The organism is Archangium sp. (assembly GCF_036277355.1).
GTDB lineage: Bacteria > Myxococcota > Myxococcia > Myxococcales > Myxococcaceae > Archangium.
Map to the genome: position 1 here is coordinate 1 of NZ_DASUNC010000008.1, position 53,156 is coordinate 53,156.

The 53,156-nt window shown below is 69.3% G+C and carries 51 protein-coding genes and 1 pseudogene; 28 read left to right on the forward strand and 24 right to left on the reverse strand.

What is annotated here, in order from left to right; all coding sequences use genetic code 11:
* From VFZ09_RS01435 to VFZ09_RS01445, 3 genes are all read left to right on the forward strand, one after another.
* The coding region (locus VFZ09_RS01435; RefSeq protein WP_329725624.1) for a molybdopterin cofactor-binding domain-containing protein at positions 1–370 on the forward strand (370 nt) is incomplete at its 5' end.
* Positions 371–608: 238 nt separating this feature from the next.
* Positions 609–2,690, forward strand: a complete 2,082-nt coding sequence (locus tag VFZ09_RS01440) for a hypothetical protein (protein WP_329725625.1) — start codon at positions 609–611, stop codon at positions 2,688–2,690.
* Positions 2,687–4,027 (forward strand): hypothetical protein, encoded by a 1,341-nt coding sequence (locus VFZ09_RS01445; RefSeq protein ID WP_329725626.1) that lies wholly within the window; start codon positions 2,687–2,689, stop codon positions 4,025–4,027. Before VFZ09_RS01440 ends, VFZ09_RS01445 begins: the two co-directional genes overlap by 4 nt.
* A 1-nt stretch (position 4,028) precedes the next feature.
* Here the strand turns inward: VFZ09_RS01445 and VFZ09_RS01450 are convergent, their stop codons facing one another.
* Complete coding sequence (locus VFZ09_RS01450) at positions 4,029–5,270, reverse strand: threonine/serine exporter family protein (RefSeq protein ID WP_329725627.1); 1,242 nt, start codon at positions 5,268–5,270, stop codon at positions 4,029–4,031.
* 234 nt (positions 5,271–5,504) lie between these two features.
* Here VFZ09_RS01450 and VFZ09_RS01455 point away from each other — a divergent pair, with 234 nt between their 5' ends.
* From VFZ09_RS01455 to VFZ09_RS01470, 4 genes are read left to right on the forward strand one after another with little or no spacing between them, the layout of a single operon-like run.
* Entirely contained in the window at positions 5,505–5,795 is a 291-nt protein-coding gene (locus VFZ09_RS01455) for a DUF4258 domain-containing protein (RefSeq protein WP_329725628.1), read from the forward strand.
* A complete protein-coding gene (locus tag VFZ09_RS01460; RefSeq protein WP_329725629.1) occupies positions 5,792–6,289 on the forward strand; it encodes a type II TA system antitoxin MqsA family protein in 498 nt (165 codons plus the stop codon). Before VFZ09_RS01455 ends, VFZ09_RS01460 begins: the two co-directional genes overlap by 4 nt.
* A 33-nt stretch (positions 6,290–6,322) precedes the next feature.
* A complete protein-coding gene (locus VFZ09_RS01465) occupies positions 6,323–6,904 on the forward strand; it encodes a hypothetical protein (protein ID WP_329725630.1) in 582 nt (193 codons plus the stop codon).
* Between the two features lie 5 nt (positions 6,905–6,909).
* The gene (locus VFZ09_RS01470) at positions 6,910–7,473 is read left to right on the forward strand and encodes a GNAT family N-acetyltransferase (RefSeq protein ID WP_329725631.1); all 564 of its coding nucleotides are present in this window, start codon (positions 6,910–6,912) and stop codon (positions 7,471–7,473) included.
* 114 nt (positions 7,474–7,587) lie between these two features.
* On the opposite strand, the gene VFZ09_RS01475 is transcribed toward VFZ09_RS01470, so the two are convergent.
* Genes VFZ09_RS01475 through VFZ09_RS01485 form a run of 3 tightly spaced genes read right to left on the reverse strand, consistent with a single transcriptional unit; the run spans position 7,588 to position 9,433 of the window.
* Positions 7,588–8,529, reverse strand: coding sequence for a hypothetical protein (locus tag VFZ09_RS01475; protein ID WP_329725632.1), 942 nt, complete (start codon positions 8,527–8,529; stop codon positions 7,588–7,590).
* Positions 8,526–9,002, reverse strand: coding sequence for a phage holin family protein (locus VFZ09_RS01480; RefSeq protein ID WP_329725633.1), 477 nt, complete (start codon positions 9,000–9,002; stop codon positions 8,526–8,528). Before VFZ09_RS01480 ends, VFZ09_RS01475 begins: the two co-directional genes overlap by 4 nt.
* Positions 9,003–9,013: 11 nt before the next feature.
* Complete coding sequence (locus VFZ09_RS01485) at positions 9,014–9,433, reverse strand: hypothetical protein (protein ID WP_329725634.1); 420 nt, start codon at positions 9,431–9,433, stop codon at positions 9,014–9,016.
* 192 nt (positions 9,434–9,625) lie between these two features.
* Here VFZ09_RS01485 and VFZ09_RS01490 point away from each other — a divergent pair, with 192 nt between their 5' ends.
* Complete coding sequence (locus VFZ09_RS01490) at positions 9,626–10,450, forward strand: pseudouridine synthase (protein WP_329725635.1); 825 nt, start codon at positions 9,626–9,628, stop codon at positions 10,448–10,450.
* Between the two features lie 6 nt (positions 10,451–10,456).
* On the opposite strand, the gene VFZ09_RS01495 is transcribed toward VFZ09_RS01490, so the two are convergent.
* The 5 genes from VFZ09_RS01495 to VFZ09_RS01515 all read right to left on the reverse strand — a co-directional run bounded on the left by VFZ09_RS01495 (position 10,457) and on the right by VFZ09_RS01515 (position 14,486).
* The gene (locus VFZ09_RS01495) at positions 10,457–11,272 is read right to left on the reverse strand and encodes an aminotransferase class IV (RefSeq protein ID WP_329725636.1); all 816 of its coding nucleotides are present in this window, start codon (positions 11,270–11,272) and stop codon (positions 10,457–10,459) included.
* Entirely contained in the window at positions 11,269–11,841 is a 573-nt protein-coding gene (locus tag VFZ09_RS01500) for an aminodeoxychorismate/anthranilate synthase component II (protein ID WP_329725637.1), read from the reverse strand. Before VFZ09_RS01500 ends, VFZ09_RS01495 begins: the two co-directional genes overlap by 4 nt.
* Positions 11,838–13,307, reverse strand: coding sequence for an anthranilate synthase component I family protein (locus VFZ09_RS01505; protein WP_329725638.1), 1,470 nt, complete (start codon positions 13,305–13,307; stop codon positions 11,838–11,840). Before VFZ09_RS01505 ends, VFZ09_RS01500 begins: the two co-directional genes overlap by 4 nt.
* A gap of 81 nt (positions 13,308–13,388) precedes the next feature.
* Complete coding sequence (gene rnk / locus VFZ09_RS01510; protein ID WP_329725639.1) at positions 13,389–13,793, reverse strand: nucleoside diphosphate kinase regulator; 405 nt, start codon at positions 13,791–13,793, stop codon at positions 13,389–13,391.
* Between the two features lie 120 nt (positions 13,794–13,913).
* On the reverse strand, positions 13,914–14,486 hold the full coding sequence (locus VFZ09_RS01515; protein ID WP_329725640.1) for an RBBP9/YdeN family alpha/beta hydrolase: 573 nt from the start codon (positions 14,484–14,486) through the stop codon (positions 13,914–13,916).
* Between the two features lie 101 nt (positions 14,487–14,587).
* Between VFZ09_RS01515 and VFZ09_RS01520 the strand changes: the two genes are divergently transcribed.
* The 11 genes from VFZ09_RS01520 (at position 14,588) to VFZ09_RS01570 (ending at position 27,413) form a co-directional block, all read left to right on the forward strand.
* Positions 14,588–15,415: an aldo/keto reductase gene (locus VFZ09_RS01520; protein ID WP_329725641.1), complete on the forward strand. Its 828-nt coding sequence runs from the start codon at positions 14,588–14,590 to the stop codon at positions 15,413–15,415.
* A 177-nt stretch (positions 15,416–15,592) separates the two neighbouring features.
* On the forward strand, positions 15,593–16,951 hold the full coding sequence (locus VFZ09_RS01525; protein ID WP_329725642.1) for an NAD(P)/FAD-dependent oxidoreductase: 1,359 nt from the start codon (positions 15,593–15,595) through the stop codon (positions 16,949–16,951).
* A gap of 57 nt (positions 16,952–17,008) precedes the next feature.
* A complete protein-coding gene (locus VFZ09_RS01530; RefSeq protein WP_329725643.1) occupies positions 17,009–18,199 on the forward strand; it encodes a cupin-like domain-containing protein in 1,191 nt (396 codons plus the stop codon).
* Position 18,200: 1 nt separating this feature from the next.
* Entirely contained in the window at positions 18,201–19,469 is a 1,269-nt protein-coding gene (locus tag VFZ09_RS01535) for a macrolide family glycosyltransferase (RefSeq protein WP_329725644.1), read from the forward strand.
* A 15-nt stretch (positions 19,470–19,484) separates the two neighbouring features.
* Complete coding sequence (locus VFZ09_RS01540; protein WP_329725645.1) at positions 19,485–20,513, forward strand: ABC transporter ATP-binding protein; 1,029 nt, start codon at positions 19,485–19,487, stop codon at positions 20,511–20,513.
* Positions 20,510–21,346 (forward strand): ABC transporter permease, encoded by an 837-nt coding sequence (locus VFZ09_RS01545; RefSeq protein ID WP_329725646.1) that lies wholly within the window; start codon positions 20,510–20,512, stop codon positions 21,344–21,346. The genes VFZ09_RS01540 and VFZ09_RS01545 overlap by 4 nt, the downstream gene beginning before the upstream one ends.
* 2 nt (positions 21,347–21,348) lie before the next feature.
* Positions 21,349–22,155, forward strand: a complete 807-nt coding sequence (locus tag VFZ09_RS01550) for an ABC transporter permease (protein ID WP_329725647.1) — start codon at positions 21,349–21,351, stop codon at positions 22,153–22,155.
* 2 nt (positions 22,156–22,157) lie between these two features.
* Positions 22,158–23,315 (forward strand): cysteine desulfurase family protein, encoded by a 1,158-nt coding sequence (locus VFZ09_RS01555; protein WP_329725648.1) that lies wholly within the window; start codon positions 22,158–22,160, stop codon positions 23,313–23,315.
* A 460-nt stretch (positions 23,316–23,775) separates the two neighbouring features.
* Positions 23,776–24,561 carry a hypothetical protein gene (locus tag VFZ09_RS01560; RefSeq protein WP_329725649.1) on the forward strand — a complete coding sequence of 262 codons (786 nt, stop codon included), beginning with the start codon at positions 23,776–23,778 and terminating at the stop codon, positions 24,559–24,561.
* 154 nt (positions 24,562–24,715) lie between these two features.
* Complete coding sequence (locus VFZ09_RS01565) at positions 24,716–26,215, forward strand: class I SAM-dependent methyltransferase (RefSeq protein WP_329725650.1); 1,500 nt, start codon at positions 24,716–24,718, stop codon at positions 26,213–26,215.
* A 31-nt stretch (positions 26,216–26,246) separates the two neighbouring features.
* Positions 26,247–27,413, forward strand: a complete 1,167-nt coding sequence (locus tag VFZ09_RS01570) for a pyridoxal phosphate-dependent aminotransferase (RefSeq protein ID WP_329725651.1) — start codon at positions 26,247–26,249, stop codon at positions 27,411–27,413.
* A 15-nt stretch (positions 27,414–27,428) separates the two neighbouring features.
* On the opposite strand, the gene VFZ09_RS01575 is transcribed toward VFZ09_RS01570, so the two are convergent.
* The 4 genes from VFZ09_RS01575 to VFZ09_RS01590 all read right to left on the reverse strand — a co-directional run bounded on the left by VFZ09_RS01575 (position 27,429) and on the right by VFZ09_RS01590 (position 31,552).
* Positions 27,429–28,400 (reverse strand): fatty acid desaturase, encoded by a 972-nt coding sequence (locus VFZ09_RS01575; RefSeq protein ID WP_329725652.1) that lies wholly within the window; start codon positions 28,398–28,400, stop codon positions 27,429–27,431.
* Between the two features lie 136 nt (positions 28,401–28,536).
* On the reverse strand, positions 28,537–28,998 hold the full coding sequence (locus tag VFZ09_RS01580) for an Imm26 family immunity protein (protein WP_329725653.1): 462 nt from the start codon (positions 28,996–28,998) through the stop codon (positions 28,537–28,539).
* 3 nt (positions 28,999–29,001) lie between these two features.
* Positions 29,002–29,769: a hypothetical protein gene (locus VFZ09_RS01585; protein ID WP_329725654.1), complete on the reverse strand. Its 768-nt coding sequence runs from the start codon at positions 29,767–29,769 to the stop codon at positions 29,002–29,004.
* 271 nt (positions 29,770–30,040) lie between these two features.
* Positions 30,041–31,552 (reverse strand): class I SAM-dependent methyltransferase, encoded by a 1,512-nt coding sequence (locus tag VFZ09_RS01590; protein WP_329725655.1) that lies wholly within the window; start codon positions 31,550–31,552, stop codon positions 30,041–30,043.
* Positions 31,553–31,666: 114 nt separating this feature from the next.
* Between VFZ09_RS01590 and VFZ09_RS01595 the strand changes: the two genes are divergently transcribed.
* The 6 genes from VFZ09_RS01595 (at position 31,667) to VFZ09_RS01620 (ending at position 41,632) form a co-directional block, all read left to right on the forward strand.
* Complete coding sequence (locus VFZ09_RS01595; RefSeq protein WP_329725656.1) at positions 31,667–35,590, forward strand: SDR family NAD(P)-dependent oxidoreductase; 3,924 nt, start codon at positions 31,667–31,669, stop codon at positions 35,588–35,590.
* A 59-nt stretch (positions 35,591–35,649) separates the two neighbouring features.
* Positions 35,650–37,692 (forward strand): FtsX-like permease family protein, encoded by a 2,043-nt coding sequence (locus VFZ09_RS01600; RefSeq protein ID WP_329725657.1) that lies wholly within the window; start codon positions 35,650–35,652, stop codon positions 37,690–37,692.
* Positions 37,693–37,694: 2 nt separating this feature from the next.
* Positions 37,695–38,993, forward strand: a complete 1,299-nt coding sequence (locus VFZ09_RS01605) for an ABC transporter permease (RefSeq protein WP_329725658.1) — start codon at positions 37,695–37,697, stop codon at positions 38,991–38,993.
* Positions 38,993–39,769 (forward strand): outer membrane lipoprotein-sorting protein, encoded by a 777-nt coding sequence (locus tag VFZ09_RS01610; RefSeq protein WP_329725659.1) that lies wholly within the window; start codon positions 38,993–38,995, stop codon positions 39,767–39,769. Before VFZ09_RS01605 ends, VFZ09_RS01610 begins: the two co-directional genes overlap by 1 nt.
* A gap of 214 nt (positions 39,770–39,983) precedes the next feature.
* Complete coding sequence (locus VFZ09_RS01615; RefSeq protein ID WP_329725660.1) at positions 39,984–41,264, forward strand: hypothetical protein; 1,281 nt, start codon at positions 39,984–39,986, stop codon at positions 41,262–41,264.
* The gene (locus VFZ09_RS01620; protein WP_329725661.1) at positions 41,261–41,632 is read left to right on the forward strand and encodes a DUF2019 domain-containing protein; all 372 of its coding nucleotides are present in this window, start codon (positions 41,261–41,263) and stop codon (positions 41,630–41,632) included. The genes VFZ09_RS01615 and VFZ09_RS01620 overlap by 4 nt, the downstream gene beginning before the upstream one ends.
* 68 nt (positions 41,633–41,700) lie before the next feature.
* Here the strand turns inward: VFZ09_RS01620 and VFZ09_RS01625 are convergent, their stop codons facing one another.
* The 11 genes and pseudogenes from VFZ09_RS01625 to VFZ09_RS01675 form a co-directional block, all read right to left on the reverse strand.
* Positions 41,701–42,870, reverse strand: coding sequence for a patatin-like phospholipase family protein (locus VFZ09_RS01625; RefSeq protein WP_329725662.1), 1,170 nt, complete (start codon positions 42,868–42,870; stop codon positions 41,701–41,703).
* Between the two features lie 141 nt (positions 42,871–43,011).
* Entirely contained in the window at positions 43,012–44,202 is a 1,191-nt protein-coding gene (locus VFZ09_RS01630; protein WP_329725663.1) for a hypothetical protein, read from the reverse strand.
* Positions 44,199–44,807 (reverse strand): CDP-alcohol phosphatidyltransferase family protein, encoded by a 609-nt coding sequence (locus VFZ09_RS01635; RefSeq protein ID WP_329725664.1) that lies wholly within the window; start codon positions 44,805–44,807, stop codon positions 44,199–44,201. The genes VFZ09_RS01630 and VFZ09_RS01635 overlap by 4 nt, the downstream gene beginning before the upstream one ends.
* On the reverse strand, positions 44,804–45,802 hold the full coding sequence (locus tag VFZ09_RS01640; protein ID WP_329725665.1) for an acyl-CoA desaturase: 999 nt from the start codon (positions 45,800–45,802) through the stop codon (positions 44,804–44,806). Before VFZ09_RS01640 ends, VFZ09_RS01635 begins: the two co-directional genes overlap by 4 nt.
* The gene (locus VFZ09_RS01645) at positions 45,790–46,722 is read right to left on the reverse strand and encodes a phosphatidate cytidylyltransferase (protein WP_329725666.1); all 933 of its coding nucleotides are present in this window, start codon (positions 46,720–46,722) and stop codon (positions 45,790–45,792) included. Before VFZ09_RS01645 ends, VFZ09_RS01640 begins: the two co-directional genes overlap by 13 nt.
* Positions 46,723–46,859: 137 nt before the next feature.
* Positions 46,860–47,699: a methyl-accepting chemotaxis protein gene (locus VFZ09_RS01650; protein WP_329725667.1), complete on the reverse strand. Its 840-nt coding sequence runs from the start codon at positions 47,697–47,699 to the stop codon at positions 46,860–46,862.
* A 28-nt stretch (positions 47,700–47,727) separates the two neighbouring features.
* Positions 47,728–48,186 carry a hypothetical protein gene (locus tag VFZ09_RS01655; protein ID WP_329725668.1) on the reverse strand — a complete coding sequence of 153 codons (459 nt, stop codon included), beginning with the start codon at positions 48,184–48,186 and terminating at the stop codon, positions 47,728–47,730.
* 120 nt (positions 48,187–48,306) lie between these two features.
* Positions 48,307–48,735 carry a VOC family protein gene (locus tag VFZ09_RS01660; RefSeq protein WP_329725669.1) on the reverse strand — a complete coding sequence of 143 codons (429 nt, stop codon included), beginning with the start codon at positions 48,733–48,735 and terminating at the stop codon, positions 48,307–48,309.
* A gap of 58 nt (positions 48,736–48,793) precedes the next feature.
* The gene (locus VFZ09_RS01665; RefSeq protein ID WP_329725670.1) at positions 48,794–49,390 is read right to left on the reverse strand and encodes a transposase; all 597 of its coding nucleotides are present in this window, start codon (positions 49,388–49,390) and stop codon (positions 48,794–48,796) included.
* 2 nt (positions 49,391–49,392) lie between these two features.
* A pseudogene (locus tag VFZ09_RS01670) lies at positions 49,393–49,596 on the reverse strand (helix-turn-helix domain-containing protein); the annotation flags it as partial.
* Positions 49,597–49,801: 205 nt separating this feature from the next.
* On the reverse strand, positions 49,802–50,893 hold the full coding sequence (locus VFZ09_RS01675; protein ID WP_329725671.1) for a hypothetical protein: 1,092 nt from the start codon (positions 50,891–50,893) through the stop codon (positions 49,802–49,804).
* A 572-nt stretch (positions 50,894–51,465) separates the two neighbouring features.
* Between VFZ09_RS01675 and tnpA the strand changes: the two genes are divergently transcribed.
* The 3 genes from tnpA to VFZ09_RS01690 all read left to right on the forward strand — a co-directional run.
* The gene (gene tnpA / locus VFZ09_RS01680; RefSeq protein ID WP_329725672.1) at positions 51,466–51,855 is read left to right on the forward strand and encodes an IS66 family insertion sequence element accessory protein TnpA; all 390 of its coding nucleotides are present in this window, start codon (positions 51,466–51,468) and stop codon (positions 51,853–51,855) included.
* Positions 51,849–52,193 carry an IS66 family insertion sequence element accessory protein TnpB gene (gene tnpB / locus VFZ09_RS01685; RefSeq protein WP_329725673.1) on the forward strand — a complete coding sequence of 115 codons (345 nt, stop codon included), beginning with the start codon at positions 51,849–51,851 and terminating at the stop codon, positions 52,191–52,193. The genes tnpA and tnpB overlap by 7 nt, the downstream gene beginning before the upstream one ends.
* A 48-nt stretch (positions 52,194–52,241) precedes the next feature.
* On the forward strand, positions 52,242–53,156 hold a 915-nt coding region (locus VFZ09_RS01690; RefSeq protein WP_329725674.1), incomplete at its 3' end, for an IS66 family transposase.

Below are 53,156 nucleotides of genomic sequence, written 5' to 3' on the forward strand. Positions count from 1 at the left end.
GGAGGGCGCCTTCATCCAGGGCGTGGGCTGGCTCACGTGCGAGGAGGTGCTCTTCGACGCGAAGGGACGGCTCGTCACGCACTCGCCGGACACGTACAAGATTCCGGCGGTGGGCGACGCGCCCGAGGACTTCCGCGTGGCCCTGCTGGAGCGGGCGCCCCAGGACAACACCCTCCACGGCAGCAAGGCGGTGGGCGAGCCCCCGTTCATGCTGGCCATCGGGGCGGTGACGGCGCTGCGGCACGCGGTGTCTGCCTTCGGCCCCGCGCGCACCCCGGTGGACCTGGCCTCGCCCGCGACGCCGGAGGCCATCCTCCGCGCGGTGGAGGTGGCGCGGGCCGCGGGAGCGCTTCCGGACGGGAAGGCCTGAAGCCCCCCCCGCTTCCGGGCTTGGGAGGTGCCGCGTGTCCAATCGTCGTGAACCTCCACGTCCGGCGGCGGGTGCGCCCCGGTGGGCGGTGCTGCTGCTGGGGGTCCTCCTGCTCACTTCCGGCTGCGGCACGCCGGGCCCGCGCGCCCTGTCTCAACGTCGAGAACCGGGGGTCGAACCGTCCCCCTTCCAGGCGTCCGGCTCCGCCACCTCCCCGGAGGAAGGCGCACCGCGGCGCTTGCGCCGTCGGCGGAGTGCTCGTGGCCTGGGTTCGGACACCCGCGAGGCGGCCGTACATGGGGTGGCCAGCGGGGGAACCGTCCCCCTCGGTCCCGCCACCTGCGGCGGCCAGGCTGTGCCCCCGGGTTGGCCGGACTTCTCTTCCGGCGGCGAAGCGCTGCTGGCGCCCTTCCTCACCTGCACCTCGCCCGCCGAGTACGTCGCCCTGCAGCAGCGTGTGGACATGCCCCGGCTGGTGGAGGCTCTGGACGAGTGGAGCGCGGTGCGGCTGGGCGCCCTGGGGCCGGTGCGCGAGGACGCCGCCGCCCTGCTGCAGCGCAAGCGCGCCGCCTTCCTGGTGAGCGCCACCGAGCGCTACGGCCTCTTCCATGCCGAGGTGTTCGCCCTCTTCGTGCTGCACTCGGCCCACGACGACGAAGTGGACGCGGTGCTGCGGCTGCTGGCCGGGGACAAGCTGCTGGGACAGACGCTGGCCCTCATGCCCGCGGTGCGCGAGGAGTTGCGGGCGCGTGGCCTGTCCCTCTCGCGCTACCCGGAGCGGGCCGAGCGGGGCGGGGACGTGCTGCGGGGCCTGGGCCGTGCCGCCCGCGACGCGCTCGCCACCAGCCCCCTGGTGGACGGCGGGCGCTACCTGGAGATGACGGGACGGTGGGCGCAATTGCCCCCGCCCTACCAGCACGCCGCTCGCGAGGTGGAGCGGGCCCTGGCGCTGCGGCACTTCTCGGCGGGCAGTGTGGCACTGGGCACCTTCGACTCCCTGACGTTCGGGGTGCCGCTGGGCTTCTACTACCTGGTGATCGGCACGGGCCAAGGGGCGTACTCCTTCGGCCAGGGCCACTACGAGCAGGCCGCGCGCGAGCTCGCACCCGCCCTGCTGCTGGGGACGCTGTATGCCGGAGGCAAAGGCGTGCGCGCCCTGTCCCAGGCCCGGGGGGCCGGGCTGCCCGCGCGCGGCGGGCTCCCAACCGTGGAGCAGCGCCTGCGGAGCCTCCAGGCGGTGGCGCAAGAGCTGGAGGCGAAGCTGCCCGGGGAGGGCCTGCGGGAGTTGGCCCGGTGGATACGTGAGCGCCGGGAGGTGGGCCACTTCGTGGCCGTGGGAGGAGTGGACGCGGCGCTGGCGCTGCACCAGGCGCGGGGCAACGTGGCCCGGGCCCAGGCGATGATGTCCAGGGCCCGTCCCGGGGCCACCGGCGCCCCGGCGGAAAGCGGGGCGCACCAGGGGGCCGGGAAGGTGGCCTCCGTGGTGGACGACGGCGCTCGTGCCCGCCTCGAGGCCGGAGCGGCCGAGCGCGCCGGGGGAATGGCCTCACTGGTGGACGAGGGGGCGGGGCTCACCCGGGAGGTGGTGGAAGCGCGGCTGGCGCTGATGGAGTGGGAGGCTCCGGGCCCGCGTCTGCCCCGGGACGTGGCGGTGCTGGAGAAGCAACGGCCCTCCCTGGACGCTCCACCGCCCGGCGCCGAGGGCAACCCGCGCTGGGGAGAGTACGTGGCCTACTACGAGGAGCGCCTGCGAGAGCTCGAACAGGGCAAGGCGACCAAGGCCCCCATGCGCTGGGATGCCTATGAGCAGATGAGGGGGTGGTTCGCCCGGGGACTGACCTTCGAGCGCCTCATGGTGGAGTTGCTGGAGGCTGACGCGCTGCTGCCCCGGGCCCAGCGTCACTTCCTCGGAGCCTTCGTCAAACCTCGCATCTCGAGGTCCGTGGGAGTCTGGAAGCCGGAGAGCGGCTTGCGCTATGCGGATGTGCTCGTCATCGAGGAGGGCGGGCCTGCCGGAGTGCCTCCTCGCGTCGAGACCTTCAGCTTCAAGAGCCGCGATCTCTCGGGGCTCAAGTACGAGGCATTGAAGGCGCAGATGATTGAGGACGCGGGGGAAGCACTCCAGAAGTACGGGGGGACGCTGGACATCCGCCGGGATTCGGTCCACTCCATGCTCTCCGGGAGCCGCGAGGTACCCATTCAGCGGGTCCGCCTCGTTTACGAGGGTGGCAAGCTCAAGCCCTCGATGGCAGACGACTTGCGGAAGGCCATGGACGAAACCAAGAGGAAGGTGCCGGCAGTGGAGGTTCTGTTCCAATGAAGGTGCTGGAATTTCACGGCGTGAAGGATGAGGATTTCCTCCGGCTTTCCTTCGAAGGCACCTTCGACCCACGGGCGGCACTGGAGCGCGAGCTGGAGCCCTTCTTCCAAGCGCTCGAGGAATACGCCAGCGGGTGGATGCCGGATGTCGTTGAAGGCAAGCGGCAACGCAACTACGCCCGCGCCTCCCTCTGGAAGGCATTGCAGGAGAAGCACGACGGAGACAGCACGAGCTTCGGGCTCTACCGTACGAAGTGGCCAGCGTTGGATATGTCAATCGGGCTATGGCTGCCTCCCCGGCCTCCCACTCTGGATGTCTGGCTCAAGGTGAAACCGCTCTCCTTCTTCGGGGAGGCGGAGCGTTGCCGTCAACTCGTGGAGATGGTGCGTGCCTGGGCTTCCCGCTATCCCGTGACGTATGCCAGGGCCCACAGCGGTGATGACGCGCAGTTGGCGGGCTCCCCCAATTTCGGTCGCGATGACGAGACCGTGTTCAGGGACGGCTTCGACAAAATCTACGGCGTCTTCTGGCTCAACGTCTTCGGGCCGAAGCTGGTGGAGAGCGTCGGGCGCGAGCGGATGCTGTCCACGCCGGCTTGGCGGGTGGAGGAGTTGCCCAACGGCTGCGTCCTGCTGGTGACGAGGCCCACCGCCGCGGACTTCGCGAGCGACGAGGCGCGCCTGGCCCAGGCCCGCGCCCATGCCCACCTGCGGCCGGACCTGGACTTCGACACCCTCCTGCACGCCCTGCGCGAGCGCAGCGCCATGCTCGCCCCCGTGGAGCCTCGCTTCCACCCGGACGTGGCCCCGCTCCTCTCGCGCGTGGTGGACCGCACCGCCAGCCACGAGCGCCAGCGCAGGATCGCCGAGCTCAACGCCTGGCAACCCCCCGAGCCCGAGGAGTGGCGCCCCGCCGATTCCGCCCTGCCCCCGGACGTGGACGACCCGGCGCGCGCCCTGGAGCACTACAGCGACCTCGCCGAGCACCTGGTGGCCCTGCTGCACACGCCGGTGCCCTCCGTCTTCCAGGAGACGCCCGAGTCCCTCACGGACGTGGACTTCTATTTCTGGCGCGAGTCCTTCCCGAAGAGCCGCCTGCGGGAAAACATCGAGGCGTATGCGGTGCCCGCGATTGGCGCGTACCTGGGTGAGGTGCTGGTGCGCAATCTCGGCGGCCGGTGGATACCGCGCCAGAAGCTCGAGGAAGCCCAGGTGCTCGTGGGCCACCGTGTCTGGTTTCCCTTCGTCCGCGCCCGCCACTACATGGCCTCGTGCCAGGCGTTGCTGGACTTCTCGCTGACGAGGCTCTACCGCGTCGCCGAGCGGCACCGGGGCTGAGTCAGAGCACCTTGCGCGGCTGGACGAGGGCGTTGGCGAAGAGGAGTCCGGCGACGAGGGCCACGGCCACCATGAGCATGGAGAAGGCGGTGTCCACGCCGGCGAGCACGTCGCGGGCGAGCAGGGACTCCATGCTGCGGAAGCCGATGCTGCCGGGCACCAGCACCATGATGGCGGGCACCAGGGTGATGACGGCGGGGCGGTTGCGCACGCGGGCGAGCAGGTTGGTGACGAGCCCCACGATGAGCGCTCCGACGAAGGCGCCCAGCTGCGTGCCGAGCACCTCGGAGCCCAGGCGCGAGCCCACGTAGGCGAGCGTGCCGGCCACGCCGATCCATCCCCAGTCCTGGGGCCGGGCGCGGAAGAGGACGCTCACACCGAACAGCATGGACACGAGGGCGAGCGGCTCCGTCCAGCCGGGGAGGTCGGACACGGGGCCGAGCTTCGTGGGCAGGGGGAACCACTCCGCGAGCCGGGAGCCCAGCGCCACACCGAAGCCGAGCTCGAGGAACACGATCGCCGCGCCGGTGAGCCGTGAGGTGCCGGAGATGAGGTTGCGCGTGGCGAGCTCGTTGAGGGCCACCGTCAGGCTGAGGCCGGGCAGCAGCACGATGAGGCCCGCCAGGGTGACGATCTGCACGGAGAGGGGCCCCACGAGGCTCGCGGCGATGACGGCGAGGGCCGAGGAGAGGATGGCGGCCACCGGCTCCAGCACCCACATGGTCGAGGACTGGCGGCGCGTCCACAGATCCAACCCGCCGATGAGGAGGCTGATCAGCGCGGCGACGCCCATCTCGCGCGGGCCACCGCCGAAGAGCCGGGCACCACCGACAGCGGCCAGCGCCCAGCACAGCAGGAGCAAGGGACTGCCGTGGCGAGGGGGCTCGGCGAGGATGGACTCGACGCGCTCGGCGCCGTCCTCGGGAGAGAGCTCGCCGCGGATGACGGAGTCGGCGAGCGCATCGAGCCGGGCCAGCCGGCCGAGGTCCATCTCCCCGGGCTCCACGCGGATGAGGGAGGTCTTCAGGTCCTCGGGGGGTCCGAAGGACGCGAAGATGGAGGTAGGGGTGGAGAAGAAGCGGGCCTCCAGGCCCAGCCGTTGAGCCACCAGGCGCATCTGCTCCTCCAGCTGATGAGCGGGAGTGCCATAGCGGTGCAGCGCCTGCCCGAGCCGCAGCGTGAACGACACCGCTGGGACGGGAGGAGGCGCCTGGAGCGCGACGAGCTGTTCTGCCGGGAGCACAGGCCGCACATGTCAGAGGGCCTTCGGGGAGTCAAACGAAGCCTTTGTCACTCCCGGCGTCAACCCGCCTGCCTCCTCCGTCCGCGCGGGAGACCCGCCGTCTCCATCGCGAGCCGCACTTCCATGCCACAGCGGCACTGATTCCCTCGGGAACCGGACTGGCGAGCAGCTTGCAGAACGCCTGGAGAGCAGACGAGCGGAGTTGAAGTTTCTCCAAGAGTTGGTATTTCTCCAATGAGTGATGTTCCAGGTCACCTGCGGGCGAGTGACGCGAAGAGGCGGATCAGGGCCATCCAGGGCAGCGGATGGGTCGTCTTCAGCAGACATGCCAAGGACGAGATGCGGAAGGACGAGCTATCGCTAAGAGACGTGGAGAACGTGCTTCGCGGAGGCGTAGTGCGTGAACCCGAGTGGGAGAACGGGAGCTGGCGGTACCACGTCGAGACCGCGAAGATTCGCGTGGTCATCGCCTTTCATGACGAGAGCACGCTCATTGTGGTGACCGCTATGCGGAGGAACCGGTGAACAGCAAGTGTCTCACATGCGGCACGCCCATGAAGGGAACCCGGGAGAACATCAAGGATGACCTCATCGGTCTGGATGGCGTCACCTTGAAGGGGGTCATGGTCTACCGGTGTCCCAAATGCGGCGAGCATCAGTTGGGCATCTATAAGATTGCGGAGATGCACCGCCAGCTGGCCATGGTGGTTGCCCGGCGCCGGGAGAAGCTGGGTCCGAAGGAGATCCGCTTCCTGCGGAAGTACCTCGGGCTCTCCAGCAAGGACTTCGCGGACAAGATGGGCGTGGACAAGACGACCGTCTCCAAGTGGGAGCGCGTTGATGCTCCGGCCCCCATGGGCCAGCCCGCGGAGAGGCTCCTCCGCCTCATGGTGATGGTGGACAGGCCTGTCGAGGAATATCCGCTCGAGGAGACGGGGCTCGTCGAGGCCAAGCCGATCCGGATGGTTCTCGAAGAAGGCAAGGGCTCCCAGGGGTGGCGGGTCGTTCCTTCTTCTTGACGAACGGGCCACTTCGCCGTGCTCATACGGCCCATGAGTGACTTCGCGCAGGGTTTCATCTTGTTGGGAGCGGCCCGGACCAAGGTGCAGCGCTGGTTGGGCTCCCGCCCGTTGCCGGCCTTCCTCGCCGCCGGTCCGGGCAAGGCGCTGCGGCTGTGGCCCCGTGCCGAGGGCGAGGCCGCCGAAGCCGCCGCCACCGCCCTCTCCGGCGAGCTCCCCAAGAGCCGCGTCGTCGCCTTCTCCATCGGTCAGGACTCCCTGAGCCTCAGCGTCCACGTGGACGGCACCTGCCAGACCCGCGAGGAGGTCGCCCTGCGCATGCGCACCGCGAAGCAACTCTCCCAGGCCCACGCCGCCCTCCAGCGCGTCTCCACCGCCCTCGACTTCAAGGGACACCGGCCCACGCTCCTGCGTGACGGCGACAGCGTCCCCGGTTTCCTCGCCCTCGCCGGGGTGAAGGAGGCCGACCTGTCCTCCCTGTCGCACGCGCGGCTCGTGGAGGCCCGCCAGCACCAGGAGGCTCCGGATGCCGCGCGCTTCCAGGACTTCACCTACGTGGACGAGCAGGGAAAGGCCCATCCCTTCTTCGCCAGCACTCCGGGCCCGGAGACCTGAAGGCCATGCTGCTCACCACGCCCCTGACCACGTCCCGCCTGCTGCTGCGCGAATTCGTGGAGGACGACTGGCGCGCCACCCACCCCTACGAGTCCGACCCCGAGGTGGTGCGCTACCAGTCCCATGGCGTCCGCACCCCCGAGGAGAGCCGGGACTACATCCTCCGGGTGATGGCCCTCGCGCGCGAGACGCCCCGGCACGTCTACGACTTCGCCGTGGTGCTGCGCGACAGCCACCGGCTCATCGGGCGCTGCGGCATGCGCATCACCGACCCCGAGCTGCGCGAGGCCTCCCTCTGGTACATCCTCGACCGCTCGCAGTGGGGCCGGGGCTACATCACCGAGGCGGCGCGGGGCCTCATGGACTTCGGCTTCGGGACGCTCGGCCTGCACCGCATGTGGGCCGACTGCGACCCGCGCAACCCCGGCTCCTTCCGCGTCATGGAGAAGCTCGGCATGCGCCAGGAAGCCCACTTCCGCGAGAACGGCTTCTACAAGGGCGAGTGGTGTGACTCCCTCATCTACGCCCTGCTCGACCGCGAGTGGCGGGCCCTTCCTCCGGCCCGGTAGTTCCCACACTCGAGAGCCCCCGCACAAAGCAAGGCCGGGCGAGGCGATGACGCCCCGTCCGGCCTCGTGCGCTTCGTGGCTCCAAGCCCGGCCCCGCGTCAGGGGGCGCCCGGCTCAGTGCACGGAGGTGTAATCATCGAGCGGCGGCAGCGGAGGAATGGAGCCACGCTCGCGCTCGCTCTCCGAGGACGCCGAGGCCTGGAACTCCTCGTCCTGGGTGCCCTCTTCCCCGGTCTGCCCGGAGAGCTTGCTCTCGAGCTGGTCGCCGAGGGTGGAGATGCGCTCCTTGACCTTGGCCTTGGCGGGCTCGATGAGCTGGCGCTCGCGGTTGGTCACCGGGATGAAGCTGGCGAACAGCGCGCCGATGGCGAGGCCGCCGATGGCCAGCAGCACCGGATTCTCGGACACGGTGCCGTACCAGTCCGAGGCCTGGTGGCGGATCTGCCCGCGGTCCGGGATGCGCTCACGCAGCCCGTGGGTCTTGTCCATGGCCCGGTCCACCAGGCCGCTGGCGCGCTCCTTGATGTCAGAGGCCTTGTCCTTGGCCATGTCCATGACGTCCGAGGCGCGCTCCTTCAGGCCGCCGCCGCTGTCCACGCCGCCCAGGTTCATGGACGAGGAGGTGCCCACGTCCGTGCTGGTGCGCACGTCGAGGCCGGCGGTGCCCAGCGAGCCCAGCTTGTCGCCGGTGGGCCGCATCAGGCCCCCATCCGGTGCGGGCACCAGGGACGGGGTGCTCCGGTCATGGTCGCCGTACATCCGGCTGTTCCAGTGCGACTGCTGGCGCACGTCGAAGGCCTTCTTCATCAGCGCCGAGCCCACTCCGGCACCGAGAATCGCTCCCAACATGCTCCAGCCCCTGGGCGTGTCCGCCCGTTCCTTCACCTCGTGGCTCTTGCGCATCACGGTCTCCCTGGCTTGCGTCTTGATTTCGTCGACCTTCTCCACCGCCTTCTCCCGGGCCTGCTCCTTGAGGTCCGAGACCTTCTCCGCGGCGATCGCCTTGAGGTGCTCCGGCTCCATGCGCCGGGCCAGCTCATCGGCGAGCTCGCTCATGCGTGCCCGTGCATCTGAGATTTCACGGATTGGAACGTCCTGCTCGCCCATTGACTGTCCTCCTTCAGGGTTTGAATGGTCTGGTTCGGTGCGTGGACCTGCTCGAGGCTCTTGATGCCCGCCATGGCGACCCCCGCGCCGATGGCGAGGAAGAGCACCGTGACGATGAGCGCGGCGGCCCACAGCGGCAGCACGAGGTCCAGCAGGACGATGGCGAAGGCCGCGAAGGCGAGGGCGCCGATGAGCAGCAGCACGCCTCCCACGCCCACCATCACACTGCCCGCCTTGACCTTCGTCACCTCCTGGCGCAGCTCGGTCTTGGCCAGGGCGATCTCCGCGCGGATGAGGCGCTTGCCCTGATCGAAGAACTCGCCCACCAGCGAGCCGAACGCGCGTCCCGACATCCCATCACCTGGGACGGTGCGGTCTTCGTAGTCGAAGCCACTTCGAGTGTTGGGGTTGCCCGGTTGCATCGTGTCCCCTCCTAATCCTTGAGGATGCGGGCGGCGAGGAAGCCGAGGGCGACGCAGCCGGCGAAGAAGGGCGCGGGCTTCTCGCGGATGAACTGCTTCGCGTCACGCACCAGCTCCTCGGTGGAGCCGTTCTCGATGCGGTCCGAGAACTGGCGCACGTAGCCCACGGCGCCGTTGAGCAGCTGCTGAGAGAAGCCGTCCGCGTTCTGCGAGGCGTTCTCCAGCGTGGAGACGAAGCCGTGGAGGCTCTTGATGAGATCGCCCTTGCGATCGTCGATCTGGTGGTAGACGCGGTCCCGCGTCACACCGGTGAAGCGCTTCACCTGCTCCTTGCCCTGAGCCGTGAAACCGGTGTCCTGCTCCGTCCCGATGGACTGGCTGGTGCCGGTAAAACTGGAACCCTGCATTCCCCCTTCAGTCACGGTTGCCATGCGTTTTCCTCCGAGTAGGTTGACTGTGGTGGTGCTCATCCGGGAATGGCCCACACATGCTTCAAGCTAGGCATGCTCAGGCAGGCGCCAGGACGGGAGCGGGGAACGCTCGCGAAGCAGGCGGCGGAGGGGGTGGGGCCCGGAGGGTGGGAATAGGAATGGGAAATCAACGCAGCAGGAGGGGATTCGCGGATGGCGAGGAAGCCGAAGACACCCCGGTGGTTGGAGGCCGCGCGCCGGCGCCAGGAGCCGGTGCCGGAGGGACACCGCGCGGACTGGCTGGCGCGAGCGCTGGGGCGTGCCGGGGTGATGCCCCGGGCCGAGGCGGAGCAGGCCATCCGGGAGGGACGGGTGGAGGTGGACGGGCGTGTGGAGCGCGAGCCCTTCGCGCCGGTGCACGCGGGCAGCGGGGTGCGGGTGGATGGGACGCTCCGCTCGCTGGAGGCGCGGACGCTGGCGCTGATGTTCCACAAGCCCGCGGGCGTGGTGGTGCACGGGAGCGATCCCGAGGGCATCGGCACCGTCTTCGAGCGGCTGCGCGCGGTGCTGCCGCCAGAACTGTGCGGCCATGAGTGGTACGCGGTGGGGCGGTTGGACCGGGACACCACGGGCCTGCTGCTCTTCACCAACGAGGAGCGGCTGGTGGCGCACGCGACCTCGCCGGAGACGCACGTGCCCAAGCGCTACGTGGCGGACGTCGAGGGCACTCCTTCCGAGGCGGCCCTCCAGCGGCTGCGCGAGGGCGTGGTGCTCGACGACGGACCGACCAGGCCGGCGGGCGCCCGGTTGCTGGCCGCGGACCGGGTCGAGCTGGTGCTCACCGAGGGGCGGCACCACCAGGTGAAGCGGATGCTGGCGGCGGTGGGGCACCCGGTGCGGACGCTGCACCGCGAGGCCGTGGGCTCGCTGGTGCTGGACGTGCCGGAGGGCGCCTGCCGCCTGCTCACGGACGCCGAAGTCGCACAGGGCCTCGGCTTTCGAGACCTCCCCTCTCCCTCTGGGAGAGGGCCAGGGTGAGGGTCGTCACGCTTCCCGTCGCGCGTACTCCCGCACGACAGCGCGGGCCTGTTCTGCCAGCGCGAGGCTTTCGGGCAGCTCCCTCCCGAGCAGCCGCGGGACGGCCAGGGCGAGGCTCACGGAGTTGGTGAGGACGCAGCCGCGTACGTCCTCTACCTGCCCCCGAAGCAAGGTGCGCTCCACGATGGGCATTTCCCCGAGCCGCCCTTCCCGCAGCAGCACGGAGCGGATGATGCCGGGGAGGCACGGGGTCTCCAGCGGCGGCGTCACCACGGCATCGCCCACGAGGAAGAACAGGTTCCCATTCGGAACCTCGCAGAGCTCCCCGGCCTCGTTGACGAAGACGGTGCCGCGCCCGAGGTGCGCGTACTGCCGCAGGTACGAGACGCTCTTGTGATTCAGGGTGGGATCGCCCCGGCGGTAGCAGCGGTCCTCCACCGAGTCGAGGACCACCCCTTCGCCCGGGGCTCGCGGGGGCAGGGGCCGGAAGGACAGCAGCAGCTTCCCATCTCCCGCCACCAGCTTGGCCACGCCGGTGAAGCGAGGCCTCAGCGTGGCCTCCGCCTCCAGGCACCGGCGCAGCGCCTCGCGGACGGCCTCGGGGGTGAGCACCTCGGGCGGAGGCGCGTGCACGCAGCCCGCATGCGCCCCGAGGCTCTCGCGCAGCCGCGTCAGGTGCCGAGCGAGGAACATCGGAGCGCCCTCCTCGACGAGGAGCGTCTCGAAGAAACCCGCGCCGAAGAAGAAGGACTGGAGGAAGTCCTGGAGCCGCAGGTCCTCCAGCCGGCACACCTCGCCGTTCACCGCCACCGTCCCCGTCATCCGATGCGCGCCTCCAGGAAGTTGGCGAGCAGCTGGTTGCCGTGCGGCGTGAGGAAGGACTCGGGATGGAACTGGATGCCCTCCAGCCACGGGTACTCGCGGTGGCGCAGGCCCATCACCAGCTCGCCGCACCAGGCGGAGACCTCCAGGCATGCCGGGAGGCTCGCCCGGTCCACCACCAGCGAGTGGTAGCGCGCGGCGACGAAGGGCCTCGGCAGGCCGCGGAAGACGCCCCGGTCATCGTGGTGGATGTCCGCCGTCTTCCCGTGCACGGGCACCGGCGCCCGCACGACGCGCCCGCCGAACACCTGCCCCAGCGACTGGTGGCCCAGGCACACCCCGAGGATGGGTACCCGGCCCGCGAAGGCCCGGATGACCTCCATCGAGATGCCGGCCTCGTCCGGCGTGCACGGGCCCGGGGAGATGACGATGTGGTCCGGCTTCAGCGCCTCCACCCCGGCGAGCGTGAGGGCGTTGTTGCGCACCACCTTCAGCTCCGCCCCGAGCCCTCCCAGTGCCTGCACGAGGTTGAAGGTGAAGGAGTCGAAGTTGTCGATGAGCAGCATCATGCCGCGTCTCCCTCCGGGCGCGCGGACAGGGCGAGCAGCAGCGAGCGCGCCTTGTGCAGCGTCTCCTGGTACTCGCGCCTTGGCTCCGAGTCGTGGACGATGCCCGCGCCCACCTGCACGTGGGCCCTGCCGCCCTTCAGCACCACGGTGCGGATGACGATGTTCAGGTCCAGCTCGCCCGTGAAGCTCACGTACCCGAGCGAGCCCGTGTAGAGCCCCCGGGCGTGGGGCTCCAGCTCGGTGATGATCTGCATGGTGCGGATCTTCGGTACGCCGGTGATGGTGCCGCCCGGGAACACCGCCGCCACCACGTCGAGCGGCTCCACGCCCGGGGCGAGCCGGCCCACCACCTCGGACTCGATGTGGAGGACGTGGGCGTACTCGGTGATCTCCATCAGCTTCGTCACCTGGACGCTGCCATAGGCGCAGACGCGCCCCAGGTCGTTGCGCTCCAGGTCCACCAGCATCGCGTGCTCGGCGCGCTCCTTCTCGTTGGTGCGCAGCTCGTGGACGAAGCGGGCGTCCTCCTCCGGCGTCCCCCTGCGGCGCGTGCCCGCGATGGGCCGCGTGAGGGCCCTTCCGTCCTCCACCCGCACCAGCCGCTCGGGCGAGGCGCTCACCACCTCGAGGCCGTCCAGCTCCAGGTAGCTGGCGAAGTGCACCGGGCTGACCGTGGACAGCACCTCGTACAGCTCCAGCGCGGACAGCCGCGGCTCCACCTCCAGCCGCTGCGAGAGGTTCACCTGGTACGTGTCCCCCGCGCGGATGTACTCGCGCACGCGCTCCACCGCGTGCAGGTAGTCCTCCTGCGTGAAGTTGGAGCGCCACGCCACGTCCGGCGTCTGTCCGTCCGCGAGGCGCCAGGCGGGCCGGGTGGGCCCTCGGGCCACGGACTCGTGGATCTGGCGCTCCAGGGCTTCCACCCGTCGCGTGCAGTCGCCGTAGTCACCGCCCGTGGCCACCACGAGCGCGCGGTTCTCCTGTGCGTCCACCGCCACGAAGGTGTCCACGAAGCCCAGCGCGATGTCCGGCATCTGGAGATCGTCGTTCGGGTGGCGCGGCAGGGACTCGAAGTAGTGGGCCGCTTCGTAGGCGAAGAATCCCACCGCGCCGCCGCAGAAGAGCGGCATCCCCGGCAGCCGGACGCCCCGCCAGCGCTTCAGCAGCTCGCGCAGCACGGCCAGCGGCTCGCCCGGGTGGGGCTCTCCGTTCACCTCGCAGCGGGGGCCCTTGGCCCGGAAGGTGAGGAAGGGTTTCGTGCCCACGAAGGAGTAGCGGCCCTCGCTGGAGGTCCGCGTGCTCTCCAGCAGGAAGCGCTGGCCCGCGGGCAGGGCGCGCAGCAGGTCCACCGGCTTCAGACCGTGGAGCTCCACCGTGCGCACGAGGGGAATCTGGTTGTAGCCCTCCGCGACGAGCGCCTCGAAGCGCTCGCGGCTCAGCGGGGACGGAGTGGGGGAGACCGGCATGGGCGCAGGGCTTGTAACAGAGGTCCCCGGGCTCGTGCTCGGGGCTGCTCCGTACTCCCGCGTCGCCCGCTTTTCCGGGGCTCAGTGGTGGTGGCCCGCGGCCTGCGGCTGGTAGGTCACCGAGAGGATGCTCAGGCGCTTGTGCTTCCCGCCCGGCAGCTGCCACTCGATCTCCTGCCCCACCGACAGCCCGAGCAGCGCCGCTCCCACGGGCGCCAGCACGGACACCCGCCCCTGCTCCATCGAGGCGTCCTTCGGATAGGAGAGCGTCACCTCCCGCGTCTCCCCCGTGTCCTCGTCCCGGTACACCACCCGGCTGTTCATGGTGACGACGTCCGGCGGCACCTGCGTCGGCTCGACGACCTCCGCGCGCAGCAACTCCGCATCGAGCGCGTCCGCCTTGTCGCCCGCGGTCGTGTCGATGAGGGTCCGCAGCCGCTCCATGTCGGTCGACGTGACCACGATCCTCGGCTCTTGCGTACTCATCACGGTTCAATCCTTTGACCCTGCGTGTGGCCGGTCAACCAAGCGGGATCCGAACCATGCCTGCATGGCGGCAGGGCGTCTGGCTCCTGACGTCCCACCGGGCGCAACCCTGACGGCTTGTCAGGGAGTGAGCGTCTCCCCGAAATGCAGACGCAGTGCGTCGAGCACCGCCGGCTCCCGCTCGCCGTTGAAGTGGCGCGCGCCCGGGGCGAGCACCACCTCCGCGCCGAGCCGCTCCTTCCACAGCCGCCCGTTCTCACGGAAGTCCGAGGTGAAGGGATCGTTGTCGGACAGCAGCACCACGAAGCGGCGCGAGGCCGCGCGCACCCGCGAGAGATCCACCGGTGTCTCCATCCACGGAACGAGGCTGTCCCACGGCTTGTCCACGCCCCACCAGGCCGCCACGAGCAGCACGCCGTCCACCGTGCTCCCCGGAGGCAGCTCCGCCAGGTAGCGCACCACCGCCTGGCATCCGACGCTGTGCCCCATCAACACCGTTCCGGGCGCGGGCGCCGTTCCCAGCGTGGCGGTGAGCGCGGGCACCCACGTGCCAATCGTGGGCTGTTTCGGCTCCGGCATGTCCAGCGCGCGCACGGCGTCGAAGCCCGGGGGCCGCTCGCGGAGGAGCCAGGGATAGAAGTCCGAGCCGGAGTGGCCGGCCCAACGGGGGACGATGGTGAGTGTGCGCGTCATGGTGGCTCCCGGGCATAACACCGGCGCGTCCCGCCTTCCCGTGGATACGTGCGGCGGGGAAGGGTGGACAGGGCCGTCCACGCGCCCTCAAGCTGCTCCCCATGGAATTGACCCTCCAGTCCACCGTGAAGCTGAACAATGGCGTGGAGCTGCCCCGGCTGGGCCTTGGCGTCTTCCGCGCGCCCCGGGGCGAGGTGACCCGCCAGGCCGTGCTGGCGGCGCTCGCGGCCGGCTACCGGCACATCGACACCGCCCGCATCTACGGCAACGAGCGCGACGTCGGCGCCGCCGTGCGCGAGAGCGGCCTGCCCCGACAGGACATCTTCGTCACCACCAAGCTGTGGAACGAGGACCAGGGCTATGACTCCGCGCTGCGCGCCTGTGAGCGGAGCCTGAAGGACCTCGGGCTGGAGTACGTGGACCTGTACCTGGTGCACTGGCCCGTGCCGGGCCGGCGGCTCGACTCGTGGCGCGCCCTGGAGAAGCTGCTCGCCGACGGGAAGTGCCGCGCCATCGGCGTGAGCAACTTCCTGGAGCACCACCTCGAGGAACTGCTGGGCAAGGCCCGGGTCGTCCCCGCCGTCAACCAGGTGGAGCAGCACCCCTTCCTCCACCAGCCTTCACTGCTGCGCTACTGCGCGGACAAGGGCATCGCCGTGGAGGCCTACAGCCCGCTCACCAAGGGCATGCGGCTCGGAGATCCTCGCGTCGTGGAGCTCGCCCGGAAGTACGGCAAGTCCCCCGCGCAGGTGCTCATCCGCTGGTGCCTCGAGCATGGGCTCGTGGTCATCCCCAAGTCGGTTCACGCCGAGCGCATCCGCGAGAACGCCAGCGTCTTCGACTTCTCCTTCTCCCCCGAGGACCTGCGGCGGCTCGACGGGATGAACGAGGACCTGTACACCGGGTGGGACCCCACCGACGTGCCCTGAGCCCCGGCGTCTCGCGTGTCCCACCCCGGCCCTTGACTTACCGGTTACACGGGTGTTTCTTATTATCGGGTAGAAATCATCTCGTCTTCTTGAAAGCCGGAGACGGCCAGGTGCGTGGGCGGGGAGGGAGCCTGACGGATGATCCCCCTTTCTGCCCGTGAGGAGCGCCAGCCGGTCATGAGCTCGTCGGACGAGGTGATCATCGTCGGTGGAGGTCCGGTCGGCTCGGTGCTCGCGTTGTTCCTGGCGAGGCGCGGCCTGAAGGTGGACGTCTTCGATCGGGACAGCGGGCTGCGCACGGACCTGTCCATCCGCCCCACCGTCAACCTGACGCTGTGCGAGCGGGGCCTGCGGGTGCTGCGGACGCTCGGGGTCGAGGAGCAGGTGCGCGAGGCCACCGTGCCGCTCTACGGCCGCGCGGTGCATGGGCGGGACGGCTCCACCACCTTCCAGCCCTATGGCAACTCGCGCGAGGCGCTCCAGTGCATCTCGCGCAACAAGCTCTACGAGATGTTGCTGCGGTGCGCGCAGCAGCAGCCCGGCGTCACCTACCACTTCGGCCAGCGCTGCCTGGACGTGGACCTGGAGAGCAACACGCTCACCTTCCAGGACATCCAGACGGGCACCACCTTCCAGCGGCGGGCGCAGCGCATCGTCGGGGCGGATGGGGCCTTCTCCATCGTGCGCCAGCGGCTGCAGCGCTCCAGCCGGTTCGACTACTCGCAGCAGTTCTTCCCGCACAGCTACGTGGAGCTGACCGTGCCGCTCCAGCCGGGCGGCCGGCCTCCCTTCGAGCGCAACGCCATCCACTTCTGGCCGGACGGCGAGGTGGGCCTGCTGGGCATGCCCAACTTCGACGGCAGCCTGATGCTCATGCTGCAGCTGCCCGCCGAGGGCGATGACTGCTCCTTCGAGTCCCTGCGTACGCCCGAGGACGTGCGGCGGCTCTTCGAGGAGCGCTTCCCCCAGCTCGTGCCGCTGATGCCGGACCTGGCCACGGAGTTCTTCTCCCGCCGGCCCAACCCGCTCGTCACCATCCGCTGCTCGCCCTGGTACCACCAGGACAAGGTGGTGCTGGTGGGGGATGCCGCCCACGCCCTGGTGCCCTTCTACGGCCAGGGCATCAACGCCGGCTTCGAGGACTGCGCCACGCTCGATCAGTGCCTCACCACCCACGAGGGCGCCTGGGGCCCCGCGTTCCGCGACTACTCGCGGCTGCGCAAGCCGAACCTGGACCTCATCTCCGACCTGGCCCTCCAGCACTTCTGGGAGCTGCGCGAGCGCGTGGGAGACCCCTCCTTCCACCTGCGCAGGAAGCTCGAGCGCAAGGTCAACAGCCTCTACCCGGACAAGTACCAGTCGCTCTACTCGATGATCTCCTTCACCCCCATGAGCTACGTGGAGGCCTGGAAGAGGGAGCAGGAGCACCAGGCCCTCATCGAGCAGCTGATGCGCCTGGAGGACATCGAGCAGCGCTGGGACGGCCCCGAGGTGGAGGCCGCCATCCATCAGATGATGGGCTCCCGGAGCCGGTGAGCCCGCCCGCTGGGGGGCCCGGCTGGCCTTCCGCGCCGCTCTGCTAGCATGCCCCCCATGAATCTCCCCCCCTTGCCCTTCACCCCCAGGCCCGTGCGCCGGATCTCCCGCATCTCCCGCGAGGAGTTCGTCACCGCCCAGCTCCAGGAGCCCTTCGTGGTGACGGGGAGCCTCGAGTCCTGGCCGCTCTTCCAGCGGATGCGCGAGCGCGAGGGCGACGAGCGGAAGCTGGCCCTGTTGGGCTCGCTCGTGGGCGAGACGCCGGTGTCCTACCACCGCCTGCCCCAGCAGCTGCGGGGCCACTTTCACTTCCAGGAGGGCAACCCCGAGCAGGTGACGTTCGGCAAGGCCACGCGGCGGGAGAACGTGCCCTTCGACGTGCTCGCGCGCGAGCTGCTGGAGTGCCAGCGGGGCGAGTCGGCCGACTCCGTCTACATGCAGGCGCACTTCATCGAGAAGGGCACGCCGCTCTCCGGCGCGCTGGCACCCGGCGTGCTGCCCTTCCTCCCGGAGGACAACGACATCGCGATGATGTGGGTGGGCTCCAACGGGCAAGTGGTCAACCTGCACTACGACGACTTCACCACCGTCATCTGCATGGTCAACGGGGTGAAGCGGGTGACGCTCTTCCCGCCCGAGTCGCTGCCCCACCTGTACCAGGCGCCCTTCGATCGCATGCTCGAGTACTGCCAGACGAGCCTCGTGCGGGTGCTGGAGCCGGACCTGCGGCGCTATCCGCTCTTCGAGCGGGCGCAGCGCGAGGCCTGGGTGGCGGTGCTGGAGCCCGGGGACGTGCTCGTCATGCCGCCCCTGTGGTGGCACCACGTCGAGTCCTTCGGGCTCAACGTGATGGTGAACACCCGGCTGTTCCCCGCGAGCTTCCCGCAGCTCGAGTCGGCGTACTCGAACCTGTCGCAGGCCGTGAAGCTGTTCTTCCCGCGCTCGCAGGAGCAGCGCAACCGGGCCCTGGCGCTCTACCGCGAGGCCGTCTTCGCTCCCGGTGCCGCCGAGCCCGGGCCAGCGCACGCCGAGGCGGTGGCGGAGGAGACGCCCGAGCTGGCGAAGCACCGCGCCGAGACGCGGCGGGTGGCCGAGAGCATCCCGGCCTTCCTGCGCGAGCACCTCGCCCGCTACTACGAGCACTTCGTCTTCCAGGCCTCGGGGGATCCGCACCCCACGCTGCCCGGTGCCTTCGCCGCCATGGTGGAGCGCAACCGCCACTCCCCGACCCTCTTCCCGCGCGATTGAGATGAAATTCGTCTTCCTGCCGTTCTCGGCGCAGGGCCATGTTGGCCCGACCTTGCCCGTTGCCCGCGAGCTGGTCTCCCGGGGCCATGAGGTCGTCTATTACGTGACGGGGGCGTACGAGCAGGCCGTGCGCGGCACCGGCGCGGCCTTCCGGAAGATCGACGACGCGCTCGGCCTGCACCACGTCACGAAGGACGTCACCGGGAAGACGGGCCTCCAGATGTTGGAGGAGGCGATGCCGCACCTGTTCGCCACCTTCCGCCGGGGCCTGGAGCGCGCTCCCGAGATGGCCGCGCGCGTGCGCACCGAGGCCGCCGACTGCGTCGTCTACGACGTGATGTCCACCTGGGGCCGCGCCACCGCGGACCTGCTGCGCCTGCCCACGTCCTCCTTCTACACGACGTACGTGCTGCCCGAGTCCACGCAGAGCGGCAACGAGGTGGGCTCCGGCGGCGAGCAGCCTTCGCGTCCTCCCCTGAAGGAGATCATCGCGATGCTCCGGCTGCGGTGGGCCTCGGAGATGCTCCACTGGCGCCATGGGGTGCCGCGCCGGCGCATGCCCGAGCTGTTCGTGGCCTACGAGGACCTGAACATCGTCTGCGTGCCCCGGAGCTTCCACCCGGACATCGAGCACTTCGACGAGCGCTTCCTGTTCGTGGGGCCCACCACCGTGGCTCCCCGCGAGACACCCACGGACTTCCCCTTCGAGCAGCTCGAGGGCAAGCCCGTCCTGCTCGTGTCCATGGGCACCACCCCGCTGAACCAGCGCCCCGAGTTCTACCGCCCCTGCCTCGAGGCCTTCGGTGGCACACGCTGGCAGGTGGTGATGGTGGTGGGGCAGGGCATCGATCTGGGCTCGCTCGGGCCGATTCCCTCCAACTTCATCCTGCGCCCCTACGTGCCGCAGCCGGAGATCCTCCAGAAGCTGGCCCGGGTCTTCATCACCCACGGCGGGATGAACTCCGTCATGGAGGGCCTGTGGTTCGGCGTCCCCATGCTCGTCTTCCCTCAAATCTCCGAGCATGCGCTGTCGGCGAAGCGGGTGGAGGCGTTCGGGCTCGGCCGCGCGCTGAAGGAAGACGTTGCCCTGAATCCCCAGGCGCTGCTCCAGGCCGTGGAGGCCGTGGATGCGGATCCCAGCCACCGCACGAAGCTGGCGGAGTTCCAGCCCACGCTTCGTGAGGGGGGCGGCCACCGCCGGGCGGCGGAGGCCCTCGAACAGTACGTCCTGCGCAAGCGCGAGCCGGTGGGCCAGCGCGCCGCCTCGTGAGCAAGGTGAAGTCCCGTGTCATTGATTGAAGCCCAGCAACTCACCCGAAGCTTCCGCATCCCCGACAAGGGACCGGGATTCGCCGCCGCGGTCCGGCACCTCGTGCGCCCCCGCTTCATGGAGCGCACCGCGGTGGACCGCATCGACCTGCGTGTCGAGGCCGGCGAGAGCGTGGCGTACGTCGGCCCCAACGGAGCGGGCAAGTCCACCACGCTCAAGATGCTGACGGGCATCCTCGCTCCCACGAGCGGACAGGTCCGCGTGCGCGGGTTGGACCCGCACCGCGACCGCATCGCCAACGCGCGGCACATCGGCGTGGTGTTCGGCCAGCGCTCGCAGCTCTGGTGGGACCTGCCCGTCTTCGAGTCCCTGCGGCTGCTCGGCGACATCTACGACGTGCCCCAGGCGGACTTCACCCGGAACCTGGGCGAGCTGTCCGAGCTGCTCGAGCTGGGCGAGCTGCTCCGGGTGCCCGCGCGGCAGCTCTCCCTGGGCCAGCGGATGCGCTGCGAGGTCGCCGCCGCGCTGCTCCACGGTCCGGACCTCGTCTACCTGGACGAGCCCACGCTCGGGCTGGACGTGGCCGTGAAGGACAACGTCCGGCGCTTCATCCGCCACATCAACCGCGAGCGCGGCGTGACGGTGATGCTCACGTCGCACGACCTGGGCGACATCGAGGACCTGTGCGAGCGCATGGTGATGATCGACGAGGGCCGCATCATCTTCGACGGGCCGCTGCGCACCATGCGCGAGCGCTTCGGCCGGGACTGCGCCATCCACCTGTCGCTGCGCGGGCAGTTGCCGGATGCGCTCGAGGTGGCGCGCAAGACGCTGCCGGAGCTGCCCGCCGCCTGCAGCACCCAGCCCGAGCCGCATGAGCTGGTGGTCCAGTTCGACATGACGCAGGTGCCGGTGGGTCCGGTGGTGGGCCGCCTGCTGGCCGCGCTGCCCGTGCAGGACCTGCGCATCCAGGAGCCCAGCATCGAGTCCATCCTGCGCGAGCTCTACAAGAGCCGGCCCAAGCCCCAGGACGCGCGGCCATGAGCGGCGCCGCCTCGCTCGAGGGACTGCGCATGGCGCCGCGTTCCCGCTACCTCGCGCTGGCCCTCACCGGGGCGCAGCGGATGATCGCCTACCCGCGCACCGTGCTGCTCAACCTGCTGGCCAACCTGGTGTGGCTGGCCGTGTCGTATCAGCTCTGGGGTGCGGTGTTCTCGTCCACCGCCCAGGTGGGCAGCTTCGACTGGGCGCGCATGCGGACGTATGTGCTGCTCGCCCAGTCGCTCGCCCTGTTCCTCAACGCCACGGACTCCGTCTACCGCATGGTGATCCTGGTCCGCATGGGCGACATCGCCACCGAGCTGCTGCGCCCCTATGACATCCTCCGGGGACAGCTCGCCCTCAGCACCGGCTCGGCCCTGGTGAGTGGAGGCCTGGGGGCGGTGGTCATCGCCGCCGTGGGCTTCGTGTGGCTGGACGCGCTCCCGCCCGTCTCGATGGGCGCGGCCGTGCTGTTCGGGGTGAGCGTGCTGTTGGGCTTCCTCATCCGCTTCCTCGTGGGCTTCATCTCGGCGTTGATCACCTTCTGGACGATGAACTGGCTGGGGGTGAGCTGGTTGCAGATGGCCCTGGTGAGCATCCTCTCGGGGGCGCTGATTCCCCTGGAGCTGTACCCGGAGTGGCTGCGCTCGCTCGCGCTCGTGTTTCCCTTTCACGGCATCCTCCACACGCCCCTGGCCATCTACCTGGGAGACCTCCAGGGAGACGCGCTCTCGCGAGCGCTGGCGGTCCAGGCGTTCTGGGTGGTGGCGCTCTGGGGGCTCGCCCGGCTGATGTGGCGTCCCGGGGTGCGTGCCCTGGAAATCCAGGGAGGCTGAGCATGTTCGCGCGACCCTCCCGTCTGGTGTGGATCTACTTCCGGCTCCAACTGCTGCACCTGCGCTCGCAGCTCGAGTACGAGGCCGACTTCTGGGTGGGCATCGTCGGAGCGGCGATGCGCCATGTGGCCGGCTTCCTGTTCATCTGGGCGGTGTTCCGCCAGGTGCCCCAGGTGCACGGCTGGACGATGTGGGAGCTGCTGTTCCTCTACGGGCTGGCCATCGTCCCCATGGGGCTGGTGGAGCTGTTCTACGACGGTCCCTGGCGGCTCTCGGAGCTCATCAACGAGGGGCGTCTGGACCGGGTGCTGCTGCGCCCGCTGCCCGCGGGGTTGCAGGTGGTCACCGAGGCCTCCAGCCTCCACGGGGTGGGCAGCGTGCTCTTAGGGCTCGTGCTGCTGGTGCGTGCGGGGTCGGAGCTGCACCTCAGCCTGGCGCCCTGGCAGTACGCCTTCGCGGCGGTGTGCATGGTGGGCTCGGTGCTGCTCGTCGGCTCGCTCTTCTTCATCACCCAGTGCCTGGCGTTCTGGGAGCCCTCCACCACCATGTCGCTGTGCACGCTGGTGCAGGAGATGACGGCGCTGGCCCGCTTCCCCGTCACCCTCTACGAGCAGCTCTTCCGCGTGCTCCTCACCTGGGTGATTCCGTTCGCCTTCATCAGCTATTTCCCGGGGCTCGTGTTGCTGGGCCGGCCGGAGGCCAATGCCTGGCTGGGGTACGGCTCGCCACTCGTCGGGGTGGTGGTGACCTTCGTGGCCGCCCGTGTCTGGGGATTCAGCTTGAAGCACTATGAGGGGGCGGGGAGCTGACCATGCACGAACACCCTATCTACCTGGACCACAACGCCACCGCGCCGTTGCTGCCCGAGGTGGTGGACGCGATGGTGCCGTACCTGCGCGAGCACTTCGGCAACCCGTCGAGTGCCCACGTCTACGGGCGCCGGGCCAAGGCGGCCGTCGACCAGGCGAGGGCCCAGGTGGCGGCGCTGCTCGGCGCGGCGGCGGAGGAGATCTTCTTCGTCGCGCATGGCACCGAGGCCAACAACCTCGCCATCCGCGGCGTGCTGGCGGCGCTGCCGGAGAAGCGGCACGTGGTGACGTGCGTGACCGAGCATCCGGCCACCGTCGAGCCGTGCCGCCAATGGGAGAAACAGGGCGGGCAGGTGACGTGGCTTCCGGTGGACGGAGAGGGCCGCATCCATGTCTCGGAGGCGGTGGCCGCGCTGCGGAGCGACACGGCGCTCGTCACGCTCATGCACGCCAACAACGAGACGGGCGTGCTGCAGCCCATCGCCGAGGTGGCGCGCGAGGCCCGGGCGCGGGGTGTATTGATGCACACCGACGCGGCCCAGTCGGTGGGCAAGCTGCCGGTGTCCGTCGAGGGGCTCGGCGTGGACCTGCTCACGGTGGTGGGCCACAAGTTCGGCGCGCCCAAGGGCGTGGGGGCACTGTACGTGCGCAAGGGCACGCCGGTGCGTCCGGTGCTGCTCGGCGCGGGGCACGAGCGCGGCCTGCGTCCGGGCACGGAGAACGTCGCTTCCATCGTGGGGCTCGGGGTGGCCTGCGAGGTGGCGCTCCGCACCGTGGAGACGGAGTCGGCGCGGGTGAGGGGACTGCGCGATGAGCTGTGGGAGCGGCTGCGGGCGCGCGTCCCGGGACTGGCGCTCAACGGCCATCCGGTGGAGCGGCTGCCCAACACGCTGAACGTCCGCTTCCCCGGAGTGAGTGGCACCGCCCTGCTGGCGGCGGCTCCCGAGGTGGCCGCGTCCACGGGCTCGGCGTGCCACGCGGGCGAGGAGTCCGCCTCCTCCATCATCACCGCCATGGGCGTGGAGCCCTCGGCGGCGCTGGGTTCGGTGCGCCTGACGCTCGGGCGGACGACGACGCGGGAGGACGTGGTGGCCGCCGCCGAGGCGCTCGCCACCGCGTGGAAGCGGTGGGTGGAGAGAGCCCGGGCCGGCGGCCCGTGAGCGGCCCGAACACTTCAAGGTGGGATTCCGTCACGGTTTGGAAGTCCGCCATGTGTCCAACGCGGTCTCGGCGGACAGGCAGAAATGCATGGGTTCTACATAGGGGCCGCACCTGCGTGCTGGTAGTGAATCATTGTTCATCGGGCTGCCTGGATCGATAGTTCCACCCAGTTCAACAATCTCTATGGTCGTTTACAATTTGCGACTCGTACAGGCGAGGAGGTGCAGCATGCCCACTCGTCTTGGTGATGCGGCCACCGCGTGCGCACGGCCGCACCCAGCACGGGTGGCTTTCTACTGACAAGTTGACTGGGCCGACCCGGGAGAAGCTGACAGACTTCCTGCAAAGAAACGCGCGGAGAACACGGGTCATTGAGGTGGAGGAAGCCCAGATACTCGAGACGACGAAACAATTACGCGTGGCACTCGAGCTGCCAGAAGATTTGACGGGTGGTGCGCCATGACCCGGTGGCCCCTCTGGGCGGTTCTGTCCCCAGGTGAGCCCGCACGGCTGGAGAGCCTTGCCCGCTCCATCGTGATGTCGGATTTGGATCAAGAACTCGGGAATGAGCAGCCCTTCGAGGTCATCCCGGGCAGTGGCCATTACCATGCCATCGTGGGAACGGACCCCAGCGACGTGGGCGCGGAGATGCAACTCGCCGAGGAACTATCGCTCGAAGGTGATGAGCCGGTGTACTCGATTGAACGCGCCAACGACCCCTGGACCGTCATGTCATGGCGAAACGGTGCTCTACAGGTCGAGGAGGTAGACCCAGAAGAGCTGGCGAAGTCTCTCGGCTGCCCGCTGCCAGGTACCGAGGACTCTTCGGACTCGCCCGCGAGGAAATCTCTGCAAAAGGTCGCTCTGGCGGAAGGCGTCTGTGCGCAAGAGGCCATTCGGGTGCTGGAGGAGGAAGCGGGCGAACCGCTCGTCCCGGGGCTCTATCGTCTTGAGGACACGTCGCGAGGACTGCTTATCGCCAGCGGGACGGGCGACATCGGGTACGCCGACATCACTGTGTCGGAGCGGTTTCCCCATGCGACCGTGTATACGGTCATTGCCACGCCGGGCCTGGACGATTTTTTTGTCACCATCAGGCGAGGGGGTGAGGGAGTCGAAGAGTTCGCCCAGCCACCTGAAGCGTTTCCGCGGCTTCGGGTTGCTAGCGAAATCAAGGGGCAGCGCGCACCCGAGCGGATTCTCGCGGAGTTGGGCATCCCGGCGGAGTGGTTCCGGAATGACTGACGAACGACGGGGCGGCTTCTCCCTGTCACGTCGTGCCGAACCCTCCCGGGCCTGAGCCGCTCAGGCCGGCTCGGTTGAGCGGGAGCCCAGGTGCAAAGGGGCAACCGGTTGGGCCATACTTCGGCTCCCCCCAGGCGATCCCGAGGCACGCACCTTGGCCGAGTCCACCCCCGCGCTCTCCCAGACGGCGTTCGTCCAACAACTCAACTTCTGGGCTCGTGACGCGAGCAACGAGTCCGCGGCGCTCCTGGGCACCTTCGCGCTCGGGATGTTCGCGCACCTCCCGGACGAGGCGGCCTCCGCGCCCATCTCCCTGGAGTCGCTCGCCCAGCGCATCGGCGGCACCGTGCGGGGCACGCGCTCCGTCATCGAGCCGCTCGTCGGGCTCGGCTTCGTCCGGCTGGAGGAGGGGAGGGGGTACTCGCTCCCGGCGTCCAGTGCCTTCCTGCGTCAGGAGGGTTTCGCCGCCCGGATGCGCGAGGCGCTGGACGGTTGGCTCGTGTCCGCGAAGCTGCCCGAGGCCCTGCGCACGGGCGCTCCGGTGGAGGGGCGGGGTGGCTCCATTGATCTGCTCGGGTGGTATCGCCAGGAGTTCCTCTCGCCCCGTGCTCCCGCGCCGAGCCCCATCGCCGCGGACTACGAGGACCGGGCCGTCCGCAACTTCCTGCGCACCCAGGCGCTCGTGACGAGCGGCACGGTGGGCCTGCTCGAGGCCATGGTGTCCGGCCCCCGGCCGTTCGAGGAGCTGGCGAAGGCCACCGCCTCCCAGCCCGAGGCCCTGCGGGTGCTGCTCGGAGTGCTCGTGTCCATGGGGCTCGTCCGTCAGGAGGGCGATGCCTTCGGCTTCTCCGAGCTGGCCGGACGCTCCCTGGATGCCACCAGCTTGCCGTACTTCCAGCGCGCGCTGCCGGCCACCATGGACTACTGGGAGGCTTTCGCGCACCTGGACGAGGCCGTCACCCAGCGCAAATTCCGTCTGGATCTGCGTGACCCGGAGACGGCGAAGCGCATCTACCAGCAGAACGCCTCGCGCATCACCGGCATCTTCGTCTCCCACCTCAAGCTGGGCCGCAAGGCGGCGGAGCTCGTTGCGAGCATGCGCCCGCTGAAGGACGCACGGGTGCTCGACGTGGGCACCGGCTCGGGTGTCTGGGGCGCCGCCTTCGGACTGGCGGACCCCTCCGTGCACGTCACCTACCTGGACTCCGAGCACGTCCTGGAGCAGGTGAAGCCCAACATCGCGAAGCTCAAGCTGGAGGGGCGCGCGCGCTATTGGGCCGGGGACTGCCTCTCCGTGGACTATGGCGAGTCCCAGTACGACATCATCCTCCTGCCCCAGGTCATTCCCGCGCTGCCTCCCGAGGAGCTGCCGCGCCTCTTCGGGCAGCTCGCCCGCGCGCTGCGTCCCCGGGGCCTGCTCCTCATCTCCGGCTACCTGCTGACGGACCGGCGCGATGGGCCCCTGGACGCGCTCTACTTCGCGCTGCGCCGCTACGTGTCCAACGAGGGCGACGTGCTGTCCATGCCCGACTTCCGCCGGCTGCTCGAGCCCGTGGGCCTCACGTCCTCCCGTGGTTTCGAGATGCCCATCCAGCAGGTCGTCGTCGCCTCGCGCGGGGACGTCCCCTGGCCCGAGGCCGCCCCGGCCCGTTGACGTCTTTCTCTTCCTTCCCGCCTGGACCGACATGGACCTTCTTCGCTCGTTCTTCATGGAGGACTACCTCGAGGGCTCGCGCTTCACCGCGCGCTACAACCTCGGCGAGTCCGGTGCTCGGCCCCGCACCGTGGGCGAGCTGCTCACCGGCTCCGGCGTCAGCCCCCAGCAGGCCATGGACACGTTCCTGTCCACCCTGCTGCGCGACAGCCCCAACTGGGGCCGTGCCGATCTGCGCGACCTCGTGGCCGCCATGCACCCCGGCACCACGCGCGACAACGTCCTCATCACCACCGGCACCAGCGAGGCCCTGCTGCTCCTCTTCCGGCAGCTCCAGCCTCGCAAGGTGGCCCTCGCCTGGCCCGCCTTCCAGCTCCTCTACGAGCTGCCCATGCAGCAGGGCGCGGAGATCGTCCGCCTGCCCGTGCGCTGGGACGCGCGCGGCGTGCCCTCCGTCGATGCCGATGAGTGGCTCGCCCTGCTCGAGCGCGAGTCCCCGGACGTCGTCATCATCAACAACCCCCACAACCCGAGCGGCCTGGTGCTCGAGCCGGCGTTGCTGGACCGTGTCTCGCGTTGGGTGGATACGTCCGGCGCCACGCTCGTGGGGGACGAGCACTACCGCTTCCTCTCCTCGGAGACCGAGGTGCTGGGCGCCACCGTGTACCGCCCGGGCACGCGCTCCTTCGTCACCGGCTCGTTCATCAAGTGCCTCGGCTGTCCGGGGCTGCGCATCGGCTGGTGCGTCGGCGATACCGCCATGCTGGCGCGCATGCAGAACGAGAAGAACTACACCACGCACACCGTGAATCCCGTCACCGAGTGGATCTCCCACGAGGTGCTCAAGGACCTCGGCAGCCCCGTGCTCACCGAGGCACGCGAGGACTGGCGGCGCAACCGGCGCGCCCTGGCCTCCTTCCTGGAGCGCTCCCAGGGCGTGTACGGCGTGGCTCCGGCCGGAGGCCTCGTCACCTGCATCGGCGTGCGCGGCGTGGCCGGCCCGAAGGAGTTCGAGGCGAAGCTCCAGGCGCTCGGCGAGGCCGGGGTGTTCGTGCTGCCGCTCAGTGCCATGGAGCACGGCGAGCCCTCGGGCACCCATCCGCTGGAGCGCGGCCACGGCTTCCGCCTGGGCCTGGGCATGTCTCCCGAGCGCTTCCCCGAGGCCCTGGATGCCATCGAGCGCGTCACCCGCGGCTGAGCGGTCCGCGCTCCCCTACAGCAGCGAGGAGAAGGCGTGCGGGCGGTCCGCGTACTCCGGATCCGACAGGAGGAGCGCGTGGACGCGGCCCTGCGCGGTGGTGGGCACGGCCGGGAAGAGGTGGTGCGTGAGGTGGTACTGGTCGTTGCGCGGGAAGAGCACGCGGTTGAGCAGGCCCCACCGGAAGATGTGGTTGCGCGAGCGGTGGAACTCGTCCGCCTCGCCGATGATGCCCGCGTGGTCCACCGCGTCCGACCAGTAGCGGATGACCTGGTAGGCCACGAAGTAGGGCAGCCCGTAGAAGAGCAGGAAGTTCTTCCAGCCGATGCCCCACTGGGCCAGCGCGAGCAGCCCGGCCAGGAAGGCCCACCGGCCCAGTGTCACCGGCCATGGATCCGTGCGGCTCCACAGCACCGGGCGCACGAAGGACGGCAGGTGGCCGAGCAGCAGCGGCTTGAGCAGGTGGCGCCGCGCGAAGTGCTCCGTGGGCTCGGCGAACCCGAACTTGCGCCGGGGCACGAAGTCCAGGTCCTTCACCGGGTCCCCGAGGTGCTGGTGGTGCGTGAAGTGCTCGCGCGTGTAGGGCTCCAGCGCCGTCAGGTCGATGATGGCCAGCACGTGCCCGAAGACGCGGTTGGCGCGCTTGCCGCGCACGAACATGCCGTGACACGCCTCGTGCAGCATGTTGCCGAGCGCGCGGAACCGCGTGGCGATGAAGAAGGCCACCAGAGGGTAGAGGCACCCGCCCACCACGGGATTCGCGTTCAGCAGCGCGTGCGCCGCCACCGCCGCGCCCACGCCCAGCCCGATGTGGAACGCCAGGTGCCCGAGCCCCGCGGCCTTCGAGTGCGCGTGGTTGCCCAGCCGGGCCACCTCGCGCGCGTACTTCGCCCTCAGCCGCGCCGCCTCCGAGCTGGATCGCTCCCGCACGGCGGACGCCGGGCCATCGCTCGTGTCGCGGGGGCTGTCCAACGGCGCCAGGGCCATGCCGCCTTCCAAGGAAATGGAAAAAGTGTAATCCGAGCCTAAGCCGAGACTGCTGGTGTGGGCAAGCCAGCGGGGTCCAGAAGGGCATGGCGCGGTGTGTCAGGAGCCCCGGCGTCGCCCCGCCACGCGCGACTGATCAGGGGTGCAACCGTACCTTCAGACGTTCCACATCGGCATTGGGCCGCCCCAGGAGAGCATCGAGCAGTCGTTCCTCGATGGCCTCCTGTTCCCAGACCGCTGCCCGCTCGAGACCCACACACTCCTGGGGTTCAGCGGCTCGCTCATTGCCAGCGGTGTCGAAGATCGTGCAGCGGCGGAAGTCTCCCAGATCCTGCATGAATCGAACGAGAGGCTGGCACAGGTGCTCCTCGAGCGCTCTCCACCCCATCATCTCCCATGAGTCCAGAGCCAGATGGCGCACAGCTGTCTTGAAGAGTACGGGTCTTGACGCGATCCCATCCAGATCCGAATCCGGGCTCATGGTTCTGTGTTGATAGAAGGCCGCATACGGTGATTCGAGCAACCTTCCGTAGCCGTAGGAACCATCCGCGAGAGCAATCCTGACAAATGAGCCTGGTTTGTATTTCTGCTTTCGCATTCCTCAATCTCCGGTGTACGGGTACAGCTGGCCCCATTTCTTCGTGGCGGCATCGTGAAACAGCCTGCCCAGCGGATTGTCTTTCGCCACGCCGCGATTGAGGTTCTCGGTTCGATGCAGTCCTCGGGTTTCGGACTGGGCTCCTCCAAATGAGTCAATCAACTGTTGCTCTCTTCCACGAGTTCGCCAATAAGCGATATCGCTATATCTGTTGACGTAGTCAACTGCGGTTCCGGTATCGAACTGATCAAGCACGGCCTGCCGGAATCCGGGGGTTTTCGGTTCATCATTTTCATCAACATGATGGTTCGAATCACGTGCATCAACAGCTTTTTCAGCCTGCGGCCGGAGCGGTCTATTCAGGTCGACAACCATGCTTGTTCGCCCAGAATAATGGCGGTTGGTCCTCAAGTTGAACTTCGTATAGGTTGCATAGATGCGGCCCAAACGTTTCTTGTCTCCATCACCATCTGGAGTTGGCAATGGCGCGGGGGACGAATGGGGCCCGAACACCGGCTTCATCTCAGACGTGTGCGCAGGTGTTGTATTGGTGGCACCGGTCTTCGGCGCGTAACAACCCTGCACCCAACCCTGGATGTCACCGAAGTGCGTTCCGTAGAATGAGTCCGCAATGTCAATCGGGGTGGCCACTCCGTCCATGGCCGCCTTGACGGTCAGGCAGACCAGTACAATGCTTCCTCCTGCCGCAACAACCGCGCCGCCAGCCACGAGGGGTTTTCCCGTCGCAGCGGGAGCCCCTGCTTCTGCCACGGTCGTGGCTCCTCGTGGTACGAGCTGGAGCACGGCGCGAGGAATGCCATTCCCCAATCCTTCGCCGGAAATACCCTGGAGCGGCGTCGGCGGGGAGGGTGCAGCGGTTGACGCTGGCAGAGCCGCCTGCTGCGCTAGCCGCACCGGCGTGGAGTGGATGCCATTGGAGCCGTGGCTGATGCCGGGACGAACGCTTCTTGCCACGCCGCTGCATCCTGCGACGAGCATGGATAGCAGCAGCGCCACCGTGCGCAAAGGCGCCACTGCCATGTCAGGCGGCGGCGCGCGGAGGCGGTGCGAGCTGCGTGGGCAGCGTCACCCCGGGCCGTGCCGCGAGGAGGAGTTCCTGCGTCGGCAGCGGCAGGCACACCGTCGCGGTGAGTCCCACGTCCGCCAGCAGCGCAGCGTACTCCGAGTGGGACAGCAGGTCCCCCTCGTTGGTGAGGAAGCGCCTCAGCCCGAAGTAGAGGTGGTCCAGCGGGCCGTCCCGCCGCTCGTGGAGCACGTACTCGGCGATGACCAGGATGCCCTCCGGCTTCAGCGCGCGCGCCACCCGGCGGAACATGTCCGGCAGGGACTCGGGCCGCAGCACGTTGAGCACCTGCGGCAGGATGATGAAGTCGTACGCGGCCTCGCCGAAGTCCTGCGTGAAGAGGTTGCCCGGCCAGAAGCGCGCCTGCCCCAGCGCCTTGAGCTGCTCCACGTTGCGCCGCGCCTGCTGCAGCACCACCTCCTGATCGAAGTAGGTGACGTGCGCCGTGGGCTCCGTCCGCGCGAACGCCACGCCCCACACCCCCGAGCCCGTTCCAATATCCAGCACCGACGCGCCCGCCAGCGGACGCACCTGCGCCAGCGTCGCCGCCGCTCGCCGGCTGAGCTGGAAGTGCGAGGCGAACACCGCCGTGATCTGATTCGAGTTGTCCGCGTAGAAGCGCCGGCTCACCTCGGCGTCCTTCAAGTCCAGGATGAAGCGCTCGTGCCGCACCGTCTCCTCGAGCCGCTCCAGCGCCTCCCAGTACTGCGCGGACACGGAGAAGGAGCGCAGCAGGTACGGCAGTGCCTTGCCGTCGAGCACCTGCCGGGCCTCCTCCGTGAGGCCGCTCGTGGTGCCCTCGGTCCGCGTGAGGCCCAGGTGCTCCAATACCTCCAGCACCCGCCGCAGGCCCCGCTCGCTGGCCCCCGTGGCCGCCCGCAGCGCCGCCTCGTCCTTCGCGCCCGTGGCGAGCTGCTCGAGCAGCCCCAGCCGGCCCGCCGTCACCAGCAGCCACGTGCGCGCCGCACTGCGCGCGAACCGGTCGAAGAAGTCCTCCGCCTCGGGCGGGGGCGCGGGCACCGCCTCCAGGAAGAGCCGCCGGTAGTGCTCCAGCACGTCCCAACGCTGGCCCCCGGCGGTGACGGGCTCTCCCGTCTTCACCGCCTCCTCCAGGTGGCCGATGGGGCCCCACCAGCGCGCCGCCTCCCTCAGCCGCTCCCGGAACGCCGCATCCTTCAGGAAGGTGGCCACCGGCTTCGTCACCGAGAGGCCTCGCGCCTCGTCCATGTGCACCAGCCCCAGGCACACCAGCAGCTCCACCAGCGACCGCACGCCCCGCACCGGGGCCCCCACCTTCCCGGCCAGTGCGTCCACCTTCACTGGCGTGCCTTCTCCCTGCACGGGCAGTGCGTCGAAGAGGCCCAGGCTCAGCGACGTCCGCAGCAGCGCGGACTCGTTGGAGGCGTTGCGCGCCCAGAAATGCAGAGACTGCGCCAGGGAGGGGGGCGTGGCGCTCGGGGGTGCCGACATCGATTCCTCGTGGGGGAGGGGGGACTCCAGCTTCGCGCCTTTGCCCCATCTGGAGCAACCTCCCCGGTTTCCCGGGGATAACAGGCTCGCGGGATTCTGCGTTACCATGGGCCCATGACTCCACGAGTGATGACGGCAGGTGAGGTCGAGCAGCTTCTTCTCGGCGACTCCCGGGTCCAGGACGTCTGCGTGGCGGGCGAGGGGCGTGACGCGGTGGCCTGGGTGGTTCCCCAGCGCGGAGCGAAGGCGGACGCGTTGTCCGCGCTCCTGAGGGAGCAGCTGGGCGAGGAGGCTCCTCCCGTCACGTTCCTCGATGCCATTCCCCTGCGGGCGTCGGGCGAGCCCGATCTCGAGGCCCTCTCGCGCCTGAAGCCCGTCACGCCGGCCGTGCTGCGTCAGGTGGAGTCCCGCTTCCGTCAGGCCGGTCTCGAGGCCGTGGCCCTGGCCGGCCCCCGTCAGGCTCCGGAAGTCTTCGAGCCCATCGACGAGCTGCTCCCCGAGTCCCTGCGTCCCCGCACCGGCGCGGCCGCCGAGCCCCAGGCCAGCGATGCCTCGGCGGCGGCGGACAAGGGCTCGGGGCGGCCGTCCCTCGTCGACGGCGGCCCGCGGCGCCATGCTCCCGGCAACCCGGCGGTGCTCACCGACGTGCTGCGCCGCGCCGCCGAGCAGTACGCCGATCGCCCCATCACCTTCATCGACCTGGAGGGCCAGCGCGAGACGCTGCGCTACGCCGATCTCTGGGACGAGGCCCTGCGCATGCTGGGCGGGCTCACCGCGCTCGGGGTGAAGCGCGGGGACCGCGTCATGCTCCTGCTGGAGCGGCCCGGCGACTACATCCGGGCCTTCTGGGCCTGCACCCTCGGTGGCGTGCTGCCCGCGCCCATGGCCGTGCCACCCTCGTTCGACCGTTCCCACGCGGGTGTGGCCCGGGTCCTCTCCGTGGTGGAGCGGCTGGGCGGGCCCCTCGTGCTCGCCGGGGCCGAGGGCGCCGCCGCGCTGCGGGCCATGGGCGTGCGCGCCGTCTCGGTGTCGGACGTGGACCGCTCCACGCCGGGGCAGGTGGTTCAGCTCTCGCCCTCGGATCCCGCCATCCTGTCCTTCACGTCCGGCAGCACCGGCAAGCCCAAGGGCATCGTCCTCTCGCAGGACAACATGGTGGCCATGTACGGGTCCATGTGCTCCGGCGGCTGGTACGAGGAGGGCGACATCGGCCTGGGCTGGATGCCGCTCGACCACGTGGCCGGGCTCAACTACCTGCACATGACGGCCCTGTGCACGGGCACCCCGCAGATCCTCGTCGCGCGCGACTACATCCTCGCCGACATCCTGCGCTGGATGGACCTGCACTCCGAGTTCCGCGCCACCGTGAGCTGGGCGCCCAACTTCGCCTTCGGCCTCGTGGCGGACCGGCTCTCCAAGGGCGAGCGCCGCGCGTGGGACCTGAAGTGCGTGCGCGTGCTGGGCAGCGCCGGTGAGCCGCTCGTCGCCGAGACCATGCAGCGCTTCGTCTCCCAGCTCGTCCAGGACGGGCTGCGCGAGGACGCCGTCTGCCCCATGTGGGGCATGGCGGAGACGGCCTCGCTCTTCACCTCCGTGCGCGGCGTCCACACCCACGCGGGCGAGCCCCATGTGGACCTCGGCCCGGCGCTCTCGGGCGGCGCGCTGCGCATCGTGGATGAGCAGGACGCGGTGGTGCCCGAGGGCACGGTGGGCCACCTCCAGGTGCGCGGCGCCGCCGTGCTGGCCGGCTACCTCGCCGACCCCGAGCTCAACGCGAAGTCCTTCACCCAGGACGGGTGGTTCCGCACCGGCGACCTGGCGGTCGTCCACGACGGCCACATGGCCATCGCCGGGCGGCAGAAGGAGCTGCTCATCGTCAACGGCAACAACGTCTACCCGCATGAAATCGAGGCGGTGGTGGAGCTGGTGCCGGGAGTGCTGCCGTCGTACGCCGCCGCGTGCCCCACGCGCGTGGGCGGGCTGCAGACGGACGAGGTCATCGTCTTCTTCGTGCCCGCGCCGGATGCGCCCCCCCTCGGCGAGCTGCTGCGCTCCATCCGCGAGGCCGTGGCGCGGGCGCTCGGCATCCAGGTGAGCTACCTGGTCCCGGTGAAGACGCACCAGGTGCCCAAGACGGAGCTGGGCAAGCGCGGGCGCACCGAGCTGCGCCGCCGCTTCGAGTCCGGTGAGCTCGCCGCCGAGCGCCGGGAGGCCGAGCGCGTCCTCGGTGGGCCCGCGACGCTGCCCCGGTGTCTGGCCGTGCCGAGCCTCACGCCGCGTCCCCAGGTGCCGGCCGGCGTCTCCGTGCTCTCCGGCACCGTGCTGCTGTTCTCGCCCTCCGGTTTCGCCACCGCGCTGAGGGAGACGATCTCCCGCCCGGTGGAGTGGGTGGCGCTGGCGCCGGACGCGAACCCGGTCCACGCGCTCGAGAGGCTCGACGCGCAGAGCCTGCGCTTCGAGGATGTCGTCTACGTCATGGGCCGCGAGGAGGCGTCCCGCGCGGGAAGCGCGGAGCTGGCGCGCTCCCTGTCGCCCCTGCTGCGGCTGGTGCAGGGGCTCACCGCGAGGGCCGCGTCCACGCCGGTACGGCTGTGGGTGGTGGCGCCTCGGGCCGAGGGCACCTCCTTCGACGCGGCGCCGCTCCTGGTGCCGGGCCTGCTCTGGTCCGCGAAGGCGGATGCGCCCAACCTCTCCGTGCGCCTGCTCTGGGTGCCCTCCGAGACGCAGGACGCCGCCGCGTTCGTGGCCGGAGAGCTCCAGGGCCTGCGCTCCGCGCGCGAGGTGTCCTTCCATGACGGACAGCGCTGGGAGCGCGGCTTCTCGCCCTGGGTGCCCTCGCGGCTCGACGGGGCGCGGCGGCTGCGGCGCGAGGGGCTGTACCTGGTGACGGGCGCGCTCGGTGGCATCGGCCAGGCGTGGGCGCGCCACCTGAAGCACTCGCTCGGCGCGAAGCTGGTGCTGGTGGGCCGCCGGGCCCGGGACGCCGCCGCCGAGGCCCTGGAGCGGGAGCTCGGGGCCACGTACGCGCAGGCGGACGTCACCGACGCCGCCCGGCTGCGCGCGGTGCTGGACGAGGCCGAGTCCCGTCATGGCCGGCCCTTCGACGGTGTCTTCCACTTCGCCGGCAACTTCGAGCCCGTGCCCTTGGAGGCGGAGACGCCGGAGACGTTCATCCAGCACGCGGCGGCCCACGTGCTGGGGGCCCTGGCGCTCGCCGAGGCCTTCCAGCCGCGGCCCGAGGCCCTCCTCTTCTTCGCCTCCTCGGTGATGGGGACGGTGGGCTGGTACGCCACCAGCTACTGCGCGGCCACCGGCTTCATCGACCGCTTCGTGGAGCAGCTGGCGGCCCGGGGACGGCACGCGGTGGCGGTGTCGCTCGGCCCCGTGAAGGCCACGGGCATGGCGCGCACCCTGCGGGCCTCTCCCGTGGGCTCGCGCACGCTGGAGCCCCAGCAGGTGCTGGCCGCGCTCGTGCTCGCCCTGGAGTCCGGCCGGACGCACGTGCTGGTGGGCGTGGAGGGCTCGGCTCCGGCGTGGCGTGCCGCCGGCCTGGGCGCGGGCGAGCCCCTGGAGCAGGCCCACGTCTTCTTCACCCAGGCCTCCAGCCCGGGCCCACTCCCGGTGAAGGGCGAGCCGGGCGTTACCGCGCTGCACCCGATGACGGCCCTCCCCCGGCGTGCCGACGGGAAGGTGGACGTCGAGGCGCTCGCCGCGGAGACGTTTGGCGAGGGCGTTCCCACCGGGCCCCTGGAGGAGATGCTCGTGGAGGCCTTCCGCGAGGTGCTGGGCGTGGACGCGGTGGGCGTGCACTCCCACTTCTTCTCGCTGGGCGGCAGCTCGCTCCAGGCCACGCGCGTCATGGCGCGCATCCAGGAGCGCCTGGGGCTGCGGCTGCGCGAGAGCGTGCTCTTCGACCAGCCGAGCGTCTCGCGGCTGGCGGCCCATCTCCAGGAGCTGGTGCGCAAGAACCCGGCGGACGTGTCGCAGCTCTCGGATGAGCAGGTGGAGCTGATGCTGCGCGTGCTCGGGACGGGTTGACCGGGGTAGGTTCACGTCCCGTCGGACATCGGGAATCAATCGAGAATCAGGAGTTGGCTTTGACGTTGGTTCGGCTCACGTTGCAGAGCGTCCTGGCACGTCCTCGGAGCTGGGTGGTCGGGTTGCTGGCGGCGGGAGCGGCGGTGCTGCTCACGCCGGGGCTCGCGCTCGTGGAGAGCATCGCCGAGGGCACGCGCCGCAGCCTCGTCGAGAGCGGCACGGGGGACCTGCAGGTGTACCACTCGGGCTCGACGGGGGTGCCGCTGATGCTGGTGGGCCCCAGCGGCGAGGCGGAGCTCACCCCGCTCGAGGACTACCCGGTCGCGGAGGCCGCCCTGCGCTCGGTGGAGGGCATCCAGGAGGTGGTTCCCCTGGAGGTGGGCATGGGCGCGGTGTTCCGGGGCAACTACCTGGACGAGAAGCTGGCCGCGGTCCGGGCCGTGCTCCGCGAGCCCTCCTCCGAGGCGCGTGACGCGCGGCTGGCGCTCCTGGTGGCGGATCTGCGGCGGACGCTGGAGCGCGTGGCCCGGGACGAGCGCAACCGGGAGCAGGCCTTCGCCGCCGAGGCCGCGTTCCAGGAGGACCGGGAGGCGTTGGAGAAGATCGTCTCCGCGGACTTCTGGGCGCGCTTCGCCACCGAGCCCCTGCCGGCCCTGGAGCTCATCGAGAACCGCGTGGCCCGGCTGGCCGGGGAGGGCGAGTCGGTGTCCCTGGACTACCTGGGCACGGACCTGACGCGCTTCGCCGGGGCCTTCCCGCGCTTCGAGCTGCTCTCGGGGCAGATGCCGCCGCCGGGCAGCCGGGGCCTGGTGCTGGGGCACGCGGCCTACGAGCAGTTCTTCAAGCTGCCCATCGCCTTCCGGCTCGACGAGCTGCGTCGCGCGCTCGAGAAGGGCGCGAGGCTCGCGGACGACGAGGGCCTGCGCACCCAGGTGGAGCGCAACCTCGCGGAGCTGCCGGACCTGCTGTCGCGGCTCGACGTGGAGCGGAGCGGGGCGCTCCAGGTGGCGCTGGCCCGTGCGCTGGGACACCCGGGCGAGCTGGAGGCACTGCTGAAGGAGTTCCTCTCCCTGGACGACGGCAACTTCGACGCGCGCTACAAGCTCTTCTACGCCGAGCTGGCGCCCCACCTGCCGCTGTACCGCATCAAGCCCGGGGAGACGCTCTCCCTGCGCAACCCGATGAAGCTCGGCTCCAACGTGCCGGTGAAGGTGTGGGGCACGTTCCGCTTCCGCGGGCTGGGCGGCGACAGCAGCCGCGTCAACACCACCTCGCTCGTGGACCTCGTCACCGCGCGCCAGCTGGCCAACCGGCCGACGCGGGCCGAGCTGGCGGAGGCCCGGAAGCTCATCGACGAGCTCGGCATGTCGGACGCCGCGGCACCGGCCGGGGACGAGCCGTTGGGCACGTTGACGATCGTCGACGCGGAGCCGGTGAAGGCCTCGGGCGGGGAGCTCGTGGTGGACAGGGACGTGCTGGCGGACACCTTCACCGAGGAGGAGATGAAGGACGGGAGCGTGCTGCAGGCGGCCCTCGTGCTGCGGCCCGGCGCGGTGCCCGAGGAGGTGACGGCGCGCATCCAACGGCTCGCGGGCGAGAAGAAGCTGCCGCTGGCCACGGTGAGCTGGCAGGAGGCGGGCGGCTTCGTCAGCGGCGTGGTGGGGATGGGGCAGGTGCTGCTGTTGCTGCTCGCGTTGATGCTGGGAGGTTTCGTGCTGCTGCTGTCCACGGGCACGCTGCTGCTGCTGGCCAAGGAGCGGGTGGGGGAGGTGGGGACGCTGAGGGCCATCGGCATGCAGCGCCGGGACGTGTTCTTCTCGCTGCTGCTGGAGGGGCTGCTGCTCGGCGGCGTGGGCAGCCTGTTGGGCGCGGTGGCGGGCGCGGCCCTGCTGTCGGCGGCGGTGGGCCAGGGAATCTCCGTGAGTGACGAGTCCTTGCAGTTCTTCCTCGGAGGGCCGGTGCTGTATCCGCAGTTGAAGGCGTGGCACGGAGGCCTGGTGGTGGTGGGGATGACGTGGGTGGTGGCCTGGGCGTCGCTGGTGCCCGCGTGGCGGGGCAGCGCGGTGGCGCCGGTGGTGGCGATGAGCCGGAGGGGGGACTAGCCATGCTCTCACTGCTGCGCATTGCGTTGCGCAACCTCTTCGTGGACCGCGAGCGGGCGCTGCTGCTCTTCCTCGTCATCGCCAGCGGCAGCGCGGTGCTGGTGGGGGTGATGTCGCTGAAGACAGGCGTGGCCGCGGCCCAGCGCGAGGCGGCGAGGACGCTGCTGAGCGGGGACGTCAACGTGGGGGGCTACTTCAAGGTGCACCCTGACACGCTCGCACCGGTGCTGGGAGACACGCCCCGGGTGCGGAGCGTGGTGGAGCCGCTCGTCCCGGCCGGCTGCGGCCTGCGCGAGCGCGGGCGCGGCTATGCCACCGTGGCGGCGGGCCGGCACCGGGTGCGCTCCTTCCTGGTGGGCCTGGACGCGGGACATGAGCGCGAGCTCGTCCAGGCCATGGCCACGCGGGAAGGCTCCGTGGCGGCACTGGAGCGCACGCACACGGTGGCGCTCTCCGCGCCCCTGGCCCGGCAGCTCCAGGTGAAGGTGGGTGACGTCACCACGCTCTACACGCAGCTGGTGGGAGGGAAGAACAACGCGCTCGACGTGGAGGTGGCCGCCATCACCGAGCCCATCGGCCTGCTGGGCGAGTCCTCGGGCATCCTCGTGTCCAACGCCACCCTTCGCGAGCTGCACGGCTACAGGCCGGAGTCCGCCAGCGTGCTGCAGCTCACCTGTGGCGGGGAGACGGACGTGGACGCCCTGGCGGGCACCGTGCGCGAGGCACTGCGCACCTCGGGCTTCACGGTGCTGCCAGCCTCGCACGAGGCGTATGGCGACAAGCTGGCGCCGCTGCTGCGCGAGGGCTGGGCGGGCCAGCGGGTGGACGTCACCACGTGGCGGGACGAGTCCTCCTTCCTGTCCTTCGTGACGGACGGACTGGGGGCGCTCGCGGTGCTGGTGGGAGTCATCGTCTTCGCCGTGGTGGTGCTGGGCCTGTTCGTGTCGCTGAACGTGTCGGTGCGCGAGCGCACGCGGGAGATCGGCACCCTGCGCGCCATGGGCATGCACCGCCGCTCGGTGGTGGGCATGTTCGTGCTCGAGGGCATGCTGTTGGGCGTGCTGGCCTCCGCGAGCGGGGCCGCCATGTCCGCGCTGCTGTGCGTGGGGCTGCGCGGCTCGGTGCCGCTGCCCGAGGCGATCTCCAACTTCTTCTTCAGCGGGACGCTCCCGCTCCAGCCCGAGCTGCCGCACGCCGTGGTGGCGGTGGTGCTCGTCACCGTGGGCGCGGTCCTGGCTTCCATCATCCCGGCGGCCCGAGCCGCCTCGCTGTCTCCCCGCTCCGCCATGGAGTTCCTGTGATGACCTCTCGCGCCTTCCTGTCGTCGTGTCTGCTGGCCCTGCTCACCCTGCTGCCCGCGGCGGCCCTCGCGGACACGCAGCCGTCCGCGGATGACCTCCTGCGCCTCATCGACAAGCGTCTGTCCTTCACGAGCGACTACAAGGGCGTGGTCCGCATCCGGGAGATTCGCAAGGACGGGCAGGACCGGCTCGTCGAAATCAACGTCTACCGGCGGGACAAGACGAGGGACCTGGTGTTCCTCACGACGAAGCCCAAGCACATGGCGGGCAGCGGGTACCTCCGCATCAGCAACAACCTGTGGGAGTACAACCCGACAGTGGGGCAGTGGGAGCGGACCACGGTGCGCGCGAACATCGCGGGTACCTTCACGTGCGAGTCGGACTTCGATCGCTCGCGGCTGGCGGAGGACTACACGGCGAAGGACGAGGGCGTGGAGAAGCTCAACGGCACGTCCTACCGCAAGCTGTACCTGACGGCGAAGTCGGGCGCGGAGGTGCCGTTCCCGCTGCTGCGCATCTGGGTGGACCCGGACAACAATCTGGTGAAGCGCATCGGTTACGCGCCGTCGGGGAAGACGCTGCGCACGGACACCATCCGGGCCTACCAGCGCATCAAGGATCCGGAGAGCGGCCAGCAGGTCTACCACTACAAGGAAGTCATCGAGGAGGAGGCCGAGTCGGGGATGAAGATGGTGGTGCGCTACGAGGACGTGCAACTCGCCCCGCTGGACGCCAACATCTTCACCAAGTCCTGGCTCGAGGCCCGCGCGAGGTAGAAGAACCCGGGTTGCGCATGCCCCCTCTCCCTCTGGGAGAGGGCGGGGGGGAGGGTCGTCCCGGTGACTCGACTGGAGAGGTGCGGCAATGCCTGGCTGTTTCGCCACTTCGTGCCTGGTGGGTGAGCGGGGCCCTTTGCGCATGGGCTCGCTCGCGCTGACTGCGCTGGTGTTGCTTTCCGCGTGCGCAACAGGGGGACCCATCAGGGCGGGCATGGCGTACCGCGACCGTTCGTCCGTAGCGGAAGCCGATGACCCGGGCGCGGACGAAGCCGTCTTGTTCAACCTGCCCACGGACTTTCAGCCGGTGCAGGTCAGTGACTCCGAGCTTACGGCCGCCCTGACGACGTTGTGGCTCCACCTCCCGCTGCGGGTCTCCACTCCATGTCCCCCGCTGTACGTTGGCCGGAAGCTGGCGCTGGTGTCCGCGCCTGTTGTGACTGGCGACGCGTGGCAATCCGAGCTGGCGCGGTCCTATGGGCGTTTTTGCGAGCGGCGCGGCACCCCAGGCGACTGTCTGACGCTTTTTGACGACGGGCCTCACCTGGATGCCAGGGATAAGCGCAGCATTGCCCTGGCCCTTGCGGTAGGGCCAGCTCTGGAAGGGCTGGATGCGGAACTACGGGCCATGCTCGACCCCGCGCGGGTGCTGGCTACCCTCAGCTTCACCATGACGGCCTATCTGGCACTCTTGATTGCGCCCGAGCCAGTGACAAAGGGAGTCGCTCTCGCGTTTTCCGCGCTGCTGTGGGGCTACCTGGGGTGGGAGTTCTTCGAGCTGCTGCGCGCCTATGTGCAGCTTCATGAGGACGCACCGCGAGCCACGAGCTTCGCGGAACTGCGAGAGGTGGGCGGCAGGTTCGGAAGAGTCATCGGCCCCAACAGTGTGCGCATCCTCGTCATGGTGGCGACGGCGGCGATCGGTGAAACGGCCACGCTCGTATCGAAAGGGCCGAATCTACCGGGCTTCGGGCAGGCCTCTCGCACGGTGGAATCAGATGTCGGGCTCCGGTTGATGGACGCGGCAACGAACGCCGAGCGCGTCATTGTTTCCGTGAATGAGGGGACGATTCGTATCGTGCTGCCGACCACTGCGGTGGCAATGAGTGCCCGGAACGGTGGGGGCAATCGCCCATCGAACGGAGGGGACGTAACGCCCAAAGGGGAAGCGCCCTCCGCGAGCAGGTATCGCGCATTCAAGTCTTTTGACGCTTTCAAAAATGCCATGGGTTCCGCGGGAGAGGGCAAGGCATGGCACCACATCGTCGAGCAGCGGAAGGTCAATGTTGAGCGCTTCGGCTCAGAAGTTATTCACAATACGGAAAATGTAATCGCGGTAGACAAGGCCAAACATGATGCAATCAGCGCGTACTACTCGACCCGGTCCGACGATACGGGCGGCATGGTGGTGCGCGAGTGGCTCCGCACGAAATCCTACGAAGAGCAGCGTGCTTTCGGATTGATGATCCTGAGGTTGTTTCGAGTCATCCCATGAAAAAAGCACAGATCAAGAAGCTTCCAACGGACGATTTGATCGAACAAGCCAGGACCCTGTCCGCCGAGCGATGGCCTGCGATTCATGCGGGAAAGCCGAAGGAGGCAAACCGCATGTATGACCTTCTCGTTGCGATTCGCCAGGAGCTGCGGGCAAGAGGTAGCGATGCGCAGCGCCACTTATTGAAGTTGCTCGATGATCCAGATCCAGGGACCCGTTGCTGGGCCGCTGGCTCGATATTGGAGTTCGCACCAGCCGAGGGGGAGCGGGTGCTTACGGAGATCATCAAGCATGTAGACGGTCTCGTAGGCTTCTCCGCGACGAGAACGTTGGAGCAGTGGAAGGCAGGCACCTTCAACCCGCCTTGATGTCTTCATTGGGGTGGGTGGTGGCCCTCGCCCGTGAGCAGGTGCTCACGGGGCGAGGGGTGTTGGACTCACCGGCGGAACGGGGGCGCGTCCTTGCGGCGGTCGGCTTTTCTGGCGGGGGGCGTCATCTTGGAGAGATCGACATTGCTGGGGAGGGTGCCGCCGAGCACGTTGATGGCGTAAAGGTAGGCGTAATAGCCATCGCCCCCGGCGCTGATGGAACTCTCGGCGGTGGTCTGCAACGCGCTCTGATCCGTGCCGGCCATCTGGGTCTCCGAGAAGCTGATGGGTGGGTCGATGCGCCAGTAGTTGCCCCAGGGCATCAGGCTCATGAGCTGCGCGTCAGGGGCGAGGATGTTGCCGGCTCCCATGACCTGGATGAGCGGGCTGATCTCATCCCCTTGGGTATCCTTTTCATCCAGGAGCCAGCTCATCGTGCCCCAGTTGTAGTCATCGGAGTTGGCGATTCCCGGATTGAAGAGGCCCGTTCCCAGCGAGAGGAGGAAGACCTCGTCGAGGCTCTCGTAGAGCCCGAGCCGCGAGGCCTCGGCCAGCGCGTACAGGGCGGGGTTGTTGGCCACCATGCCGCCGTCGACGACCCAGCGGCCCGTGGCGCCCGAGCCGCCCGGTGCACCCGTGCCGATCTGCGCCGCGGGGAAGTAGGTCGGCGCCGCGCTCGTCGCCCGTGCCGCCTCCCAGACGTAGTAGTCATCGGCGGCGGAGTTCGCGGCATCCTGCCAGTTGAAGAGATAGGGGCCCACGTTCCCAGGGTTGTTGGTGTTGATCGTGAACCCGGTGGTGAGCACCTGCTTCGGCATCGACAGGCCGGACTGGGCGAGGCTCGCTCGCGCCTGCGAGAGCGTCAGGGTCGCCCCGAACGCATTCTGCAGCCACGGCTGGATGCCGCTCTTCGGATCGTCCGGGTTGGTTCCGTAGTACTTGGCGCCTGCATTCGAGGGGACGAACAGCTCGGACTCGTCATTCAGGTAGAAGTCGAGGATGTCCTGCGCCGTGTACGGGAGCAGGGTGCTTCCGGCGCTCTTGCTGCTGCCGCTGGAGGGCGTCGTGAGCCCGAGCGAGATGATTCCTCCGGTGGACGTCCCCGCGATGACGTCGAAGACCTCGAAGAGCTGCTTCCCACCGAGTGTCGCCTCGAGCTGCTGGAGGATGTAGGCGGGGATGACGCCGCGGATTCCTCCGCCGTCGATCGCGAGAATCCTGCACTTGATGTCTGCCATGTCCGTGTCTCCGGTTTCCTCGCCTCGTGGCAAGGGACGCGCAGCTGCGTTGACAGCCTCACGAACGTGGCACGCGACTCCTCCCCTCGCGAGAGAATTCAACGTTTCAGCTGACCCGGAGTCCGCTCCGTGCGAATCATTTCAGGGCCGGACCGCTTGCGGCACCGTCTCCTCGTGAGGGGCTCGCCCCCGGCTCAGCCACAGCGCCGCGGCGCTCAGCGCGACCAGCCCCTCGCCGAGCCGCACGCCGTAGTTGCCCGGCCATACGCTGCCCAGTCCCACCAACGCCGCCATCGCGCCGAAGCCCACCAGCGCGCCGCTGTTGCCCAGATTGTTGAAGGCCACGAGCCACTCGGGCTCTCCTGCGGCCGCGCGCCGGGTGGCGTGCTCGCGGAAGGCCAGCATGAACAGCGCGAACGCAACGCCCAGCACCACTCCCGAGCCGAACAGCACGGGCGTGGCCCCGGCGGCCTCCGTCCCCAAGAGCGCGCCCGCGAGTGCCATCACCACAGGCGCCACCCGCATCCAGCTAGGTGCCAGCCCCTCACGGGTGCACAGGCCGATGACCACCGTGCTCACGATGGCGCTCGCGTACACCGTCGCGATCAACGCGCTGCCCATCACCGTGGCATCCGCACGGCCGTGAAGGTCCCGGAGCACGTACACCGCGCTGCTCGCCAGCAGGGCGTACGCACCATAGATGGCGAGTGCGCCACTCCACACCGCGCGGCCGCTTCGCGAGAGCGGCCGAGGCGCCTCGGCGGGCTGCCACGTCTCGTCTCCGCTCCCCACCGCCCGGCATGCGGCGAGTGCGAGCGCTCCGAGCACCGCCAGCGCGCAGCCGTTCCACAGGGCCACCCGCGCCTGCGCCGCGCCCGCGCTGACGGCGCCCAGCCACAGCGGTCCGAGCAACATCCCCACGAAGCGCAGGGCACTGCCGAGTTGATCGTTCCTCGCCCGCGCGGCCCCAGCGAGCGCCGTGGCGCGGCGGTCCATCTCCTGGGTCACGTAGTTCGCCACGGCGCGCACGCCCACGTGCGCCGCCGCGTACAGCCACGGGCCCCGCGCGCCGAGCACCACGACGCTCAGCGCCAGCATCGAGAGCACCAGCAGGGTCCCGGCGCGCACGCCGCCCCCGAGGAAGCCGAAGCGCCTGGACAGCCGTACCGCCGCGATGGACGCGACAGTTCCCACCAGGAGGCAGCCCGCGAGCCAACGCTCCTTCGCCGCGGGGACGTTCGCCGCGAAGAAGGCCTGTGCGTGCACGTTCACCAGGCCCGAGAGGAGGAACGAGGTGAGCAGGAGCGCCCCGTTGCGGCGCAGCAGCGTCACCACCACCGCACCAGGGAGGCCACGGTCGCGACGGGCACCAACACCCAGAGCAGCCGGGTGTGCCAGCCCTGCTTCGGAATCGTGAAACCGTGGATCATCGCGAGCGCCGCCGCCGCGAGGTAGCCCCCCACCAGCACGTTGCGCGCCCCGGCCGGCAGCCCCGCCGCGCCCGCCGCCACCAGGTAGAAGAGCGCCGCTCCGTGGGCGGTGGGCAAGCCCTGGAAGCACTCGCGGCCGTCCACCACCACCGTCCCCGTTTCCATGAAACGCGCCAGCCGCCACACCCCCGTGAGCGAGTACGCCACGAGTGCCGCCGTCCACGCACCGCCCACCCCCATCGCGTGGGCGAGCATCGGCGGAACCAGGCAGAACGAGACGGCATCGGCGAGCGAGTCGAGGAAGCCGCCGAAGGCGCTGACCTGCTTCAGCCTCCGCGCGAGCTGGCCGTCGAACACGTCGCAAGGAAGCGCCAGCGCGCCACAGAGCACCGCGGCTCCGAGCTGGCCCGTCAGCGCGAGGTGACACGCCAGCGTGCCGAGCACCACCGACAGGCTGGTGACCAGGCTGGCCGCGTTGAGCTGCTCGAGCACCGGGAAGTTCTTCATTCGGGGGCAACCTCCGGAGCGGGTGCGTCCACGTGGAAGCGGATGAACTTCGCGAGTGCCGTGGAGAACGGCTCCTGGACATAGGGGAGCCCGCGCCGCTCACAGAAGGCGCGGACGAGGGGCGCGGCCCGCCGCAATTGGTGGCGCGGCAGGTCGGGGAACAGGTGGTGCTCGAGCTGATTCTCCAGCCCGCCGAAGACGAAGCGCGCCCAGAGGCCACCCGTGTAGTTGCGGCAGGTGCGGATTTGAAGCTCCGCGAAGGTGAGCGTGCTCGCCTCGGCCTCGGTGAAGGACGGGAGATCGTAGTGGTTCCCGGCGAAGACCGTGTTCAGGTACAACATCCCGATGCAGGTGTGGGCCAGGAAGAGAGGGATCGCCCACGGGCCGAAGAGCAGCGCGAGGCCCGCGCCCTGCAACGAGAAGCCGCAAACCACCAGGCACAGCTCCCGGACGAAGCGCTCACGGTGGAAGCGGTGGCAGTAGAAGCCGTCGCGCAGGCCGAGCAGCAGCAACGACTTGGGCAGGTACTTCCCGCGGAAGCGCGAGAGCAGCAGCAGGTTGGGCGCGGCGATCCACGCATGGGAGAAGCGGCGCTCCCCATCCCACCGCTCCGACTGGTCCCCGTCCACGCCGCGCACGTTGGGCGCCGCGTGGTGCCGGTCGTGCCCATGGCGCCAGCCCGAGACGAACTCGCCCAGGAGCCCCGCCGTCAGGGCCGCGAAGAAGCGGTTCGCCCGGCGGGAGCGGAACGTGCCTCCGTGCGCCGCGTCGTGCATCAGCCAGCCCAGCCGGTAGAACACCAGGCTCGCGAGCACGAACAGCGGGACCGCACCCCACGTGTCCGTTCGCGCGCTGGCCCAGAACAGGGCCGCCGAGCAGGCCAGGTGCAGGGGAAGGCTCACCACCGAGCGCCACGGGGCGTAGGCGTAGCAGCCCGCGGCGCGGACCTCGCGCTTGAGCTCGGCGTAATCCGTGGAGGCCCTCAGCCGAACCATGCCTGCACCGCCGTGAAGAAGAGGGGAGCCGTGAGGATGAGGCTGTCGCAGCGGTCCAGCAGTCCGCCCTGCCCCGGCAGCGCCGTGCCCAGGTCCTTGAGCCCGACCTCGCGCTTGAGCCCGGACACCGTCAGATCGCCCAGCAACCCGAGCCCCGAGAGCGCCGCGCCCAGCAGCGCGCCCTGCGCATGCGTGAAGGGCGTGATGGAGGGGGCCGCCAGCCCCGCCACCAGCGCGGAGATCGCCATCCCGCCGAGCAGGCCCTCCCACGTCTTCCGGGGTGACAGTGTGGGCGCGAGCCTGTGGCGCCCGAGCGCCTTGCCGGTCACGTACTGCCCCGCGTCGCTCGTCATCACCGAGAGGAGGAGCAGCAGCACGAAGCCCGCGGCCCCCGAGGGGCCGGGCAGCGGCCCGTGGAAGAAGAACCAGGGCACGTGGCCGAGCGAGAACACCGTCCACACCACCCCGAGCTGCAGCCGGGCCGCGCGGGCGATGGGCCTGTCGCCGCCGAGGCGCAGCGACGCGAGCGTCAGGATGCCGAAAGTCCAGAACAGCCACAGCCCCGAGACGAGGCGGGCGTTGCCCGTGGCGATGGCCCCGAAATGCAGCGGCACCACCAGGTACGCGAGGGCGTCGAGGCGCGGGTCTCGCTCCGCTCCCTGGGTGCGCAGGTACTCGCGCAGCGTCCACCCGCTGGTCAGCGCGAAGACGCCCAGCGCCGCCCACGCGCCCAGCGCCACGCACAGCCCACCCGCGAGCGCCGGAGGCCACCAGGAGTTGATGGCCTGCCGGATGGGCCTGGCCTCCGCACGCCGCAGCCGGGGATGCGCGAAGGAGATGACACTGCAGGCGAAGATGAAGCCGTAGATGCGGGCGAGCAGCTCGAAGAGTGCTGTCGGCGCAAGGGAGAAGGGCATCATGGCGGGCGGGTGTCGAGAAGACGACGCTCGACCATCGCACCGGGGTCGCTGTTTTACAACGCCACCATCCTGTACGTGCCCTGACGCCGCCAGGAGGAGGGGGGGCGGAACGCAAGGGGCGGGCGCGGGACGGGCCGTCATGGAGCGCTCCTTCGCAAGGAAGGAGCCGACCTGAGCGTCTCGAGGCCTGGCGGTACAGGCCCGCTCTCCAATGCCCGCGCACCAGGACGGCTGCGCGGTGCGCCGTGTTTCTCGGCCCCGTCCACCTGGAAGAAGCGCACCAGTTGCAGCAGGCCCTCCGCTTGCGCCGCCATCTCCTCCGCGGTGCTCGACAACTCCTCGGCGGCCGCCGCGTTCTGCTGCGTCACATCGTTCAGGCCGAGCATCGCCTTGTTGAGCTGTCGGACGCTCGTCGACTGCTCGCCCGACGTTGCGGCGACGCCCTTGACCAGGTGCGACGTCGTGTCGATCGACGGGACGAGCGCCTGGAGCAGGTGGCCGGACTGCTCGGCGATCTTCACGCTGTCCGACGCGACCGTGCTGATCTTCCGGGCGGCGCTCTGGCTGCCCTCCGCCAGCTTGCGGACCTGGGACGCGACGACGGCGAAGCTCTTGCCGTGCTCGCCCGCGCGCGCCGCCTCGATGGAGGCGTTCAGCGCGAGCAGGTTCGTCTGATAGGCGATCTCCTCGATGATGGAGATGTGCGAGGCGATCTGCTTCATGGCCTCCACCGAGGCGGAGACCGCCCGGCTGCTCTTCTCGGCGTCGGCAGCTCCCTTGGCCGCGATCGTCTCCACCTGACGGCTGCTGTCGGCGTTCTTGACGATGGACTCGCTCATGGTCTCCAGGTTGCTGGTCATCTCCTCGAAGGTGGCGGCTTGCTCGGTCGCGCGGCTCGAGAGCGACTGGGACGTCTGCGAGAGCTGTGACGCGGCCGACGAGAGCGCCGCGGCCCCATCGCGGACGTCGGCAATCACCTGCGCCAGCCGATCGGTGCCCTCCTGCTCAATCGAGGTTGGGCTCCAGCGCGATCTGTCCGGAGCCGCGGGACCAGTTGGAGATGTAGCGTCCGGTGGCGTCGGAGCCGGGCGTGTTCACGTACTTCGCATCGAGCCCATCGAACGCATTGGGCTCCCACGTCGTCCAGATGCCGAGCACCTTGGGGTTGGCCTCTGCGACCTTCCGGAGCGCCGCATCCGCCATCCGGCGATCCGTCAGACCGGCGACCTTCTGGGCCACCAACGTCTGAGCGAGCGTCCGGACGGGCATGAACGCGGCGTCGAGCTCCGAGTTGACGATGCGCGCATAGCGCTCGGCCATCTGCGTGACCAGCTGGTTCGCTTGCTCCTCGGCCACCCGCGAGGACTGCCGGCTGACGACGAGAACGAGGATGCCGAGTGAGATGCTGATGACGCTGCAAAGAGCGACGAGGAGCTTCGTCGCGAGGCTCTTGCTGAATTCCATGCGCTCGCGAGTAGCACGGGGGGAATCGCATGAGAGCGAAGGGCCCCTGAGCCGGCGCTCGGATGCCCGCTCGCTTCGGGTGCTGTCCTACCTGGAGCAAGCAACCGCGGGACAAAGGCTCTACACCCGGGCAGCCTCACCATCCGGACTGGCGAGAACGACGACATAGCCGTCCAGGTCCTCGAGCCAGATCTCCCGGTGTTGCGCAGCGGGGTTGACGTGCGGCTCTTCCAGCACCCGCGCGCCCAGACGTCTCACGCGTTCGACGGCGGCATCGAAGTCGTCGATCTCGAACCAGAGGAGGACGCCATGGCCGTGCGGTGCCCGATCGGCGCCTACGAGATTGGGATGCTCCTCGGCATCCCACCGATGCAGTTGGAGCACGAGGGTCTCTCCACTCCACAGGCGGTCATAGAGGAGCCGGTGGGGGTGGTCCGGATCGCCCCCGCGCAGCTGCAGCAGCGTCTGGTACCACGCGCTGCTGGCCTTCACGTCCTTCACCGCGATCAGCGTCTGAGGCCTGACCGTGAGTCGACTGGGTGGATGCATCGAGACCTCGGAGGAGAGAAACGCGCGACGTGGCGTTCTCCGCCGACCCTAACCTGCTTCAGGGAAGTCCGGTAAGGCTCAGGCCGGCGTGATGGAAGAAGGCAGCGAGGACATCGTGTCGGTGGCCCAGGCGCATGAATGAAGCGAGTGCCTGGGCACGCAGCTCGGCGACGGAGTCGGGCGTGGCGTTGCGCAATTCGGCCTTCACCACCCCATTGCAGCCCTCCTCGGGGTTGAGGTCCGGTGCATAGCCTGGCAGCCGCTCGAGGCGGAAGTCCTTGGGGTGGCGGGCGACGAAGTCGAGCGTCTCGGCGCTGTGGGGCTGGTTGAGGCCGTCCCACACGATGGTGAGAGGACGGCCCACCTTCCTGCGGAAGTAGCGCAGGGCCGCGATGATATCCTCGCTGGTGAAGCCTCCCTCCTGGTGGCGCGAATACAGGCGCGCCGGCCTGGGGCTGTAGGGGGCAACGAGGGCGACGATGCTGGAGACTTCGCGCCGCTTGTCACGGCGGCGCAAGATGGGCGGATGCCCGACGGGTGCCCAGGTGGATGCAACGCGGGCCCGAAACGAACTACCCGTCTCGTCCACGAAGGCAATGGCCCGCCCGCTTCTACGAGCCCCCTTCTGATGCGTGGCCAATCGCGCTTGAGCCACGCCTCCACCAACGCGTCGTTACGCTCCTTGGCTCGCGTGCGGGGCTGCTGCGGACTCAGACCCAGCCGGTGAAGGCGCTCGGCCAGGTAGTTGGGGTGGTAGCTCACGCCGAACGTGTGCTGGATGAGATGAGCCACACGCGTGAGCGTCCAGCGCTCGGTAGGAAACCCGCTGGTGCGCGCCCCTGCCCGCACCAACTCCGCCACCTGCTGCCATTCCTCAGCGCTCAACTTCGACGGCCGGCCCGTTGTTACCGCGCAGCTTAGATGAGGGAGAGCGGCCCGGGCGGCCAGGGCCCTGGGCGTGGCCAAGGGGACCTTCTACAGCAAGAGCCGGCGCTACGGGCTCGCCCTCCCGGAGGGCTCGTCTCTGGCCGGGGCGCTCGGCCGTTGGTGAGCTGCCGCGACGGGCTCAGGGGGCCAGCATGATGTTTGGATCCACAGCGGCGGGCCTGGCTTCGGGCGGCCTGGCTTCGGTCCCTCTGAGATAGGCCAATACCGCATCGCGGGTCCCCCATTGGTTGTACACGATGTCGTACACGTAGCCACTCACATCGATGATCTTCGTCGTTCGATGATCGAAGTAGTATTCGGCTTCTCCAGTGAAGATGGTGGCGGCTCCGCCACTTGACTTCACGACATCCTTCTGGCCTTTCGCCACCGAGAACACGGCCTTTTCCAGCACCTGCATCTTGGAGATGTAGAACACCCTGGTATCGGTAGGCTGCATCTCCAGCAGAGCCGCGAACGCGCTCTTCTGTCTCTGATTCAGCGTCGCCACCGCATTGATGAAGCTCTCCCTGGTGTCCCAAGGATACTGGCGGAGCGACCACTTCATGCTGTAGGTACCTTCGACCGACATACTGCTCTGGATGTCGGCATAGAGCGGCACGTTCACGGCCAGCTGGGAAAAAATCTCCCGGGTCGTGATGGCCGTATCCTCGTAGACTGCGGCGCCCCCCACGGACAGGGTCGGCTGTGTGACAGGTATTCGATCCACGATGTTGGTGACGTTTCCGGCCCCATCGACACGGGCGATGATGAGCGCCCCGAGGTTCGGAACGACGTCGACGAGCCTGCTGACCTCCTTGCCGTGGATCTCGAGTCTGCTTGCGAGTTGCTCGAGCGCCGTCTTGGATTCCTCTGGCGACGTCAATGTGACATTCGCGATCTGGACATGCTTGCTCAGATCCAGCTTACCCCCATCGTTGATCAACAGCGGTTGCTCGCTATGAACGGCCGAAGAGCCTACTGCCGACCACGTGACGTTGACCTGATGGCCGATCGGCACTGCGATGGGCCCCCATCTCTGGGTTGAGGCATTCCCCCCCTTCAAGGCCTGTACATACATCTCCTGGTGCTCCGTCTCTCGATCCTGCTGATCCTTGACGACGATTATCACCCTCGCCTGAACGGGAATTGTATTGGATATATCGACCCTGACGTTGCGCTTCACGCAGGCCGTGATGTGGAGCAGGATGAGTATCGGTACGACCAGACGCATGATTGGACTCCTTGTGTGCGTGAGTGAACACACGGACGAGCCCCTTGCGAACAGCGTGCCCACGGTGATGGACGGACACATGACGCCGTTTCCGGCAATCCTTTGCGGCCGCACGCGTCCGGACCAGCGCAAGGTTTTCGCCTTCGAACAAATCGAGCGCAATGGGTGCGGTGAGAGCTCCAGGTCCGCACCTCGGTGCCTCCTGTCACGGTCTCCGCGGGTACCAGAAATTCCGGAGCTTTGACTTCGCTCTGAAAAAAACCGTTTACAATCAAATTTTATACTCCAAGTGGAAAATGTCCCCCCTCCTCTGTGAGGAGTCCCGCCCCATGACACGCCCCTTCATCACCGCCCCCCCTCTGTGCCCTGCTCTCCACACTGCTGATGACAGCCTGTGGGGGCGCGTCCGAGACCGAGCAGGAGGTGCCGGTGGACGCCCTGGGCACCCAGGAGGCGGCCGTGTGCTCCGGTCTGAGCGTCACCACCCTCGCCTTCACGGGCGCCAGCACCGTAAGCCTCCGATCCGGCCCAGGTAGAGCTGGAGCTCGAGGAGCCGCAGAGTGAGCGGCGCGATGACGACGAACACAGCGATGACGAAGGGGGAGCCGGCGTGGTTGGAGGCAGCGCGGCGACCGAGGTGGACACCCGAGGTAGCAGCGCAGGTGGTGCGAGCCTGGCAGGAGGAAGGAGGCACGCAGTCGGCCTTCATGCGCAAGTACGGTTTGCCGCGTGAGAGGCTGCGCTTCTGGACGCGCGGGCATGAAGGGAAGAAGGGGGCGCGCGCGGCCATGGCCTTCGTGCCGGTGGAGGTGGCGCCCGCCGAGAGGAGCGAGGCGGTGAGGGAGAAGGGGGAGCAGGTGCAGGTGGAGGTGGGCGGGGTGAGAGTGAGAGTGGAGGCGGGGGCCAGCCAGGAGTTGGTGGCGAGGGTGCTGCGAGCGGTGAAGGAGGTGCAGAGGTGCTGAAGCTACCGGAGGGGGTGAGAAACTGGGTGGCGACACAGCCGAGCGACATGCGCAAGCAGGCCGACGGGCTGAGCGCGCTGGTGGAGGGAAGCCTGGGCAAGCAGCCGAAGTCGGGCCACCTCTTCGTCTTCTTCTCCAGGAGAAAGGACTTCGTGCGCATTCTCTTCTGGGACGCCAACGGGTACTGCACCGTGAGCAAGAGACTGGAAGCGGGACGCTTCCGGGTGCCAGCGCCCGAGGAGGGCCAGGCCACGGTGCACCTGGACGTACGGCAGCTCTCGGAGTTGCTGTCGCTGGTGGAGACAGGCCGCGCGGTGCGCAGCGGCGAGGTGCACTGAGTCCGCGCTTGCGTGCCCGGCATGACTTCGTGCATAGGCAAGGCGCGCATGACTTTTCCCGTCACCGTCGAAGAAGAGAGGGGCCAGCAGGAAGAAGTCCAGCCGTCCGCCTTCGAGGGGGACGACATGGAGGCGGTGCGCGCCTACATGCTGAGCCTGCTGACGGAGGGCCACGGCGAGCAGGCCATTGAGATGTTGTTGGGCCTGTTGGGTCAGCTGCGCGAGGAGCACGCCTCCACGCTGGTGCGCCTCCAGCAGGCGCTGCGGCAGTTGTACGGGCGGCGCAGTGAGAAGACTCCCGCCAGTCAGCTCCAACTGCTGCTGTCGTTGTTCACCCAGCAGCAGTCCGCCGTGCCAGAGGCCGTGCCCGCCACCGCCGGCGGCGCCCAGGCAGACGCCCCGGCGGCCCCGCCGGCTGACGCACCGAGGAAGACACCCAAGCGCCCGCCCGTGCGCGGAGCCCAGGCGCTGCCCGCGCACCTGGAGAGGCGCGAGGTGCTGGTGCAGCCCGTGGCCGAGGAGTGCCTGTGCCCGGAGTGCGGCGAGGAGAGGAAGCCCATGGGCGAGGAGGTGAGCCAACGGCTGGAGTTGGAGCCGGCGCGCTTCTACGTGCGAGTAGAGAAGCGTCCCAAGCTGGCGTGCCCGCGCTGCAAGGAGGGGGTGGCCGCCGCGCCCGCGGGGGAGACGCCGCTACCCGGGGCGCTGCCCGGCCCGGGGCTGCTGGCGCAGCTTTTGGTGGGCAAGTACCGCGACGGGCTGCCCCTGCACCGCCAGCAGGCCATTTTCGACAAACGCCACGGGGTGAGGCTGCCCGCCTCCACTCTGGGCGACTGGGTGGCGGGGGCCAGTGACTTGCTGGCGCCCGTGGTGGAGTTGCTCAAGCAGCGCACGCTGGCCGACGCCTTGCTGCACACCGATGACACCGGGGTGCGCGTGCTGGACAGGGACGACGCCCGCGGCATC

Excerpts from the sequence above, each read along its gene's own strand:
- VFZ09_RS01485 (WP_329725634.1), bottom strand. The coding sequence starts at position 9,433 with ATGGCAACCGTGACTGAAGGGGGAATGCAGGGTTCCAGTTTTACCGGC.
- VFZ09_RS01560 (WP_329725649.1), top strand. The coding sequence starts at position 23,776 with ATGACCCGGTGGCCCCTCTGGGCGGTTCTGTCCCCAGGTGAGCCCGCA.
- VFZ09_RS01520 (WP_329725641.1), top strand. The coding sequence starts at position 14,588 with ATGGAATTGACCCTCCAGTCCACCGTGAAGCTGAACAATGGCGTGGAG.
- VFZ09_RS01575 (WP_329725652.1), bottom strand. The coding sequence starts at position 28,400 with ATGGCCCTGGCGCCGTTGGACAGCCCCCGCGACACGAGCGATGGCCCG.
- VFZ09_RS01475 (WP_329725632.1), bottom strand. The coding sequence starts at position 8,529 with ATGAGCGAGCTCGCCGATGAGCTGGCCCGGCGCATGGAGCCGGAGCAC.
- VFZ09_RS01625 (WP_329725662.1), bottom strand. The coding sequence starts at position 42,870 with ATGGCAGACATCAAGTGCAGGATTCTCGCGATCGACGGCGGAGGAATC.
- VFZ09_RS01515 (WP_329725640.1), bottom strand. The coding sequence starts at position 14,486 with ATGACGCGCACACTCACCATCGTCCCCCGTTGGGCCGGCCACTCCGGC.
- VFZ09_RS01610 (WP_329725659.1), top strand. The coding sequence starts at position 38,993 with ATGACCTCTCGCGCCTTCCTGTCGTCGTGTCTGCTGGCCCTGCTCACC.
- VFZ09_RS01640 (WP_329725665.1), bottom strand. The coding sequence starts at position 45,802 with ATGGTTCGGCTGAGGGCCTCCACGGATTACGCCGAGCTCAAGCGCGAG.
- VFZ09_RS01570 (WP_329725651.1), top strand. The coding sequence starts at position 26,247 with ATGGACCTTCTTCGCTCGTTCTTCATGGAGGACTACCTCGAGGGCTCG.
- VFZ09_RS01595 (WP_329725656.1), top strand. The coding sequence starts at position 31,667 with ATGACTCCACGAGTGATGACGGCAGGTGAGGTCGAGCAGCTTCTTCTC.
- VFZ09_RS01550 (WP_329725647.1), top strand. The coding sequence starts at position 21,349 with ATGTTCGCGCGACCCTCCCGTCTGGTGTGGATCTACTTCCGGCTCCAA.
- VFZ09_RS01645 (WP_329725666.1), bottom strand. The coding sequence starts at position 46,722 with ATGATGCCCTTCTCCCTTGCGCCGACAGCACTCTTCGAGCTGCTCGCC.
- VFZ09_RS01675 (WP_329725671.1), bottom strand. The coding sequence starts at position 50,893 with ATGCGTCTGGTCGTACCGATACTCATCCTGCTCCACATCACGGCCTGC.
- VFZ09_RS01505 (WP_329725638.1), bottom strand. The coding sequence starts at position 13,307 with ATGCCGGTCTCCCCCACTCCGTCCCCGCTGAGCCGCGAGCGCTTCGAG.
- VFZ09_RS01480 (WP_329725633.1), bottom strand. The coding sequence starts at position 9,002 with ATGCAACCGGGCAACCCCAACACTCGAAGTGGCTTCGACTACGAAGAC.
- VFZ09_RS01555 (WP_329725648.1), top strand. The coding sequence starts at position 22,158 with ATGCACGAACACCCTATCTACCTGGACCACAACGCCACCGCGCCGTTG.
- VFZ09_RS01660 (WP_329725669.1), bottom strand. The coding sequence starts at position 48,735 with ATGCATCCACCCAGTCGACTCACGGTCAGGCCTCAGACGCTGATCGCG.
- VFZ09_RS01490 (WP_329725635.1), top strand. The coding sequence starts at position 9,626 with ATGGCGAGGAAGCCGAAGACACCCCGGTGGTTGGAGGCCGCGCGCCGG.
- VFZ09_RS01615 (WP_329725660.1), top strand. The coding sequence starts at position 39,984 with ATGGCGTACCGCGACCGTTCGTCCGTAGCGGAAGCCGATGACCCGGGC.
- VFZ09_RS01465 (WP_329725630.1), top strand. The coding sequence starts at position 6,323 with ATGAGTGACTTCGCGCAGGGTTTCATCTTGTTGGGAGCGGCCCGGACC.
- VFZ09_RS01545 (WP_329725646.1), top strand. The coding sequence starts at position 20,510 with ATGAGCGGCGCCGCCTCGCTCGAGGGACTGCGCATGGCGCCGCGTTCC.
- VFZ09_RS01655 (WP_329725668.1), bottom strand. The coding sequence starts at position 48,186 with ATGGAATTCAGCAAGAGCCTCGCGACGAAGCTCCTCGTCGCTCTTTGC.
- VFZ09_RS01620 (WP_329725661.1), top strand. The coding sequence starts at position 41,261 with ATGAAAAAAGCACAGATCAAGAAGCTTCCAACGGACGATTTGATCGAA.
- VFZ09_RS01535 (WP_329725644.1), top strand. The coding sequence starts at position 18,201 with ATGAAATTCGTCTTCCTGCCGTTCTCGGCGCAGGGCCATGTTGGCCCG.
- VFZ09_RS01635 (WP_329725664.1), bottom strand. The coding sequence starts at position 44,807 with ATGAAGAACTTCCCGGTGCTCGAGCAGCTCAACGCGGCCAGCCTGGTC.
- VFZ09_RS01580 (WP_329725653.1), bottom strand. The coding sequence starts at position 28,998 with ATGCGAAAGCAGAAATACAAACCAGGCTCATTTGTCAGGATTGCTCTC.
- rnk (WP_329725639.1), bottom strand. The coding sequence starts at position 13,793 with ATGAGTACGCAAGAGCCGAGGATCGTGGTCACGTCGACCGACATGGAG.
- VFZ09_RS01445 (WP_329725626.1), top strand. The coding sequence starts at position 2,687 with ATGAAGGTGCTGGAATTTCACGGCGTGAAGGATGAGGATTTCCTCCGG.
- VFZ09_RS01590 (WP_329725655.1), bottom strand. The coding sequence starts at position 31,552 with ATGTCGGCACCCCCGAGCGCCACGCCCCCCTCCCTGGCGCAGTCTCTG.
- VFZ09_RS01495 (WP_329725636.1), bottom strand. The coding sequence starts at position 11,272 with ATGACGGGGACGGTGGCGGTGAACGGCGAGGTGTGCCGGCTGGAGGAC.
- VFZ09_RS01525 (WP_329725642.1), top strand. The coding sequence starts at position 15,593 with ATGAGCTCGTCGGACGAGGTGATCATCGTCGGTGGAGGTCCGGTCGGC.
- VFZ09_RS01605 (WP_329725658.1), top strand. The coding sequence starts at position 37,695 with ATGCTCTCACTGCTGCGCATTGCGTTGCGCAACCTCTTCGTGGACCGC.
- VFZ09_RS01470 (WP_329725631.1), top strand. The coding sequence starts at position 6,910 with ATGCTGCTCACCACGCCCCTGACCACGTCCCGCCTGCTGCTGCGCGAA.
- VFZ09_RS01500 (WP_329725637.1), bottom strand. The coding sequence starts at position 11,841 with ATGATGCTGCTCATCGACAACTTCGACTCCTTCACCTTCAACCTCGTG.
- tnpA (WP_329725672.1), top strand. The coding sequence starts at position 51,466 with ATGACGACGAACACAGCGATGACGAAGGGGGAGCCGGCGTGGTTGGAG.
- VFZ09_RS01455 (WP_329725628.1), top strand. The coding sequence starts at position 5,505 with ATGAGTGATGTTCCAGGTCACCTGCGGGCGAGTGACGCGAAGAGGCGG.
- VFZ09_RS01530 (WP_329725643.1), top strand. The coding sequence starts at position 17,009 with ATGAATCTCCCCCCCTTGCCCTTCACCCCCAGGCCCGTGCGCCGGATC.